The sequence below is a fragment of the Pleurocapsa sp. CCALA 161 genome (assembly GCF_003003995.1).
Lineage (GTDB): Bacteria > Cyanobacteriota > Cyanobacteriia > Cyanobacteriales > Xenococcaceae > Waterburya.
Genome location: NZ_PVWF01000040.1, coordinates 1 through 41874, shown reverse-complemented (window position 1 = coordinate 41874; position 41874 = coordinate 1). Strand labels below are relative to the sequence as shown.

37 protein-coding genes, 1 tRNA gene and 1 pseudogene are annotated in these 41874 nt (G+C 40.0%); 14 read left to right on the top strand and 25 right to left on the bottom strand.

The window, feature by feature from the left end; genetic code table 11:
* Window positions 1-293: 293 nt before the first annotated feature.
* On the top strand, window positions 294-3038 hold the full coding sequence (gene clpB, locus C7B62_RS11685; RefSeq protein ID WP_106236163.1) for an ATP-dependent chaperone ClpB: 2745 nt from the start codon (window positions 294-296) through the stop codon (window positions 3036-3038).
* A 309-nt stretch (window positions 3039-3347) separates the two neighbouring features.
* Here clpB and C7B62_RS11680 read toward each other — a convergent pair whose 3' ends face one another.
* Window positions 3348-4217: a phosphodiester glycosidase family protein gene (locus C7B62_RS11680; protein WP_106236161.1), complete on the bottom strand. Its 870-nt coding sequence runs from the start codon at window positions 4215-4217 to the stop codon at window positions 3348-3350.
* Window positions 4218-4253: 36 nt separating this feature from the next.
* Complete coding sequence (locus C7B62_RS11675; protein WP_106236159.1) at window positions 4254-4493, bottom strand: MarR family transcriptional regulator; 240 nt, start codon at window positions 4491-4493, stop codon at window positions 4254-4256.
* Between the two features lie 191 nt (window positions 4494-4684).
* Here C7B62_RS11675 and ribD point away from each other — a divergent pair, with 191 nt between their 5' ends.
* Window positions 4685-5779, top strand: a complete 1095-nt coding sequence (gene ribD, locus C7B62_RS11670; protein WP_233219923.1) for a bifunctional diaminohydroxyphosphoribosylaminopyrimidine deaminase/5-amino-6-(5-phosphoribosylamino)uracil reductase RibD — start codon at window positions 4685-4687, stop codon at window positions 5777-5779.
* A gap of 174 nt (window positions 5780-5953) precedes the next feature.
* Here ribD and recA read toward each other — a convergent pair whose 3' ends face one another.
* The 3 genes from recA to C7B62_RS11655 all read right to left on the bottom strand — a co-directional run bounded on the left by recA (window position 5954) and on the right by C7B62_RS11655 (window position 11302).
* Window positions 5954-7039 (bottom strand): recombinase RecA, encoded by a 1086-nt coding sequence (gene recA / locus C7B62_RS11665; RefSeq protein WP_199194155.1) that lies wholly within the window; start codon window positions 7037-7039, stop codon window positions 5954-5956.
* 331 nt (window positions 7040-7370) lie between these two features.
* Window positions 7371-10112: a cache domain-containing protein gene (locus C7B62_RS11660; RefSeq protein ID WP_106236157.1), complete on the bottom strand. Its 2742-nt coding sequence runs from the start codon at window positions 10110-10112 to the stop codon at window positions 7371-7373.
* Window positions 10113-10309: 197 nt separating this feature from the next.
* Window positions 10310-11302 carry a Gfo/Idh/MocA family protein gene (locus C7B62_RS11655; protein WP_106236155.1) on the bottom strand — a complete coding sequence of 331 codons (993 nt, stop codon included), beginning with the start codon at window positions 11300-11302 and terminating at the stop codon, window positions 10310-10312.
* A 381-nt stretch (window positions 11303-11683) separates the two neighbouring features.
* On the opposite strand from C7B62_RS11655, the gene C7B62_RS11650 reads away from it, so the two are divergent.
* The gene (locus tag C7B62_RS11650) at window positions 11684-11977 is read left to right on the top strand and encodes a ferredoxin (RefSeq protein WP_106236152.1); all 294 of its coding nucleotides are present in this window, start codon (window positions 11684-11686) and stop codon (window positions 11975-11977) included.
* 495 nt (window positions 11978-12472) lie between these two features.
* Here C7B62_RS11650 and C7B62_RS11645 read toward each other — a convergent pair whose 3' ends face one another.
* On the bottom strand, window positions 12473-13510 hold the full coding sequence (locus C7B62_RS11645) for a mevalonate kinase (protein WP_106236150.1): 1038 nt from the start codon (window positions 13508-13510) through the stop codon (window positions 12473-12475).
* A gap of 377 nt (window positions 13511-13887) precedes the next feature.
* Here C7B62_RS11645 and C7B62_RS11640 point away from each other — a divergent pair, with 377 nt between their 5' ends.
* From C7B62_RS11640 to C7B62_RS11630, 3 genes are all read left to right on the top strand, one after another.
* Window positions 13888-15417, top strand: a complete 1530-nt coding sequence (locus tag C7B62_RS11640) for a family 10 glycosylhydrolase (RefSeq protein WP_146132086.1) — start codon at window positions 13888-13890, stop codon at window positions 15415-15417.
* Window positions 15418-15468: 51 nt separating this feature from the next.
* Window positions 15469-15550: transfer RNA gene (locus tag C7B62_RS11635), tRNA-Leu, on the top strand.
* 413 nt (window positions 15551-15963) lie between these two features.
* Window positions 15964-16170, top strand: a complete 207-nt coding sequence (locus C7B62_RS11630; protein WP_106236147.1) for an RNA-binding S4 domain-containing protein — start codon at window positions 15964-15966, stop codon at window positions 16168-16170.
* 131 nt (window positions 16171-16301) lie between these two features.
* Here C7B62_RS11630 and C7B62_RS11625 read toward each other — a convergent pair whose 3' ends face one another.
* From C7B62_RS11625 to C7B62_RS11610, 4 genes are all read right to left on the bottom strand, one after another.
* Complete coding sequence (locus tag C7B62_RS11625; RefSeq protein WP_106236145.1) at window positions 16302-16577, bottom strand: MoaD/ThiS family protein; 276 nt, start codon at window positions 16575-16577, stop codon at window positions 16302-16304.
* 207 nt (window positions 16578-16784) lie between these two features.
* The gene (gene thrC, locus C7B62_RS11620; protein WP_106236143.1) at window positions 16785-18083 is read right to left on the bottom strand and encodes a threonine synthase; all 1299 of its coding nucleotides are present in this window, start codon (window positions 18081-18083) and stop codon (window positions 16785-16787) included.
* 173 nt (window positions 18084-18256) lie between these two features.
* Complete coding sequence (locus C7B62_RS11615) at window positions 18257-19129, bottom strand: S-methyl-5'-thioadenosine phosphorylase (protein ID WP_106236141.1); 873 nt, start codon at window positions 19127-19129, stop codon at window positions 18257-18259.
* An 86-nt stretch (window positions 19130-19215) separates the two neighbouring features.
* Window positions 19216-19710 carry a hypothetical protein gene (locus tag C7B62_RS11610; RefSeq protein ID WP_106236135.1) on the bottom strand — a complete coding sequence of 165 codons (495 nt, stop codon included), beginning with the start codon at window positions 19708-19710 and terminating at the stop codon, window positions 19216-19218.
* 107 nt (window positions 19711-19817) lie between these two features.
* On the opposite strand from C7B62_RS11610, the gene C7B62_RS11605 reads away from it, so the two are divergent.
* Window positions 19818-20336, top strand: coding sequence for a phycobiliprotein lyase (locus C7B62_RS11605; RefSeq protein ID WP_106236132.1), 519 nt, complete (start codon window positions 19818-19820; stop codon window positions 20334-20336).
* Here C7B62_RS11605 and C7B62_RS26135 read toward each other — a convergent pair.
* From C7B62_RS26135 to C7B62_RS11590, 5 genes are all read right to left on the bottom strand, one after another.
* Complete coding sequence (locus tag C7B62_RS26135) at window positions 20297-20461, bottom strand: hypothetical protein (RefSeq protein WP_199194154.1); 165 nt, start codon at window positions 20459-20461, stop codon at window positions 20297-20299. The two genes, C7B62_RS11605 and C7B62_RS26135, sit on opposite strands and share 40 nt — an antisense overlap.
* Entirely contained in the window at window positions 20430-21071 is a 642-nt protein-coding gene (gene hisIE, locus C7B62_RS11600) for a bifunctional phosphoribosyl-AMP cyclohydrolase/phosphoribosyl-ATP diphosphatase HisIE (RefSeq protein WP_106236128.1), read from the bottom strand. Before hisIE ends, C7B62_RS26135 begins: the two co-directional genes overlap by 32 nt.
* Before the next feature lie 400 nt (window positions 21072-21471).
* Complete coding sequence (locus tag C7B62_RS25700; protein ID WP_158260671.1) at window positions 21472-21639, bottom strand: hypothetical protein; 168 nt, start codon at window positions 21637-21639, stop codon at window positions 21472-21474.
* A 298-nt stretch (window positions 21640-21937) separates the two neighbouring features.
* On the bottom strand, window positions 21938-22537 hold the full coding sequence (locus C7B62_RS11595; protein ID WP_106236126.1) for an ATP-dependent Clp protease proteolytic subunit: 600 nt from the start codon (window positions 22535-22537) through the stop codon (window positions 21938-21940).
* A 119-nt stretch (window positions 22538-22656) separates the two neighbouring features.
* Complete coding sequence (locus C7B62_RS11590) at window positions 22657-23346, bottom strand: ATP-dependent Clp protease proteolytic subunit (protein ID WP_106236124.1); 690 nt, start codon at window positions 23344-23346, stop codon at window positions 22657-22659.
* A 245-nt stretch (window positions 23347-23591) separates the two neighbouring features.
* Between C7B62_RS11590 and mgsA the strand changes: the two genes are divergently transcribed.
* The 5 genes from mgsA to C7B62_RS11565 all read left to right on the top strand — a co-directional run bounded on the left by mgsA (window position 23592) and on the right by C7B62_RS11565 (window position 28091).
* Window positions 23592-24884: a methylglyoxal synthase gene (mgsA, locus tag C7B62_RS11585; RefSeq protein WP_106236122.1), complete on the top strand. Its 1293-nt coding sequence runs from the start codon at window positions 23592-23594 to the stop codon at window positions 24882-24884.
* Between the two features lie 236 nt (window positions 24885-25120).
* Complete coding sequence (locus C7B62_RS11580) at window positions 25121-26785, top strand: GUN4 domain-containing protein (RefSeq protein ID WP_106236120.1); 1665 nt, start codon at window positions 25121-25123, stop codon at window positions 26783-26785.
* A gap of 47 nt (window positions 26786-26832) precedes the next feature.
* Window positions 26833-27252 (top strand): secondary thiamine-phosphate synthase enzyme YjbQ, encoded by a 420-nt coding sequence (locus C7B62_RS11575; RefSeq protein ID WP_106236113.1) that lies wholly within the window; start codon window positions 26833-26835, stop codon window positions 27250-27252.
* Entirely contained in the window at window positions 27249-27608 is a 360-nt protein-coding gene (locus C7B62_RS11570) for a DUF952 domain-containing protein (RefSeq protein WP_370303916.1), read from the top strand. Before C7B62_RS11575 ends, C7B62_RS11570 begins: the two co-directional genes overlap by 4 nt.
* A 57-nt stretch (window positions 27609-27665) precedes the next feature.
* A complete protein-coding gene (locus tag C7B62_RS11565) occupies window positions 27666-28091 on the top strand; it encodes an NUDIX domain-containing protein (RefSeq protein WP_106236106.1) in 426 nt (141 codons plus the stop codon).
* Between the two features lie 278 nt (window positions 28092-28369).
* Here C7B62_RS11565 and C7B62_RS11560 read toward each other — a convergent pair whose 3' ends face one another.
* The 6 genes from C7B62_RS11560 to C7B62_RS11535 form a co-directional block, all read right to left on the bottom strand.
* Window positions 28370-28888 carry a ComEA family DNA-binding protein gene (locus C7B62_RS11560; protein ID WP_106236105.1) on the bottom strand — a complete coding sequence of 173 codons (519 nt, stop codon included), beginning with the start codon at window positions 28886-28888 and terminating at the stop codon, window positions 28370-28372.
* A 32-nt stretch (window positions 28889-28920) separates the two neighbouring features.
* Window positions 28921-29310 (bottom strand): NINE protein, encoded by a 390-nt coding sequence (locus tag C7B62_RS11555; RefSeq protein WP_106236104.1) that lies wholly within the window; start codon window positions 29308-29310, stop codon window positions 28921-28923.
* Between the two features lie 291 nt (window positions 29311-29601).
* Window positions 29602-31152: a trehalase family glycosidase gene (locus tag C7B62_RS11550; protein ID WP_106236102.1), complete on the bottom strand. Its 1551-nt coding sequence runs from the start codon at window positions 31150-31152 to the stop codon at window positions 29602-29604.
* A 68-nt stretch (window positions 31153-31220) separates the two neighbouring features.
* Window positions 31221-31880: an HAS-barrel domain-containing protein gene (locus C7B62_RS11545; protein WP_106236100.1), complete on the bottom strand. Its 660-nt coding sequence runs from the start codon at window positions 31878-31880 to the stop codon at window positions 31221-31223.
* A gap of 88 nt (window positions 31881-31968) precedes the next feature.
* A complete protein-coding gene (locus tag C7B62_RS11540) occupies window positions 31969-32160 on the bottom strand; it encodes an NAD(P)H dehydrogenase subunit NdhS (RefSeq protein ID WP_106236098.1) in 192 nt (63 codons plus the stop codon).
* Window positions 32161-32239: 79 nt separating this feature from the next.
* Entirely contained in the window at window positions 32240-32929 is a 690-nt protein-coding gene (locus tag C7B62_RS11535; protein WP_146132085.1) for a hypothetical protein, read from the bottom strand.
* Window positions 32930-33455: 526 nt separating this feature from the next.
* Here C7B62_RS11535 and purL point away from each other — a divergent pair.
* Together purL and purF are read left to right on the top strand one after the other, a co-directional pair.
* Window positions 33456-35777, top strand: a complete 2322-nt coding sequence (gene purL, locus C7B62_RS11530; protein ID WP_106236094.1) for a phosphoribosylformylglycinamidine synthase subunit PurL — start codon at window positions 33456-33458, stop codon at window positions 35775-35777.
* 223 nt (window positions 35778-36000) lie between these two features.
* Entirely contained in the window at window positions 36001-37500 is a 1500-nt protein-coding gene (purF, locus tag C7B62_RS11525; protein ID WP_106236092.1) for an amidophosphoribosyltransferase, read from the top strand.
* 48 nt (window positions 37501-37548) lie between these two features.
* Here the strand turns inward: purF and C7B62_RS27130 are convergent.
* The 4 genes and pseudogenes from C7B62_RS27130 to glyQ all read right to left on the bottom strand — a co-directional run.
* Window positions 37549-37692 (bottom strand): annotated as a pseudogene (locus C7B62_RS27130) (hypothetical protein); the annotation flags it as partial.
* 29 nt (window positions 37693-37721) lie between these two features.
* Window positions 37722-39608, bottom strand: coding sequence for an N-acetylmuramoyl-L-alanine amidase (locus C7B62_RS11520; RefSeq protein WP_106236089.1), 1887 nt, complete (start codon window positions 39606-39608; stop codon window positions 37722-37724).
* 28 nt (window positions 39609-39636) lie between these two features.
* Window positions 39637-40710 (bottom strand): Fe(3+) ABC transporter substrate-binding protein, encoded by a 1074-nt coding sequence (locus C7B62_RS11515; RefSeq protein ID WP_106236085.1) that lies wholly within the window; start codon window positions 40708-40710, stop codon window positions 39637-39639.
* Between the two features lie 118 nt (window positions 40711-40828).
* Entirely contained in the window at window positions 40829-41707 is an 879-nt protein-coding gene (gene glyQ / locus C7B62_RS11510; RefSeq protein WP_106236165.1) for a glycine--tRNA ligase subunit alpha, read from the bottom strand.
* Window positions 41708-41874: the final 167 nt, after the last annotated feature.

The window sequence follows — 41874 nt, the reverse complement described above, 5'->3', positions numbered from 1 at the left end:
ATACTCAGTATTTTTGCTTATTCTGAGTTTACATCTCAGCCTTTCTTTGTTTCTAATTTTTTCGTCGAACTCACGTTAAACAGGGCGTGCTAAATCTTAGATGCGTTTTCCCTGCTAGTTTGAAAACTCATGGTCTTTAATTGGGAGATAATACTAAAATTATGATAAAGGCATAAGATTATCTTCAATTGATGCTCCAGATAATTGCCCCATAAATGTTAGTGCTTGAAGCCTTGCTATACTGGGCATCATCAATTCAATTCTCAAATTTAACAACCCTATTTAGCTAAAATATGCAGCCTACCGACCAAAGTAAGTTTACGGAACAAGCCTGGGATGCAATCGTCAAATCTCAAGAAGTTGCCAAATTATTTCAAAATCAAAACTTAGAGGTAGAGCATTTAATTTTGGCAGCAATCGAACAAGAAGGTTTGGCGATCGCTATTTTGGATAAGGCAAATGTTGACTCGATTAGGCTCAAACAGCAGCTAGAGATGTTTACCAAGCGTCAGCCGAGGATTGGTTCAGCCCAGCTTTATTTAGGCCCAAGTTTAGATCGGATGCTCGATCGGGCGGAAGACTGTCGCGTTAGCTGGGGTGACAATTTTATTTCGATTGAGCATATCCTGATGGGATTTGCCGAAGATGCTCGCATTGGCAAGAAGTCTTTGCGCAGTTTTAATGTTGATGTGGAGAGTTTGGAACTGGCAATTAAATCAATTCGCGGTTCGCAAAAGGTAACCAAACAAAACCAAGAGGAACAGTATCAGGCTTTAGAGAAGTATGGACGAGATCTAACGGAACAGGCAAGAGCAGGTAAATTAGATCCTGTCATTGGTCGAGATGAAGAAGTCCGTCGCGTCATTCAGGTGCTTTCCCGTCGGCAGAAAAATAACCCTGTGTTAATTGGTGAGCCTGGAGTTGGTAAAACTGCGATCGCCGAAGGTTTAGCCCAGAGGATCGTTAATGGTGATGTGCCTGAATCTCTTAAGGATCGTCAGTTGATTTCTTTGGATATGGGTAGTTTAATTGCTGGGGCAAAATATCGCGGTGAGTTTGAAGAGCGTTTACGAGCGGTATTAAAAGAAGTTACTGAATCTAGTGGACAAATAGTTCTCTTTATTGATGAGGTGCATACCGTTGTAGGAGCAGGAGCAAAAGAAGGTTCAGGCTCAATGGATGCTGGAAATTTACTCAAGCCGATGCTGGCGCGGGGAGAATTGCGTTGTATTGGGGCAACTACCCTTGATGAATACCGTAAGAATATTGAAAAAGATCCTGCCTTAGAAAGACGTTTTCAGCAGGTGTACGTTAAGCAGCCTTCTGTGGAGGATACCATTTCTATCCTGCGGGGACTCAAAGAAAGATATGAAGTACACCACGGCGTAACCATTACTGATTCAGCCTTAGTTGCAGCAGCTACACTTTCTCAACGCTACATTAGCGATCGCTTTTTACCCGATAAGGCGATCGACCTAATTGATGAGGCAGCAGCCAAGTTGAAAATGGAGATTACTTCTAAACCCAGCGAATTAGAAGATGTAGATCGCCGTATTATGCAGCTAGAGATGGAAAAAGTCTCCCTCAGTGGGGAAAGTCAACGCTTAGGAGTGGCGATCGTAGATCGGGCATCTAAAGATCAATTAGGGAAAATTACGGCAGAAATCGAAACTTTAAAAAGTAAGCAAGAGAGTTTGTCTGCTCAGTGGCAATCTGAAAAGAACCTTTTAGATGAGATTAACGCCCTTAAGGAAGAAGAAGAGAAAACCCGTCTGGAATTAGATAAAGCTGAACGGGCTTTTGACCATGAAAAAGCAGCCCAATTAAAATATGGCAAGTTAGAAACCCTACAAAGAAATTTGGAGGCAAAAGAAACCAAGCTGATCGATCTACAATCTGAGGAAACTACTCTCTTAAGAGAACAGGTATCAGAATCTGATATTGCGGAAATTGTGGCTAATTGGACGGGAATACCGATGAATCGTCTCCTAGAATCGGAAAGACAAAAGTTACTCCAGCTAGAAGGACATTTGCATCAACGAGTAATTGGACAGCAAGAGCCTGTAGCAGCCGTATCCGCAGCGATTCGCATGGCAAGAGCAGGGATGAGCGATCCGAATAGACCAATTGGTTCATTTCTCTTTATGGGACCGACAGGAGTAGGTAAAACGGAATTAGCCAGAGCCTTGGCAGCATTTTTGTTTGATAGTGAAGATGCGATGGTGCGAATTGATATGTCCGAGTATATGGAGAAACACGCTGTATCTCGTTTGGTTGGTGCGCCTCCTGGGTATGTCGGATTTGAGGAAGGGGGACAGTTAACCGAAGCAGTACGTCGTCGTCCTTATTGTGTGGTGCTATTAGACGAAGTAGAAAAAGCTCACAAGGATGTTTTTAATATTTTGCTTCAGGTACTCGATGACGGTAGAATTACTGATTCTCAAGGGCGAGTAGTAGATTTTCGCAACGCCATTATTGTTATGACTAGTAATATTGGTAGCGAACACATCTTAAACGTTAAAGGAGATGATCAAGACTACGACAAAATTCAAAATCAGGTGACTCAAGCTCTAAGGGGTCATTTCCGTCCAGAGTTTTTGAACCGTATTGACGATCTGATTATTTTCCATGGCTTGAAGAAAGAAGAACTCAAAGAAATTGTCACGATTCAGATGAAAGGTATTCAACGCTTATTAAATGATCAGAAAATAAAGATCGAACTATCCCCCGCAGCTGAAGATCTAATTGTTACCATCGGTTACGATCCTGCTTATGGTGCGCGTCCTCTCAAAAGAGCGATCAGACGAGAATTACAAAATCCTATTGCCACGATGATCCTCGATAGTACCTTTACCCCAGGGGACAAAATTATTGTAGACTGCGTGGACGACAAGCTAGTCTTCAACAAAGAAGTTGCTTCTAAGCCTTTAGAATCAGCCAAACTGGAACAAGCCCAAGATAAAAAGCTGACTGAAAACAATCCAACATCGAAACCAAAATCTAAAGAAAAATCTAAAGTGGTTTCTTCGGAAATTTGATTTTAGGGTATAAATTTAGGTTCAATTAAGAATGCTGTAAAAAATGGGAAGTAACCCGATCGCCAAATTATTGTTACTCAAATCCAGCCCAGAAAATTGGCGATCGCCAAACCAATCACAATTCCTGCTGCACCGCCTAAAGTGGGAGGAATGAAGTACCAGTCTGACTTTTTAAGTTTGGTTGTCTGCATGATTTTTACTCTCTTAAATTCTTATAAGTCTGAATAGCTTTAGAGAAAACAAATTATGCAGAAAATTAAGCTGAAATCAGAATAACTAATACTTGTTACTTATTACTCGTTACTCAATCTAAGGTTTTATTACCGACAAAACAGATTTAATTGGTCTAATAATTTTCTTTCCTGCTTGGTCGACCCTGCCGTGAATAGCCCGACCATCATAGTAAAGCGAGGTGGAACTTCCGCCATCGAGATTCATTGCTTTAACTGCACCTAGACTAGACATCAGCGAAGCTAGTTCAGGAATTGAGATCCCTGAATTGAGAGGTTTTTTTGACTGCTGCGCCACCATCGCCAAAATCACGTCTTCGTTGTGGGTGATACCTACCGCACTTCTGGCATTTAAACTATCATTGCCGATCGCATCACGAATTTTTTCACCCTGTTGATAAGTAATAAAACCTTCCTTTACAGAAGTATTTTGGGGTAATAAACTAGGCCCTCCCCCTAAAGACTCAATTAAGGTACAATCGTTAGGTATGGGTGCAAAGTGTGGCTGAATATCATATTTCGTTGACCCACCACAGTTATAACGGCGAAACTCAGCACGATTAAAGATCTTGCTCAAATATTGTTTAAGATCGGGATTATCTACTAGTCTTTCATTAAACCGTGGATCTGCCACAATCTGCGATCGCTCAACTATAAAAGAAGTTGTCTTTTGATTGACAGGATCGAAATATCCGCCATTAATCGCTGCGACAATATGATCTTGGGCAAAGTCCGAGATGGGCTTTAGCTCTCCTGAAATAGCTGGACTAACTAGATAACCGCTGGTGTGGGGAATTGTGACTGTATGCAGAGTATATTGTGATCGCTCGATAGTTTGATAACTAAGTTGATTGTTAGCCACTGATTGAGCTGTTCCAGATTTGATGGCAATCAATAATCCTATACCTAAGCAAACAAAAGCTAAGATAATTTTTTTAGGCTGTTTCATGAAGAGGAGATGGTGATTAATATAATTATTTAATTATCAATTGATATTTTCACGAGGATAGTAAATCAAACCCACTCCCGCCTTGTTTTTGTGAGTAATGATGGCTTTATCGGCAATTAACTCCCGCAGATGAATTTGGATCATCGAGATAGGACGATTGACGATGCTTTTGATCTCTTTGATGGTTATTCCAGTTTTTCTAGCTTGTACTAGCTGTAATACCTGTTCTTGAGTACTCATGCCAGGACTAGCGCTAATAATCTTTATTTCAATCACGAAATCATTTTCCTGCGACCATATGAGTTAAGCAAAGGTCAAAAGTTGTTCAATTTTTATCCCAGGACAAAAATTAAGCAGCAGTACAAACCTATGGCTATCCACGCAGTTATATCCGCTATATTGGGTAATGGCGACCAAGAATATACGTAAATTGAAAAGTCTCTAGGTTAGTTTTGCGTAAAATTGCTATGACCGATAAACCTCTAATATCAGCTTTTGACCGTGAAATGATGCACAAATGTTTGCAGCTAGCTCAACGTGCAGCAGGACAAACATCTCCCAACCCTCTAGTCGGTTCAGTTGTAGTTAAGGATGGCGTAATTATTGGTTCGGGTTTTCATCCAGGAGTTGGACAACCCCATGCAGAAGTTTTTGCTTTGCAAGATGCACAAGACGCTCAAGGCGCGACGGTATATGTTAACTTAGAACCCTGTAATCATTATGGAAGAACTCCCCCCTGTTCAGATGCGCTAATTAGAGCGCAGGTAGCTAAGGTAGTTACGGGAATGGTAGATCCCGATCCCCGTGTTGCTGGGGGAGGAATTAAAAAACTACGGGATGCAGGAATTGAAGTGGTGGTTGGCGTAGAAGAAACTGCCTGTCGTCAATTAAATGAAGCTTTTGTTCATCGCATACTGCATCAACAACCCTTTGGTATTCTCAAATACGCTATGACCTTAGATGGCAAAATAGCCACTACTACTGGACATAGTGCTTGGGTGACAAGTAAAGCTTCTCGTCATTTAGTTCATCAGCTAAGAAGTACCTGTGATGCCGTAATCATTGGTGGCAATACGGTTCGTCAAGATAACCCTAGCTTAACCTCTCATGGTCTGAGCGAACATAACCCGCTGCGAGTTGTCATGAGTCGTAGTCTAGATCTACCCGCCGACTGCAATCTTTGGCAGGATCGTCTAGCGGAAACTCTTATCTTCACCGAAAACAATGATTCTCGACAACAGCAAATACTCCTCAGTAAGAAAACAAATATTATTACTGTTGCTGCACTTACTCCGAAAACAGTCATGGAACACCTATATCAAAGAGGAATATCCAAAGTTCTTTGGGAATGTGGCGGTAGATTAGCAGCTAAAGCGATCGCTGATGGTACAATTCAAAAAGTAATGACGTTTATCGCTCCTAAAATCATCGGTGGTACAGACGCACCATCTCCCGTCGGTGATTTGGGTTTGAATCTAATGACGGAAGCATTGCCCTTAAAACAAATTACAACTAAAGTAATTGATTCAGATATTTTAATTGAAGGATATTTAGAATCGTAATCTGAAGCAATGTAATGTTTATTACAAACTACAAACTTTTGGCGTTGCTGGATCGAGGTATGATTTCAACTTCTGAACCAATTAACTGAAAAGCTAATAGCTTTAATAAATCAAGGCGATCGCTCTATAAAAAACAATCGCCTTGATTTATTAATTTAAATGTAAGATCAGCGACTATTCTTCTTCAGAATGATCATCATCAAAGGTTTGAGGAGATGTGCCAATAGTTTTTCCTTCCTTCATGTCCGCCCTGACTTTCGCCTCTATTTCCGCTGCTACCTCAGGATTTTCTTGCAGATAATTAATTGTATTATCTCGACCTTGACCAACATTCTCGCCCTTGTAGCTATACCAAGCACCCTTGCGGATGACGATTTCTAAGTCTTCTGCTAGATCTAGCAAACAGCCAATAGTAGAAATCCCTTGACCAAAAATAATGTCAAATTCAGCAATACGGAAAGGAGGTGCAACCTTATTTTTGGCAACCTTGACTTTGGCACGAATCCCATACATCCCTTCATTGCCTTTTTTGAGAGTTTGTATGCGACGAATATCTAAACGCACCGAGCAATAAAACTTGAGGGCGTTACCACCAGTAGTTACTTCGGGACTACCATAACTAATCCCAATCTTTTGCCGTAGCTGATTGAGAAAAATTACCGTAGCTCCCGATTTACCGATATTCCCCGCAATCTTTCTCAGGGCTTTACTCATCAAACGAGCCTGTAAGCCGACTTGATTATCTCCCATTTCTCCCTCAATCTCAGCGCGGGGAGTTAAGGCAGCAACCGAGTCTACCACCACTAAGTCTACTGCGGCCGATCGCACTAGCTGATCGACGATTTCTAACCCTGATTCACCGTTATCTGGCTGCGCTACTAATAAATTCTCAATATCTACTCCCAATGCTGCTGAATAGGTGGGATCTAAAGCGTGTTCAGCATCGACAAAGGCAGCTACTCCTCCTGCTTTTTGGGTTTCGGCGATCGCATGGAGAGCAAGAGTAGTTTTCCCTGAACTTTCAGGTCCATATATTTCAATGATTCTGCCTTTGGGTAATCCACCTCCTAGGGCAACATCAAGGGTTAATGCTCCGCTAGGAATAGTTTCTACCCTCATTTGGGCAGCATCGCCCAAACGCATAATTGCACCCTTACCAAAATTGCGCTCAATCTGTTTTAAAACTAAGCTGAGAGCTTTATCTTTATCTGAATTGCTAGTACTGGTAGAAGTATTTGAAGTATTTGCGCGACTTGCCATGAATGCCTCAATTGATGATTAATAGAGTAGAAAATAGTTTAAATAGTTTAAAACATGGGTTGAGCAATTAGTTTCGATTCTAGCGCTCTATATTTCAGCCTCATTTATCGAGAGTTTAATCGTTAATTGGTCAGAAATAAGGCTGCTATCAATTACTACAAAATTTTTTGCTGACTATATTTCTATTTTCTCAACCGTTGATAAAAAAGTCAACAAGAAAAAGCTTGTCTATCTTTAAGAGTAACTAATAAAAGCAACATCGATAATGTTAAACAGCATTGATAATAGTGAATTCTCAATTTTCTTAAGATTTGTTGAAGGTTTGAGCAGGTTAAGCTCGATCTAACTTGAGAAAATCAAGCACATTTTTAAGATCCTTAGCAGTAAGAGCGGTCTTTTCCAATGAATTAACAGTGCGATCGCTCAAGGCGTAGATAGATTGAGAAGTTTGATTTAATTCAGACTTTAGATTGCTAACAGTAAGAGCAGTTTTAATTTGAGTATTAGCTGTATGAGCTACTGAAAATAGATGTCGTTGAGCAGTTTTAGATATTTGTAAGATCTGTTCTAAGTTTTTACTAGCATTGGCTACGATATCTTTTTCTTGTTGAAGAATACTGCTACTGTTAGCATAATCTTGTAAAACTCCCGAAATTTCGCTATCGATAGAGCGTACCAAACCTTCTAACTCTCTAGTCGCGGCGATCGACTGCTGAATAGATTCAATCTCTTCTTGTAGACCAAACATAGTCTCACCTAGTTGGGGAATTCGCTTACCTAGTTTACTAGCCAATAGACTAGCTCGTAAATTTATCTTACGAATAGAGTCAATGACTCGAGTCATTTTTTGAGAAGCACTATTAAGATGATGAACTTTCTCCGTATTGTTACGCAAATAGACTTTCAGTTCTGACATAAAAGTAACTGCTTGGGCAAAGTTTGCCTGTTCAGACTCAACATTACTCACAACCGAACTAATTGCCTCGGAGGCTAGTTCTGCCTGGGAGGATACTTCCGCCGTTGAATTTAATATTTGCTCGATTAAAATAAAAGTTAATTTTAGCTGATTAGCCTGTTGCCACAAATTGTCTTGCAACTTCGCTAAATCTTGTTTGTTTGTGCTTAACTGGGTATTAATTTTTGTAGCGGGTGTTTTTACCTGAATTAGAGTCTGTCGAACACTCTTAACCATGGTGTTTACAGATTTAACCAGCTCACTTCCTTGCCCAAGACTGTCTAAATTTATGGACAAATTACCATGAGTCATTTGCTCGATACTGCTTGCCACTTGGGCAACATTTTTCTTAAAATCAATTTTGTGATGATTTTCGTGTCTTTGATAAAAGTATGCGCTAAGTACCGTCGCCAACTGAGCTGTAATTTGCTGTAAATAATCTATGTCTGACTGTTTCCAAACTCGATTGCGATCGCATTGATGGACAATTAATAGACCCACTAGTTCTGATTCATCAGTAGCTTGTCTATCTAAGACGACAGGCAAAATCAAGCCAGCTTTTACTTGATAAATTTTTAATTGCTGGAGATGGTATTCATTTAAATGGGCATGTTTAAGAGCCGAGAAAGCTTGTATTCCACCACCTTGAAATTTTTGCAGCTCTTCTTGCTCAAAGCAGAAATTGTCCAACTGAATGCCCAAAGTACGAGGAAAATCTAAAGCTACAGATTCAGCAATGATCTTTCCTCCCCATTGACGGTCAAATTGACAAAAAATTACGCGATCTGTAACAATTTTGTGTCTAACTGTAGCCAGAAATAAACCTAGAGGTAGTTGCAATTCTCTTGTAGAGCGAGCTTGAGATATATTAGCAATGAGTTCAGCACTTTGAGTTAGATCTTTTTTATCCTGCACAGCCAGATTTAGCTGTTCTGCCATTTCGTCAAGCCTAGCGCCTAAAACAGATAGTTCATCTTGACCTTTAAGTTTGACTCTAGTGTCTAGCTTACCTTGTTTCCATCTTTCCACCGCAGCATTAAGAGTAGATAAGGGCTGTAATAAACGGTTAGCCAGCAAACCAGCAAGAGAACTGACTAACAAGGCAGTTCCCATAGTTCCCCCCAAAAAAATCCAGCGCAAGGGCTGGAGCGATGCCAAGGCAACATCTTTATCTAGAGCGATCGCCGTTCCTAAATTGAGCTGAGGATTCGCTGTACCTACCTTAACTGGTGTGTAATCTACCAACTGCTTTGTCCCTGTTGACTGAGGGTTATCACCTGAAACTGTTGCCATTTGCTTAGCAGCGTGAGCTGCTTGAACTTCTGGGTAATATTTGGCTAGAGGTTGGTTAACCAAGTTTTCTACAGCACTAGCAACAACAGTATTTTGTGTGTTAATTAGAAGCCACTGCTCATTTTCCGCAGTCAATTGCCCAAATATAGGTTCAATTTGCTCGCCAGGAATTCTAAAGTACATTACGCCAATCACTTCATCTGTCCAGCCGTTTTTCACGGGAACAGCAAACTCCATTTGCAGCTCACCAGATAGAGGAGATATGCTAATTTCGTTCACGACTGCTTGTTTTATAGCGATCGCCTTTTGGATATATGGGCGGTTGCTTAAGTTGTTGACGAGAGGAAATTCTGATTGACTTTGAAATAAAGGATTACCTTGAAGATCTAGATAGGCAATATTGTCATAAAACTTGTTTTGATTTTGAAAAGCGTTTAAGGCAGCTTTTTTTTGACTGACAGTTACCCGCTCAATCACATTGGGATTGGTAAAAATTGTGCTGCTGGCAAAACTGGTGACTTCATTTTTGCGAGAGACTATGTATTCTTCTAGCATAGTTGCTAGCTGATTAGTATGAGCTTGTTGTGTCAGTTTAACCTGACGGGTAACGTGGGTTGTTGTAACTTGGTAGGCGATCGCGCCAATAACCATCACGGGAATTACGCCTAAAGCGATCGCCGTCAGCATGATTTTGGCTTTTAAACCTAATTTTGAAGCTGGTTCGGGAGGTTTATCTGGTGGCGGAATCAGCAGAGATGGGGGTAATGCTGGTTGACGCTCAATTTCGCAATCTGATGATTGATTAGCAGGATTTAGATAAACCATTAATTTGATGCAGTTGTTAAATAATAACTATCAAAATAAAACCTAAAGTTCATCGTCTGGGGTTAAAACCAGTCATTTTAGGATTAAAACCAGAAATTTTAGAGGTTTTAAGCTGTTTAGTAGATCACTTGCTATATTACTTAAAATCAGCTCAAAATAAACAATTAATTAGAAAAATTCAATTATGTTATTTGTTATTATTGATCTAGATAAACTGTTTGTTTAATATAGTCAGATTTCTGAGCAGCATTTGCCACCTTTAAAGCATAAAGACTAGCTTGAGCTTGAATATAAAGGGGTTGCCGTTTAAATAAATAATCTAAAACCATCGTTGTATCTTGGGCAAATAAACCACGACGAGGGCTAACAGGAATTTCTTGCTCGTTATTTCCTTTAATTAACATCCCCTTTTCCCCGACAAAAACAATTTTTCCTGTTGCACCATAAATTTCCATCGTGCGATCGCTTTGCCAAAAAACATCTCCTTTGCCATAGGTAATATCTGCCTTAACGCCACTGTCAAAAGTTAGTTGAGCCTGGCAAAAACAGGCGGTAAAATAATCTAGATCAGATAAATTCCAATAGCGATTATCACAGCTAACTTTTTCGACAGTGCCAAATAGATCAGTTAAGCGATGAATTCTCGATAGTGCTGCGCTAAGGGGAAAGCCAAACTGTTGCCGATGATATTTCCAGCTTTGTTTGACATTATGTTGAGAACTAATAGTAGTGTAACGTGCATAAAAGACTTGCCCAACTTGTGGTAAGTATTGCTTAAGAGCCTGGTGTAAACCACCAATTATCTCAATATGCTCTATATGCAGGAGCTTTTGTTTGGCTGCTGCTAATTCAATTACCTCTTGGGCAATTTCAACTTCTAACGCTAAAGGATACTCAACTACGACATGCTTTCCCGCTAAAATTGCCGCTTTGGCGATCGCACCACACCCTTGATTAATCGTACAGATAAAAATTAAATCAAGCTCAGGTAAATTGACTAATTCACTCCAGGAATCAACTGCTTGAACAGCATATCTTTGACAAAATTCTGGTAACTGTACAGCACTGTTTCCCGTTACTACCAACAATTCTGTACGCGGATCGGATTTAATAGCCTCTGCTCGTTTGCTGGCTGCATATCCCGTGCCGACAATACCCACCTTGAGCAAAACTGAATTTGTATTGTTCATAAGTTATCAAAAAATATTTAATTTACTCTAAGAACAAATCATCAATTATAGGTATAACTATAATTAATAATTATTTTTCGCCCAACTATCCCCCCTGTAATTGTGGTTTTAATATTTAAATTGTCCTATCAATACGTTGTTATGGACGACACAAAGTATTTTTTAAATCAGCTTGATTGGGCTTAGATTAAATATAAGTAAAACTTATTTTAGGATGAATTACAAATCTCATTACTAATGCCCGATCAATAATCAGTACTTTTCCCTTAGTATCAAAAATGATGCTGGATGGTTAAGAAAAATACGCTCAATTTAACAGAGCAGATGAATCTTCTATTAGCAGTAATTAATATCTCACCTTATATAAAGAGGAAAACTTACATGGCTACTTATAACGTTACTTTGAAAATGCCTGATGGCGAACAAACCATCGAAGTACCTGATGATGAGTACATTCTTGACGTTGCTGAAGAGCAAGGTTTAGATTTGCCCTACTCCTGTCGTGCTGGTGCTTGTTCTACTTGTGCAGGTAAGCTTGAGTCTGGTACTGTAGACCAATCCGATCAGTCTTTTCTTGATGACGATCAAATTGAAGCTGGATACGTTCTTACTTGTGTTGCTTATCCTAGCTCTGATTGCACGATCACTACTCATCAAGAAGAAGAGCTTTACTAAGAAATTAAAGCTTTTTTCAAGGCGTTCTATGATTAGAACGTCTTTGCCGATTTGGTTTTTAGATAATTTGCAGTATAGTCTTGAGTTATTAAATTTCTGATGCTGTGATTTGCTGAAGTTTATCTTTATCTTTCTGGGGCTAATTGTCTAACTTCTCGTTCCAAAAAGAAGTTGATATTTGTTCTGATTTCTGAAATTGCTGTTAGTTTGCCCACATAATTTTAGGCTGATATAGCCGCGCAACATTAAGTTAGGACATATTAAAGTTAATATGCTCGTAAGTAACCTGAGTTCGGGATTAGCTCAAATCCTTATTTTGAAGGTATTTAAAAAATACTATTTTCCGTTCTTCTTTCATAGTAGAGTTGCATCCAAACTATCTCAAAAGCTAATAGCTCTAAGCTATCTCCACCAATTAATCTGCTTAACCCGAACTCAAGGTTAAGTAATAAGTAACGAGTAATGATTGTCCTCACACAAGTGGGTATCGCTTCGCTATATTTGCTTGAGAATATTCAGTTGGTAACATTGCATCTGCGGAAAATTTCTGGTGATTAAAGCGATCGCCTTTAACTGACTATTGCGATCTAGAGCAATCAGTTGTGCTGTCCCATCTCCTTGCGAACCAACGCCTTTACCTCCACATATATATGGCTGTAGTGATGAATGATTAAGTAGCTGATGCAGTATAGGTGCATTTAACTGTTCAGGACAAGCAGGAGCAACATAGCGATCAAATTCTGCTTGAGCTTGATTCATCAAAGCGCCAATAGACTCAGCATTACCTTGTTGTAGGGCAGTAACAGCTTGTTTGACTAATGCTCGGTTAATCTTACCAAGATATTTTTGTACCTGAACCGCAATGGAATTATCTGCTTGGGGATAACAACGATTTAGTTGAGCGAGAATCTTTTGAGTGTTTTTTGCCCCTGCCAAATCAACAATAATTAAATGCAAATTTTGTCCGACGGTTAATGGTTGCGTGGTATAGCGATCGCCATCAAAGGTCATTAGGATCGGTTGCTTTCCGTAGGCACAACCTTGATCTAGTCTACCACAATGGCTAGGAGTAGTTCTTTCTCCCCAATAGGCCAGTTCCATCTCTTCAGCGATACTTAAGCCCAGATCGTAAAGTAGATTAAATGCTCTGGCGACTAAAACACAAATTGCTGCGCTGGAAGATAAGCCTTTTTGCAAGGGTAAATCCATTTTATAGTTATTAATCGCCAAACCACCAACTTGATAACGAATTAACGCCTGGTAAGCTACACCCGCCACATAGCTATAGAAACTTTCCGTCTGCGCCATGGCTAACAAAAGTTCTTTGTCCATAGCTAATTCTAACATTTGAGCAGAATGCAGGGTTTGCAAAACCAAAAGAGGACTCTGGTTGACCTGGGCATAAATACCCTGATTTGTCCCTACCACTACAGCAGATCCAGGCTCAATGTGAGGATTAACCTGCCGATATTCCCCTGCCCAATCACTATGCTCTCCAAAGAGACAAAGCCGACCAGAAACAAAAACGTCCATAGGTTAAAAATTGAATATTTAGCTTCAAGATTTGCAGTAGTACTTTAGTATTCTAATCATAAATTTTTAATTAACCTTGCTAGAATGTTGTTTCTCAACTTTAAACTATGAAATAGCTAAACCGCGTTCATTTTGAGTGTGGGGTGTGCTGAATCGCATTCAGCTTACACAACCACACTGTTGAAACTCATAGTTCTTTAGCTAATTATTTTAGGGAAAAGGAAAAGGGACAAGGGTTTATATCGCTTAGTTCGATGTAAACACCCCATAGCTTAGTGAAAAAATAAATCACCTTGAATTCCAGTTTTCAAGTCAAGGGCGCGATCTGATCTATTTAGACATTCTATATTTTTATATTTAATTTTATCCACCTACTTATGTACGATCAAAGACTAGTTCCTCCAGCGATCAAGATTAGATTCCTCCAGCTAAATCATGTATTTCCTAAGACTAATATGAAGATTCTGACAGCTTTAAGCGCTACCCTGCTCAGTTGCTCTAGTTTGTTAGTAGCAACCCCCGCTAAAGCTGCTATCGGTCCTTATTGTCAGTTTGCCCCAGAGGAAGTTGCAGCCAAAGAAAAGCTACTTGAGGCATCAATAAGCAATGACCAAGTCAAACCAGAATATACGGCGATCGTCCAGAAACATCGACAAATGCTCGAGATTTGTCGCAGTCAAACTTGGCCCGAAGAACAGGCTATTTGGTTACGCCTTTACCCCTGCGATGTTAATCCTGGTTCTTTAGATTACGTTTTAGATCGCATTGTCAATCTAGGCTACAACAGAATACATCTAGAAGTCTTTTACGACAGCCAAGTACTGTTACCTCCTGGGGACAATCCAACTCCCTGGACACCAGTAGTGCGATCGCCTGATGGAGATCAAATCGATTTATTACAGCAGGCGATCGACAGAGCGCATCAACGAGGTTTAAAAGTCTACGCTTGGCTATTTACAATGAATTTTGGCTATACCTATGCTCAACGACCCGATCGCCAAGAAGCATTAGCCCGTAACGCTACTGGCAAAAATAGCCTCAGCTACGTCGATGATCGCGCTCAAGCCTTTATCGATCCTTATTCTTCCCAAGCACAAACAGATTACAATAATTTGCTCCAGGCTGTACTTAAAAGACAGCCAGATGGCGTTTTATTTGATTATGTGCGTTATCCTCGTGGCGTTGCTGGACATTCTTTGGTTAACAACGTCAAAGATTTATGGATTTATGGCAAATCGTCTCTCAATGCTTTATATGCTCGAGCAAGCAATCAAAAAGGATTGGCTTTAATCAAGAAATTTGTTGAGACGGGAAATTTATCTACTCGCGATCTGGAATTCATTGATCGGCAGTACCCTAAAGAAACCCAAGCTAAGTGGCAGGGTAGCCCTTCTGAGTCCAACTCTAAAGCTACTGCATCATCTCGCCAAAATAAGCTCAACCGAGATTTATGGTTCTTATCCGTTGCCCATGCTGCTCAAGGCGTGATTGATTTTCTCTCCTCAGCAGCCCAAACAGCAGAAGATCGAGGGCTAAAGGCTGGAGCAGTATTTTTCCCCGAAGCTAATCGTCTTGTCGGTGCGCAAGGCTTTGATTCTCGTCTTCAGGCTTGGGATAAATTTCCCCCAGATTTAGAGTGGCATCCAATGGCTTATGGTATCTGTGAAGACCAAACTAACTGTATTACCGAGCAAGTGAAAAAAGTGTTAAACACATCACCCACAACCAATGTTATTCCTGCCTTGGCTGGTGCTTGGGGTAAGGAATACCGAAATCATCTACCTTTAGAAACCCAGATTGAAGCTCTACGTAAAGCAACTCCTGAAGTAAATTCCATGAGTCACTTTAGTTATGCTTGGCAAGAGCCAGATCGAGATCGTCTGCGACAATCCTGCCATCGTTTCTAAAATGTTGGATTTATGATTAATATCTGTTATGATGATAAACGTTGCATACTTGCGGATGTGGCGGAATTGGTAGACGCACTAGATTTAGGTTCTAGCGTTTTCGGACGTGAAGGTTCAAGTCCTTTCATCCGCACCTCGCTTCAAAAATGTTACCAAATTAAGGCATTTTTAAATAAATAACAGTATCCAACATCTACATCTAAGCTCAATATTTTGCGTAGATAATTATCAGTGAAATCATTACTTATTCAGCAACGCTAAATAGTACTGTCACTTTAAATGGCATCAAAAGCGATCGCTTTTGATGCCATTGGATTAGGAGTTTTAGAAAAAACTATCTAGGAATATTTTTCTTAACTACTCCTAAACAACAGCGTCGTCGAGGTTACGCAACTCAATTAATGGCAGCCATGACAAACTGAGGACGCAATCGAGGGGCAACTAAGGTTTATCTTCAGGTAGAAACCGCCAATCAAGCAGAGGAATAAACCTAGACAATAAGCTAGGATTTACTGAAGCCTATCAGTATTTTTACCGTATCAAGCCATGAAGGATTTAACGTTAACACCACATATTAAGCTCGACCAGTTTCTTAAATGGCAGGGAATTGCCCAAACTGGCGGAGAAGCAAAAATTATCATTAAACAAGGAATAGTTATGGTAAACGAAGAAACAGAGTTGAGACGAGGACGTAAACTAGTTACAGGCGATCGCGTTACCGTTGCTGGAACAACTCATCGAGTAGAACTTTAATTAAATTATATTGGCGATCGCTATATTAATTAATAAACTCCAGTTTATTTTGCCACTCTAGAAAAAAAGAGACTAGCTTAGTTGCTAGTCTCCGCTCTACTTACTGTTACGAAATCTATAAATCTGTTGGATTAACCCCCAGCAACAGCAGGAACGATGCTTACTTCATCACCATCACTTAGTGCTGTATTTGTACCTTCAAGAAACCGAATATCTTCGCTGTTGACGTAAAGATTTAAGAAACGACGGGGTTGACCACTCTCATCACAAATACGAGCTTTAATACCTGGACAGTTTTTCTCCAAAGCATCGATAAGTTGGTCAATATTTCCACCATCACACTCGATAGTTGCCTGATTGTTAGTAAACTTTTGCAGCGGAGTTGGGACTAATACTTTAACAGTCATGATCGATTGAAAAATAAATGAATGATGTAACAAGAGTTAATGGAAACGACTAGTGCTTTGTCAATTAATTAATGATTGGTGAGCAAGCTTGGAGTAATGAGTAATGAGTGGAGTAATGAATAATGAGTTTTTTATCTACTACCTACTACCTACTACCTACTACCTACTACCTAACCTCAACCCATCAATTTAATATTTGACAGACTACTAGATACTAGCTTGCTGCCACTCCAGACGCTCTAGAGTACGTGAACGCTCTAGCGCACGCTCAAAGCTATCTAGTTTTGGTTCGATGGTTAAAGGCTCACCGATGTATCCTTGTACTGCTTCTTGGGTTTTTAAACCGTTACCTGTGATATAAACAACTGTTTTCTCATCAGGGTTAATTTTACCAGCTTCTACTAGTTTTTTCAGGACGGCAATAGTTGTACCACCAGCAGTTTCAGTAAAAATACCTTCTGTTTCTGCTAATAACTTCATACCTTCGATAATTTCCGCATCAGTGACGCTTTCGATATTACCGTTGGTTTTACGCGCGATATCTAGGGCATAGTATCCATCAGCAGGATTACCGATCGCAATCGATTTAGCGATGGTGTTAGGCTTAACAGGTGTAACAAAATCTCTGCCTTCTTTAAATGCTTGAGCGATGGGGGAACAACCTTCTGCCTGTGCGCCACTAAAGCGAACGGTTTTATCTTCTACTAAACCCACTTTGACAAATTCGTTGAAGCCTTTATAAATTTTGGTAAATAGAGAACCAGAGGCTAAAGGTGCCACGATGTGATCGGGTAATTCCCAGCCTAATTGTTCTGCTACTTCGTAACCTAGAGTTTTAGAACCTTCAGAATAGTAGGGACGAAGATTAATGTTGACAAAACCCCAACCGTAGCTGTTACCTACTTCAGAACAAAGACGGTTTACCTGGTCATAGTTACCTTTAACTGCCATCACTGTAGGGTTGTAAATCAGAGTACCCATGATTTTTCCTGCTTCTAAGTCCGCAGGAATAAACACGCAGCAGTCCATACCTGCATGAGCAGCGATCGCTGCGGTAGAATTGGCTAAGTTACCAGTACTTGCACAAGAAACCGTAGAAAAGCCTAGTTCTCTAGCACGAGTTAAAGCTACAGACACTACCCTGTCTTTAAAGCTAAGAGTAGGCATGTTGACTGCATCGTTTTTGATGTAAAGATTTTTTAGACCCAGACGACGAGCTAAACGATTGGACTTGACCAAAGGAGTCATGCCTGTACCAACATCAATGGGATTTTCACTTTCTACGGGTAAAAATGCTTTGTAGCGCCAAATTGAATTAGGACCAGCGGCAATGGTTTCGCGGCTAACCTGGCGACGAATTTCATCATAATCGTAAGCAACTTCTAGGGGAGAAAAAGTTTCTTCGCATACGTTAAGTGCTTCTAATGGATACTTAATGCCACCTTCTTTTGATACTAAATGGGTGAAAGTGCGTCCTGTGGAGGTTTTGATGGGTGTCTGGGTCATGATTTAACATTTATATTCGTCAACAGTTATTGAATGCTATCACGAGTAAAAACCACTAGTCAAACATACCCGATAATTTTAGTCGGGATTAATTACCAGAAAAAAACGTCCCCTAAAAGACTTCTTAAGGACTAACTTCGTGTCGTTCTAAAAGCAAAATATCCGCTTAAAGATCAAAAATACTTTTTAGTTAATAAAGACAGTTTTGCTTTAGTTGCAGAGGGAATCTGATCGGGGGGAGTTAAAATGGCATATTTCAAAGCCGAATGAGCCATTGATTCTGGCGGATTGGTATGTAGTTGTTGGACTGTTGCTTTAATTACCAATTGAGCATTGATGGCATTTTTCTGCAAATTTCCAATAATCATATCCACCGTAACGCTGTCATGGTCGGGATGCCAACAATCATAATCTGTTACTAGTGCCAAGGTAGCATAGGCTATTTCTGCCTCTCTGGCTAATTTAGCCTCAGTCAAATTAGTCATGCCAATAACTGTTGCATCCCAACTGCGGTAGAGATTAGATTCCGCCTTGGTCGAAAATGCAGGACCTTCCATACAAACATAAGTGCCACCGCGATGTAAATTTACATCTGACAAATTTAATGAATCTACAGCATCAGCCAAAACATGGGCAAGATTGGGGCAAATAGGATCGCCAAAGGCAATGTGCGCAACCAATCCATCGCCAAAAAAGGTGGAAACGCGATTTTTAGTGCGGTCAATAAACTGATCGGGAATTACCATATCTAGAGGTTTAGCAGCTTCCTTAAGTGAGCCAACGGCAGAAGCAGAAATAATATATTCAACCCCTAATTGCTTGAGCGCATGAATATTGGCACGAAAAGGCAATTCTGTAGGCAAAAGGTGATGATTGCGCCCATGACGAGCCAAAAAAGCCACGGTTGAGCCTTCTAGTTGACCAATGATAATCGCATCTGAAGGATCGCCAAAAGGAGTGGTTAACTTGACTTCCTGAATATCTTTAAGAGCATCCATTTTGTATAGACCACTGCCACCAATTATGCCAATTTTTGCCTCGATCATAAGTCTGTCAAATTCTAGTTGTAATTATGCCCGATTATTTTAACGAGCTTGATATGCTTCTGGCACAAATTGATAACAAAAGGATGTTACTCTTCAAGTTCAGTGGCTAATATCAAAGGCATAACTTCTGTCCCAGGATCAAAGGTGAGGTTACTGGCAAGGCGATCGCGAATCAATTTGGCAATCATTTGATTAAGCCGATACATTTCTGGGCAAGAATTAAAACGGTACTTAACATCGATAATTCGCTGTTTTTTCAGCAGGGTTTTACTTTTCTTTTTTTCTTCTACCTGTTTGCTGCGGTTACGTAGAAAGATATCAGGTTTTTCATCACGACTTTTAACATCAGGCAATATATCTGAGCGATAATTACGCCAGTATCCTTTAAAGTTTTCACTTTTCGGATTCTTATAGAGCTTGAAACTATCTAACGTGGGAATATATAAAGAATAAAATTCTCCTTCTTTAAGCACCTGAAAGCACCCCCAGTCTTTTTCCTGGCGGTTAAGCAAGATATCTAGAGTCAATTCTAAAGAAGGTAATTCGGTAACAGAAGTCGGGTAATTTTGTTGGCTATACATAAGATTGGGGCAAAAGTGGCGGTGTTGCTAAGAAAACCAAGATATGTTCAATTAATTAAAGGCAGTAATTGAAACAATCTCTATCGAGTCGGTAAAATCATATAATCATGAATTTAGAAAAATTCCTCAGCTTAAGTGCAGGTAAATGGTTTAGTCAGCGCACCAACTATTTTTTAGACCAGAATCAATCCGCCAGCAGCAAGGCTGATATTACCATTGAATTGCTAGCTGCTGATGATTCACGAGTATTAGAACTTTGTCGCCAGCATAATTTAGACTCAAGTTTGGCTGTCGGTGGCGCAGTTCAAAGCTGGGATAACTCCGTTGACTGGGGTAAAGATAAACAGGTGGGTTCAGCAACTATTGTTTTAGTGAGTAACCCAAATAGCGATACTACAGGAAAACTTCTTCGTCCTCAAGATTCTAAAGTTGTAGGAAACTATGTTTTTGGTCAGGATGAGGCACTAACTCTGATGATTGAAACTGATGAAATGTCTGCCGAAGAACGACAGTGGTTTGCCAGTGATAATTTTAAAATGCGTACCACGGTAGTTAAATATCGTGACGGTACTAAGCAAACCTCATTTTACTCGGAAATACGCAAAGCAGTGACCAATGACCAATGACCAATGACCAATGACCAATGACCAATGACCAATGACCAATGACCAATGACCAATGACCAATGACCAATGACCAATGACCAATGACCAATCAATTTATCTTCTAGATTGTAGTTGCCGATAAACATCGCGGATGTCTACCTTGTGATAAGCCAACGCAACTAAAGTATGGTATAGCAAGTCTGCCACTTCAGAGGCGATTTCTGCTGGTCGATCGTCTTTGCAAGCCATGACTACTTCGGCTGATTCTTCACCAATTTTTTTGAGGATTTTGTTGTCTCCCCCCGCAACTAACTGGCAGGTATAGGAAGATTCTGTCGGGTTTGCTAGGCGATCGCAAATCACGCGATAGACTTGTGATAAAGTGTCGGCAGGAGGTGCAAGCTTGCGCTCATCAATCTGATGAAAACAGCTACGCTCCCCTGTATGACAAGCAATATCTCCAACCTGTTCAATGGTCAGGAGTAAAGCATCACTATCACAATCGTAACGCAGCGATCGCACTTTTTGAATATGTCCTGAAGTTGCCCCTTTGTGCCATAATTCCTGACGGGATCGACTCCAGTACCAAGTTTCCCCCGTAGCCAAAGTTTTCTGTAACGATTCTTGATTCATCCAGGCCATCATTAACACTGTACCGTCAAGATAGTCTTGAGCGATCGCAGGTACTAACCCTTGTTCGTTGTAGCGAATTTTGTCTAGAGGCAGACTGTAATTTTTAGTTTTACTTGACGACATCGTATTTGTACAAAATTATAAAGTCAGAAGTGATTTAACAACCTTTTTAGTTCAAACTTCGGCGTTGCTGAATCGGTGTATGATTATGAAAATTTTTACGGTTTTGTGAATATTAAAAAAGCTTAGAGCTTACGGCTTATAGCTACAAACCGTATTACTATCAGTTTTACATTGTATTCTTGTCCTCAAGGATAAGCTTCGCAAATGGTATACTTTGAATCAGCAACGCCCAAATTTCAAGCTATCTTTTTTCCTCACTCCTCTTTCATCCCTATCAAGATTGTCACGCGAAAACGGATAATTTCCAAATTTAGTTGATTATGAGTTGTACTACAAATTTATTGAAACAAAAAAGCTGCTCCACAATCTGAAGCAGCTCTGACAATTTCAATCTTAAAACTTAAATCAATCTATATTCGATATAAGCCTCACTAGAATTAACAATCTCCAGGCTGCCCCAAGATTCCAAGTCTTTGAGATAATTAAGATTTTTTTTGGTGTTTAGCACTCTACCGATAAAAGTATCTCTACTTTTTCTGATGTTGCTTCTTAAAGTGTGCATGTTCATTGTTTTAGACTCGATATTCAGTTATTTACCAATTTGTCAACAGTATAAATACTAATAGTTAATTATTAGCAAACCTAATGTATATTTATATTTCTTAAGCATAATTTGCTAATAGCTGAAGAGTTTAAATACTGTCATGCAAATGTTTACTAATGTTTACCTCAAAATTGTGCAAGAAGCTTGTCTGGAATTTTGCAACTTTTAGAGTTACACAAGTAATCGTAAAAATAATTAAACAAAAAACTGGCAAGTTTAATTAACTCACCAGCATATTGAAATTATTAACTAATATCTTAGACTACTGCTTGTCTTCAATTACCTGATCGATTAGACCATATTCCATCGCTTCATAAGCTGACATAAAATAATCGCGATCGGTATCTTTTTTGATTTTTTCGATAGATTGTCCTGTATTGTCTGCCATCATTTGATTCAACTGGTCACGAATGCGCAGAATTTCTTTGGCTTCGATGTCAATATCTGTCGCCTGTCTGCGTCCTTGAACACCCCCTAAAGGTTGGTGAATCATAATCCGCGAATGAGGAAGCGCCAAACGCTTACCTTTAGTGCCACCGCAGAGCAAGAATGCCCCCATCGAGGCAGCTAAACCAACACAGATAGTTACTACCTCAGACTTGATGTGACGCATCGTGTCATAGATTGCTAACCCAGCAGTTACAGAACCGCCAGGAGAGTTTATATAAAGGTAGATTGGTTTACCAGGATCTTCAGAATCTAGGTAGAGCATGATCGCAATAATCTGGTTAGCGAGATTATCGTTAACCCCTCGACCAAGAAAAATAATTCGCTCACGATAGAGACGGTCATAAATGCTAATCCAGTCGCTATACTGCTGACCAGGCATTTGATAGGGAACTTTTGGGATACCAATGGGCATAGATTTTTTACCTTTATAAGGGTTTCTTGTGTTCTTTTTTTTTAGCTTTGAATTATTAGCTCTTGATTTACCTGACGGCTGATAACTGATAGCTGATAGCTGACGGCTGATAGCTTAATTTAACTAAGAGCAGCTACGGGAGTCGGTAAATCCCTGGTACTTTCTAAAACTTTATCGATTAATCCATACTCCTTAGCGTCTTGAGGAGTCATATAGAGCATTCTATCTGTATCTTTTTCTAGCTTTTCTACTGATTGACCAGTGTTACGACTAAAGATTTCTAAAACAGCGCGCTTGTTTTCAATAACTTCTTTAGCGCGAATCTGGATATCTGTAGCTTGTCCTCTAGCACCCTGGCGAGGCTGATGCAGAATAATTGTGCCGTTGGGTAAACTGGCACGATAGCCTTTAGCGCCAGAAGAGAGAATCATTGCTGCTGTTCCCATCGCCTGACCAATACAGATAGTATGAACCTGGGGCTTAATATAATCCATAGTGTCACAGATAGCAAAAGCTTCTGTTTCAAAACCGATCGAGTCTCCGCCATACCAAGAAGTACCAGTAGAGTTGATGTACATGGTGATTGGTTTATCTGGATCATCAAATTGTAGAAAGAGTAATTGAGCTACGATCAGCTCCGTAACGTCAATTCCCATTTGGTCTTTATACTCATCGGGAGAAACTAAGGGAAGACCTAAATAGATAATGCGCTCTTTTAATAGTAGAGAAGGTAAATCTGGGGGTGGAGTGCGATAGTTGCCACCGCCTCCTCTATAGGGAGCTTGTACTGCCTGAATTGGTGAATCCATAGTTTTATTAGTAAATTTACCTCTTACGTTCGTTATATTGTTATCTACGCGACAAATTGACGGGAGAAACAATATCTAAGCTCTAATTATTGCTTTGATGTCAGAGTTCGTACAAATGATTTTAACGCATCTATCTACCAGGATTTACCTTGTTTTAACCTTTAAAACCGAACTTCAACCGAACTAACCGAACTATTGGTATTTATTCAGTTATTAGCTGCCCCATTCAACTATGGCTAGAACTTATGGCTAGAACAATTGCTCTAATTGCCCACGACGCGAAAAAAGACGAAATAGTAAATTTTGCCCTCAGCCATCAGCCTCTGTTGTCCCGCTATCATTTAATTGCTACAGGGATTACAGGGAAAAGAATCAAGGACGCAACTAAGCTGGAAATAGAAATCATGGCATCAGGTTCATTGGGAGGAGATGTCCAAATCGCTGCTAAAGTCGTGGCGGGGGAAGTGATTGCTGTAATTTTTTTAATCGATCCTTTAAACGCACAACCTGATGAGCCAGACATTCAGGCACTACTGCGGATTTGTAATTTACATTTAGTTCCTTTGGCGACTAATTTGGCAACGGCAGAAGCGATCGCCAATAGTTTTGCTCAGAGTTTAGTAGCTCATTTAATTTTCAATCCCGTGTCGGGTGGTGGTAACGGTCAACAAGATCTGGAATTTATTAAACAAACTTTAGAGCCTCATTTGCACTTGGAAGTGCATTTAACTAGTCCTGATATCGATCCGCGAGAATTAGCCGAACAGGCGATCGCTCAGGATGCTGACTTAATTATTGCTTCGGGCGGGGATGGTACAATTTCGGCAGTGGCAGGGGCAGTTATCGGGACAGAGATTCCCTTGGGCGTTATCCCAAGAGGTACGGCGAATGCCTTTGGTATGGCCCTGGGTATTACCCAACAAATTAACCAACTTAGAAGAGCTTGTGAAATAATTTTGGCAGGGAAAGTTAGAACCATTGATGCTGCTCTATGTAACAACTTGCCTCTCATTCTCTTGGCGGGAATTGGTTACGAAGCCGAAACTATCGAAAAAGCCGATCGCGAGGCCAAAAACCGCTGGGGTTCCTTGGCTTATCTGATGGCAGGTTGGCGACAATTGGACGAACAGCAATTGTTTGAGGCGGAAATTGAAATTGCTGGAGAAATCAGAACTTTTCAAGCAGGAGCAATTACCATTGCCAATGCGGCACCTCCTACCTCAGTATTAGCCCAAGGAATAGGCGAAGTGATTGTCGATGATGGTTTACTAGATATTACGATTGCTACCGTGGATAATAAGCTCCAGGCGGTGACTACTATTTTAAGCATGTTGGGGGCTGCTCTGATTAGAACTAACGCGGGATTAGAAAATGTCGTTCATTTGCGATCGCCAAAAGTAAAAATTTCCGCTATCCCAAAACAAAAAGTTGTGCTGGATGGAGAAATGATCGGTAATACGCCTCTAGAAATTGAATGTCTGCCCCAAAGTCTGAAGGTGTTTGCCCCCGTTTCACAAAACAAGAATGATAAGCAATAATGTAGCAAGTTCGACCAGCTTAAATTGCTGCAAGTAATAAGTTTCAGTTCATCTGCTGTCTAGTGATCGGCAACTTCCAGTTATTATTTTGCAACAATTACTAGAATAGCTAATAATGATCGAGGTCTAATCAAGTCAAATTTTTTGCTCAGTTTAAGGAAATAATCTTGCCGAAAAATTAGTTAATTAGTTAATTCAATTATTAATACTAGTAGTTATTTATTTAATACCAATATATGAAATCTAAGTATAAGCTCACTCAATTAACCATTGCCAAAGCAGCAAGTAGTATTTTGGCATCAGGTTTACTATTTGGCGCGATCGCCATTCAACCGACTAAAGCTGAACCTCATTCTAATTCTATAGCCCAGGCTCTTGCTCCAGAAGAAGTGAATCTTCGTGCTAAACAAATTGTTGTCCGCATAGATGGGGCGAATGTTGGTTCTGGCTCAATCCTTGAATACCAGGATGGCAACTATACTGTCTTAACCAACTGGCATGTAATGAAAAATCAAGGGAGCTATACCGTACAGACTATTGATGGTCGAAAACATCAGGTAACAGCCAGCAGCATTAAACAATTGCCAGGAGTAGATCTGGCTACATTTCAATTTAGCAGTGACCAAAATTATCAAACTGCCGAATTAGGAGATTCTAGTAGTCTGAGTGAAGGGCAAATTATCTATTTTGCGGGTTATCCAGGGGAACTACGGCGGGAAGATAATCGTTATTATCGCTTTTTTACGGCTAATATAGTTGGTATTTTGCCAAAATCTACTGAAAATGGCTATTCTCTAATTTATAGTGGAGAAGCCTTTCCTGGTATGAGTGGAGGGCCTGTTTTTAGTCGTGATGGTGTCATGATTGGAGTTCATGGAGAAGCGAATGTTAATGCGATCTCAGGAGGCACTTCCAACTATGCCATTCCGATTGTTAGCTATCAACAGGCGATCGCCAAATTAAAGGCTCAACCCACCGCTCAAACTCCACCAGCAACGACCAACCCAAAACCTGAAGTAGCAGCTCAAAACCCCCCAGTTAAAACACCAGCATCCACTAGCCAACAGTCATCACCTAATTCCCCCAACGTTTCTTCCGTTCCCACCTTTTCTTCTGGAGGCAAACCCGCCCAAAAACCAGCAACTAAACCTGAAATAATTGTTGACACCGAAACCGAACCCAAACAGCCAGAACTAACCAAAAAACCCGAAGTAATTGTCGAAACCGAATCCAAGCAGCCAGAAGTGGAACAAGTTGCTGTGACAAATGGTAGAAAAATTGCCTTGCTTTCTCCAAGAACTGGAATTGATTACACTAAGTTACGCGATCTACTGAAGCAGGGCAAATGGTCAGAAGCAGATCTGCATACCTATCAACTAGTCGAACAAATTATCAAGTCCGCTAAAAATGACAACAAGCATGTCTTTATCGAATTAAAAACTATTGCCAAATATTCTTGTCCTGACATTAGAACCGTAGACTATCTTTGGAAGAAATACAGTAACGATCAATTTGGCTTTAGCCCACAACAGAAAGTATGGCAAAGCGTCAATCAGGATGGAGACTTTTCCACTCAAACTTGGCGACGTTTCGCTACGGAAGTAGGTTGGAAAAAAGGAGATACTATTAATGGTAGCGGTTATCTACTTTACGATCAGCTTGAATTTGAGCCGTCAAAAGCACCCCCAGGACAGCTACCCTGGTGGTTTTCCCTCCCAGATGAAGAACAAAAGGTAATTAAATCTTTATTTGCCCGCTGTAATTTTAATCCTACAACCGCCGAGCTGGAAGCAGAAGCAAAAGACAATTCTGGCGACACGGCTCAAAACCCCGATCATAATAATTTTAATAGCAAGAAACAGCCCAATATCAGCAAACCGCCTAAATCTAATCAGAATTAAAGTCTAAAGCTTAGAGCTACTATCTTTAAAATTAACCGCGATCGCCAATGAAACAACATCAAATAGCTTTAAAAATCAAAACTACAGGTAAATCTCTCCATAAGATTACCAGCCAAGTAGAACAGGCTGTGGCTAAATCCAATGTAGTCACAGGACTCTGTACAATTTTTGTCCGCCATACGTCTGCTTCTTTGTTAATTCAAGAAAATGCCGATCCTGATGTTTTAATTGATTTAGAGAACTTTTTTGCCCAACTAGTACCTGAAGATGCCAGCCGCTATATCCACGGTGCAGAAGGTGTGGATGATATGCCCGCTCATATTCGCTCTGCTCTAACTCATACCTCAGAACAGATTCCAATTTCTAGCAACAGGTTGGTTTTGGGTACTTGGCAGGGAATATATCTTTGGGAGCATCGTCAACGGGGTAACTATCGAGAAATAATCGTTCATATTAGTGGTGAATAGTCATTTTCAGTCCAAATACCTATCACATAACTTCTGTCACCGAATGGCAGGAAGCTAAAACCACTGGTGAATACAAACCAAAAGGATTTGCCCAGGAGCAGTTTATTCACCTTTCCTATAGTCATCAACTCTTGACCGTAGCTAATCGTTTTTATGCAGCGCAAAACGGACTTGTTATATTAGTGATCGATTCATCTAGAATAAAAGATGGTCTAATTGAGGAAAATCTAGAGGGGGGTATTGAATTATATCCTCACTTTTATGGCGTATTGCCGATTGATGCTGTGATTGATGCGATCGCCTTTCCCTGTAATGCTGATGGTAGCTTCGACTTACCAGTCGAATTAAACATTTGAATATGACTTGAATCATTTATCTTGACGAGGATCGTCTCTGTCCTGCGCTCGCTTTCCATGGAAAAAGTAAAATCCTGCGGTGTAATCTGCTTCACAAAAACTAAAAAACCATCATTTTTGTTGATGAAGCGATCCTATCGTTATGATTTGCCCAAAGGTCATATTGAACCAGGCGAGACAGAATTACAGTGCGCCCTACGAGAATTATTTGAAGAGACGGGAATTACTAGAAAGCAAGTCTGCTTAGAATTGGATTTTCGCTTTCGCACAATTTATTATCCTCGTTATCGACGTTTTGGGGGAGAAAAAGTAGAGAAATCTTTAGTTATTTTTTTTGGCTGGGTAAGTGAAGAATTAGAAATTGTCATGACCGAACATAGTTCTTCTGAATGGGTTAAATGGAATCCCCCTCACTATTTTCATAACCGAATTATTGACGAGTTATTAGAAACGGTAGAGCGGAAACTGATGCTTGAGCGCTAGAAATTAAAAGCTCATAAAGTCGATAAAGATTTAGATATAAATATTATTACTTTACGTCTGGTGTGAATTAAAAATTGCTTGTGAACTAGTACTTGTCATAGTAAATTTTAATTCAAGGGATGAAATCAGGTTGTTTCGCTGTTACTGGGTAATATTTAAAAGCTAAAAGCTAATAACTAATAGCTAATAGCTACGAACTAGTAAACTCGAACGAAGCTAATTCACACTAAGCGTACTTTGTAAAATCATCCCCAAAATTGTCTTAACTCGAACCTAAATCAGGTAAAGCTTACATAGTGCATTATTTGCGAGATTAAATCGCTATCAAGGTTGAGACGGGATGATAAGTCAACAAGGTTGCGATATTTTCCCTCTTGTTGCCGTTGGGATACAATTTTTTGAGCTAAGTCACAACCTATGCTAGTAATAGCAGCAAGTTCTTGGATCGAGGCGCTATTAATATTTATTTTTACTGGACTCAGAAGACTAAGACGATCGTAATACGCAAAAGCTAAAATGGGTTCATAGGACTGCAAATGTTGCACAGAAACATTGATCGCCGCAGCAATATCCTCTAAACAAACTAACTCTACTCCCATTCTGACCAATTCTACCAGCGATCGCGCCTGATGAATAGAAACTCCTGGGAGTCGCAGCCAGTCATCCACCGTAGCTAAATTAACGTCAATTTTAATCCCTAATTCAGCAGCGATCGCAATTTCGGTTAACGACTGAAAACGATAGTAAGGATCGTTGGCTATTTTCTTTTTAATTCCAATCTGAGATAGTTTAAACATAGGAATTATAACTAACAACTAACAACTAATAATCAACTGATTTGCTCTAAAAGCTGACGGCGTTTTTGTTCAAACTCATATTCTGTAACCAAACCATCTTCTCGTAGCCGATCGAGTTCCCGCAAGGCTTCGGCGATCGCTTTTACCTGGGGAGCGCTACTCAAATTAAAGTTATTTTGATGTCCATTAAATTGATGCTCAAACTGTTCTAAATCTTGCACCAAATACCACACAGCATCAATTGCCGAAGCAATATGAGGAATGGGCGTAGACCACAATAAAAGATACATGATGCCCCATACTGGCTGACCTAAATATAGTTTATGTAGTCCTATAACAGGGGATACAGTACCTAATAGCGCTAAGGCTACAGCGAAACGACGCTCTTTATGATATTTAAAAAGTTGATCTAGTACAGACATGCAAAATTTGACTACCCTCAATAATTGAGTTTACTTTAGCCTATTTTTTTGATGTATCCCAGCCCAAAACTACGCACAAAAAAATAATTATAGTCATTTTAATTAATTTCCCTATGGTTACTTTGTATTAATGATGATGGTGAATTTTACTTGTTACTTGTGAGACAGTTGCGTTGCGGAGGTTTCCTCCGTTGAGCAAACTGTCGAACCCGAAGGGTTACTTGTTACTTGCTACTTCGTTATAAGATCCACTGGTTGCTATTTGAAATGACTATAGTTGGTAGGCGATTTCTACAATTCTAAAATTCTTAACAACTCCAAAACCACCCCATTTGTCCAACCGAAGCCAATTTCGTTAGAACTATAGCCAAACAAGATTTCTTCAGAAACGTTAGCCGAACAAGTACACACATCATATTTTTCCACTAGCGTCCCAGTTTGATTAAATTCTTGAACCACCATGGTTAAAAACTTACCTGCAATCCTTTTGGCATCTTCTTCGTAACCGTAGCGCAGCAATCCTTCGACGGCGATTAAATTTAAAGGAGCCCAGCCAAAAGGAGCATCCCATTGATTTCCACTAACGTGAGTACTGGTCAGTATACCTCCTGGTTGCTCAAATTTAGCTAAATTCTGCCAAACTCGTTGACCTTGTTCTTCAGAAGCAATCCCCGCCCACAGAGGATAAAAGGTGGTAGCATACTCGTATTGTCTGCGTTTGCCAGTACGGAAATTGTAGTCAAAATAAAGCCCTGCCTCTTCATCCCACAAAAACTGATTAATTCTTTCTTGGCGTAAAGAAGCGCGATCGCGCCATTGAGTTGCTATCCCCTCATAACCGAGAATTTCGTTGATTTTAGCGGTATCTTTCTCCATTTGCACCAACAAAACGTTGAGGCAGACAGGCGCATAGTGAATAATATCGATACTAAAAGGGCCAAAACGATTGGTGATATCAAATCCCGACTCTCGCATCGAGCGATCGCCTTGATAAAATAACTCGCTTAACTCATCTGTTTGGCGATCGTAATACAGGTTGACATCGTAATCGTCGAATTGAAAGTCACGGTAATATTCTTTGACGCGATCGTAATGAGTTCTTCCCTGTTCATCTAATTCTGATACTACTACTTCTGGCGCAGGACCATGTCCTAAAGCTGCATAGTGAGACAATCCTGTGGCTTGATTGAGATGAGGTGGTACATTCCAGTAATAGTAATAGGTTTCTATAGTCGGCAACATCGACTGCAACCATTGTTGATCTTGAGTATGTTCGTGAGGACGCGAGATTTGAGGCTGCCTCAAATCTTTCAGCTGTTCGTAAACTTTTAAGATTGCAGGAGTAAATATTGGCGGCTGCGATCGCGTCAACAAGTAGGTACGATTGGCATTAAGAATCATTCCATAATGCTCAATCTCATAAGCCAACTGATCGACCATGTTTTGAGCGAGCTGCAATTCTCGGTCTTGTAATAGTCCTAAAATAATAAAATAACTATCCCAACCGTACATTTCGTTAAAACGTCCGCCAGGCACTACGTAGGGATGAGGCAGATAAAGTAAACCATGTTCCTCGATTGATTCTACCTCAGCAGGTAATACCCGCAGTTCAATTTGTTGACATGCTTCAGCCAAAATTTGCTGTAGAGATATCTTGATGCGATCGAGATCCTCCTGGGGTGAAACATAAACTAACCAGCGTTGCGCCGATTTATGCTCAATTTTAGGATCTCTAGCTGCTGCGAGAAGGTCTTTTGGAGAACGAGTTAAAGTTTTCCAAGTATGTTTGATGTAGGTTTTGACCTTGTTTATATCTGTAGCGTTAGGTAACTGGATTGTCATACTCGGCGTGATTTTGGTTCAAAATATTTAGCTTGCTACACTATCAATTTCAGCTTAAAATTTAGTTGCTACCAGTGAATTTGGCTCAAAATATAGCGCAGGCGATCATAATCATCTTTGAGCAGAGTACTGAGAGTGCGTCCTACATTCACCAGCCAATCTCGATTTGCCTGACGCTGACGATAAACATCTCTGACTGAAGCTGCCACCAAAGATTCGACAGGAATATCTTTGACTGATAATAAAGTTCTCAGAAAGTCTAATTTTTCGGTAAAGTGAACCACTTCCACCTGGTCGCAATGATAAACCGACTGATGAATTTGAGGTGGGCGAGGAGGCAGGTATTGATATACTTGACCTAAATTATTACCGTTCAAATTATTAGGCGTTTCAAACCCGACAATCGCTGCTTTAAACTCAGTTTTCAGCATGGCAAAAATTTGAGGCTGCTGTTCCCGCAATTCTTCTAAAGATAAACCTAAGGCTCTTGCACGGTGAACTGAATCAATTGGACTAGTCGTAACATAAGTGACGACGGCAAAGATTTTATTCCCCGATTCTTCATCAAAAGACTTGATCCAGCTACCAAAAGGAGGCATTACAGGAAACTTCAGATCTTCGGGTTCAAGACATTGGGCTAGATATTGAGTGGTTGAAGTTTCGATCACCTCTCCAATATGCTGAGGATTGCGACCATCGACTGTAAATTGAGGCAGGGGAAGACGCATTATTGAAGACTGGAAGGGATAAACAGTATAAGGATAATAAGATCATACTTTTTTTCTCTTAACTACCCCGATCTTGAGTAGATTAACCTTATTTTTTCTTCTTGGTTAAATCTACCGCTGCCAATTCTGACAGATTGAAAGTCACTAATTTATCCCAGTTGCCACCTTCAAATAGCACCGCTACTTTACCATCATCAATACGCTGTACCAATCCTTGGTAGTTGAAGTAGATATCGTCAGAATTGGTAACTTTAACCGTTGCACCAGGTAAAATAATCATTTGCTTAAATGCGATCGCTTTTGGGAGAATAATTTATTTTACCTAGTTTACCAAGTAAACCCCTGGTTGGTGAAAGAAATCAATCCTTAATCGCATCTAGGATTTCATCAGTAGTTGGTTTGTAGTTAGGCTCGACTAGTTCAATATTTTCTTTCCAAATATAATAAACTTGCTCAATTGTCCCTTCGTGGTGACTCCAAGAACCCGTGTAATCAATAAAGTTTAGCCTAACCAAGAGCCATTCTTGATTAGGTGAATCTAATGGTTTGGTAGCAAAAATAAATCCCGCCTCATTATCTTGGTATTCGTACAATTCAAGAGCATACAAAGAACCTTGCCACCCATATTCTCCCGAAATTGTTGCCTCGATCGCCGCTCTTTCAGTGTTGTTTTTAGGAGTAAAAATAAACGCTTCTTCTGGAATTTCTTGATAAATTACTGGTGACCAGCTAAATTTACTTAGCATAAAGTCTGCTAGTTTCTGTAAACCCTGTTTGTCTTTGGTCATGAGCCAAACTTCTGGCTCTAAGCGATTACTAATTGTCCACTGAATTTCGTTTCTAAATTTGTATGCTACAGCAGCAAAAGCGGGATCAAAAACTAACTTGTAATCGATACCGATATAACCTTCATTTAGCAATTGTTCAATAGTTTTTTGTGAAGGAAAAGGTTTTTTATAAGAAAAGTCATAATGTACTGGTCTAGTTTGCAAATCAAAGTCCAGATAGGTATTATTTGTCCGTAGTTTATTTATCTTATTGTATTTCATGATAAATATTATTTTTTTCAGAACTAATAATTTATTATTCCCCAAATAAATATTAAACATATAGTTGTTATTTCAAATCAGTTAATATGAGATATGAAATTATTTTTTTTATCTCTCGATAAATGCTTAAACCATTAAAAACTCAAAGTCAATTTTAAATTATTGGAATAATTTGGCTAAGTGTAAGAAGTAAAAAAATCTCAATATTTTTAATCATTATCTCATTGCAATAATTTTTAGCAATAAATTTTAAAGTTACCTTACCCTTAACAAAATCAGATTTCAAGCTTGCTGTTCAGTAAATATTTAAGTAAGCATTTAAAACATTAGTAAATTAAATAGTCACAGCTAATTATTACGATTAACTTGGAGAGAATTTAGCTCTCAAATTGATTCAAAAGTGGGCGATCGCTAAAATTTAATTTTTGTAATCTAAATAATTTAAAAATATAATTAAAAAATCATGATTGTATTTGACCAAGATATAGATAAAATAAGGCTTGTGCCAAGAGTTAAAAAGTGATCTATGTCTGAGATTGGGTCAACCCCCTTTAGTGCTGAAGAAATCGCCTCAGAAGGTATCAAGCCAGAGGAATATCAAGAAATTGTCAATCGTTTGGGTCGCCATCCCAACAAAGCCGAGTTAGGTATGTTTGGGGTCATGTGGTCAGAACACTGCTGTTATAAAAATTCTCGACCGCTTTTAAGCCAGTTTCCCACCACAGGAGAGAGAGTCTTAGTCGGTCCAGGCGAAAATGCTGGGGTAGTAGATTTAGGCAATGGTCTACAGCTAGCATTTAAAATTGAATCCCATAACCATCCTTCAGCAGTTGAACCATTTCAGGGGGCAGCTACAGGTGTCGGCGGTATTTTGCGGGATATTTTTACTATGGGGGCCCGTCCCATTGCCATACTTAATTCTTTGCGCTTCGGTAATTTAGAAGATGCCAAAACCAGACGTATATTTCAAGGGGTAGTTGAAGGCATTTCTCACTACGGTAATTGCATTGGCGTGCCAACGGTGGCAGGAGAAATTTACTTTGATCGGGCTTATTCGGGTAATCCTTTAGTCAACGCGATGGCTTTAGGACTAATGGAAACCAATGAGATTGTTAGGTCTGGGGCATCAGGGATCGGCAACCCAGTACTCTATGTAGGTTCAACTACTGGCAGAGACGGCATGGGGGGAGCAAGTTTTGCTAGTTCGGAGTTAACCGATAATTCGATGGACGATCGCCCTGCGGTACAGGTAGGAGATCCCTTTTTAGAAAAATCTTTAGTAGAAGCTTGTTTAGAAGCTTTTAAGACTGGCGCAGTAGTAGCCGCACAGGATATGGGGGCAGCAGGATTGACCTGTTCTACCTCCGAGATGGCGGACAAGGGTGGCGTAGGTATCGAACTAGATTTGGACTTAATCCCCGCCAGAGAACCAGGCATGACTCCTTATGAATACCTTCTGTCTGAGTCTCAAGAAAGAATGCTATTTGTGGCGCAAAAGGGTAGAGAACAAGAATTAATTGATATTTTCCATAAGTGGGAACTTCAGGCAGTGGTAGCTGGTTCGGTAATTGCAGAACCCGTTGTGAGAATTTTATACCAGGGAGAAATAGCAGCAGAAGTTACTGCTACTGCCTTAGCGGATGATACTCCTATTTATCACAGGGAATTGTTAACCGAACCCCCCGCTTATGCCAAAGAAGCTGCTCAATGGACGACAGATAGTTTACCTGGCTGCGATTATCAAGGCATAGACGTTCAGGGAACTTACAAAACCTGGAATGAGATTTTGCTCCAGCTATTAGATACTCCCACCATCGCCTCGAAGCAATGGGTATATCGCCAGTATGATCATCAGGTACAGAATAATACTATTCTCTTGCCTGGAGGGGCAGATGCAGCAGTAATTAGAATCCGCCCTATAAATGCCAAACTAGAAGACTGTACGATTGGCGTAGCAGCCACCACCGACTGTAACCCCCGCTATGTCTACCTAGATCCTTATGAAGGTGCAAAAGCAGCAGTCGCCGAAGCAGCCCGAAATCTAAGCTGTGTTGGGGCAGAACCTCTAGCAATCACGGATAATCTCAACTTTGGTAGTCCTGAGAAACCCGTGGGCTATTGGCAACTAGCCAACGCTTGCAAAGGGATAGCCGATGCCTGTCGGGAATTATCCACTCCTGTTACGGGAGGCAATGTTTCCCTCTACAACGAAACTGTAGATTCAGAGGGTAATCCTCAGCCGATTTACCCAACTCCCGTAATTGGCATGGTAGGTTTAGTTCCTGATCTCACTAAAATCTGTGGACAGTCTTGGACGAAGGAAGGAGACGTTATATATCTCTTGGGAAACTCTAATTATGTTCTCGGTGGATCTGAATATTTAGCAGCAGTTCACGAAACCGTAGCTGGAAAACCACCTATAGTTGATTTTGAGCTGGAAAAAAGTGTTCAGAATGCTTGTCGCTATGGTATTCGTCAGGGCTGGATTCAGTCGGCTCATGATTTAGCTGAGGGGGGATTAGCAGTTACTTTAGCCGAAGCCTGTATAGGCAATAGTCTGGGGGCAACAGTTAATATCTCTGTTTCTGAGTCTCAACGTCTAGATGAAGTTTTGTTTGGGGAAGTAGCTAGCCAAATAATTGTCTCTGTCAGTCCAAAGCGAATAAATAGCTGGGAAACTTATCTTGATAATCAGTTGGGCAATTGCTGGAGCAAAATAGGCGTAGTTAGTCAGCCCCGCTCAGCACTAAAGATTTTAACTAATGATAATCTATCGTTAATTAATGTTAAGATCATAGAGTTAGCTATTACTTGGTCTCAGGCAATAGAAAACAGATTAGTCTTCTGATGTTTAGTTGAAATTGAATTAGTAACAAAACAACTAAATTTTTGCATTACGTAAGTATATCTCTGGAATTTGTAGCCAGAAAATCTTTAGATCAAAACTATTTTTCAAAGCACTTTTAAAAAACTAACAAGCATTTAATCTGGAAGATGTTAAGAGCATTTCCTAGTAAATACATATATACCTGTAAATACTTATTACCCAAAGGTAGGAGCCAGCCAGTAGCATGATGCCACAACAATCTTTCGATTTGACCGAAGATTCTAATTCTTTGTGGGATATTCAGAGAGTTGATAAGCCAGAAGAAGCCTGTGGTGTGTTTGGGGTATATGCCCCAGAAACAACTTATGATGTAGCCAAACTCACCTATTTTGGTCTTTATGCTCTACAACACCGAGGACAAGAATCAGCAGGAATCGCTACTTTAAATAAAGGCGATCTCTATTGCCACAAAGATATGGGATTGGTTTCTCAGGTATTTAGCGAAGAAATATTAGGGCAGCTACCAGGAGAAATTGCAGTTGGTCATACACGTTATTCAACTACTGGTTCTAGTTTAAAAGAAAATGCTCAACCTGTAGTATTAGATACCAGACTAGGGAAACTAGCTCTGGCTCACAATGGAAATTTAGTCAATGCCGTCGAACTCCGCCAGCACTTAATTCAGCGAGAGGCTAATTTTATTAGCTCCACAGATTCTGAGATGATTGCTTTAACGATCGCCGATGAAGTTAATCAGGGTAAAAACTGGATTCAGGGTGCAGTAAACGCCTTTAAACTATGTGAAGGTGCTTATAGTTTAGCGATCGCTACTCCTGATGGCTTAATGGGAGCGCGCGATCGCAACGGCATTCGTCCGCTGGTAATTGGCGTACTGCCAAACGAAGATGAAAAACACCAGCGCTATGTCTTATCCTCGGAAACTTGTGGCTTAGATATTATCGGTGCCGAATATGTCCGTGACGTAGAGCCAGGGGAATTAGTTTGGATTACTGATTCAGGAGTAGCATCAGTAATTTGGACAAAAGAAGCCGATAGAAAGCTTTGTATTTTTGAAATGATCTACTTTGCTCGTCCTGATAGTGTAATGCACAATGAGACTTTGTATAGCTACCGTATTCGCCTGGGCAGACAGCTAGCGAGAGAATCTTTTGTCGATGCCGATCTAGTGATTGGTGTTCCCGATTCGGGTATTCCTGCGGCGATCGGTTTTTCTCGTGAATCTGGGCTAGCCTACGGTGAAGGGTTGATCAAAAATCGTTATGTCGGGCGTACTTTTATTCAACCTACCCAGAGCATGCGAGAAGCTGGTATTCGCATGAAGCTTAATACTCTTAAGGATGCTTTGCAGGGCAAAAGAATTATCATTGTTGATGATTCAATCGTGCGCGGTACAACCAGCAAAAAAATTGTTAAAACTCTAAGAGATGCTGGGGCGACGGAAGTACACATGAGAATTTCTTCTCCTCCTGTAACCCATCCTTGTTTTTATGGCATCGATACCGACAACCAAGATCAGCTAATCGCTGCAACTAAATCTGTAAAAGAGATTGAAGCAAGAATTGGGGTTGATACCTTGGCATATTTAACTTGGGAAGGAATGCTAGCAGCAACTCAGGAAAATACTAATAATTTCTGTTCGGCCTGCTTCACAGGGAATTATCCTGTTACTATCCCCGAAGATGTCAAACGCTCTAAATTGATGTTGGAAAAAACTAAGGTTTAAATATAATTGTACAAACCTACTAATTTATACTTTGACCGCTTTCCGCGGTCAGCCGTTCTCTGCCTTGAAAAGGCAGAGAACGGCTGACCAGTTATTTTTCCAGTTGTATATTGTTTTTCGACTAACTCCAAAGATGAGGATCAATTCTTCGAGATCGTATTTTGAGTTGATCAGTAATATACAGTGCGCTCTAACTCTTACTTGGTAGTTTTTACTTTGGTTTAAAAGCGATCGCTCAAAAAGTCTTGCTTCATTTGAGCAGACTCAACCTTAAAAAACCATTCTTTAATTCCTTGAGCTAGAGTTTTGGCTAACTCTTTTTGTTCTTGTTCATCGGTAATCCATTCAAACTCTTCAGGGTTAATCATAAAACCCAATTCCAACAAAATAGAAGGTGCAGTGTGAGGGCGCGTTAAAGCCAAATTATTCCAGAAAGTGCCAGCATCAGGACGATTTAATTTTTCTACTAAATAATCGTGTAAAAACATTGCAGGTGCTTGAGCCTGAGTATTGTACCAAAAACTACTGATTCCCTGGGTACGTTCAGCATCTCCATCATCAGGCAAGGCATTGTAATGAAGGGAAATAGCTAGATCGGGCTTGATCTTGTCAATCATTGCCACTCTTGCTTCCAGAGATAGATTTTGATCTTGCTCTCTAGTTAGATAAACTATTGCACCCAATTGTTTTAATTCATCTCTAACTAATTTGGCAATAATTAAATTAGCTTTTTTCTCGGAGTATCCTGTTGCTCCTTTTGAACCTTGTTCCTTACCTCCATGTCCAGGATCTAGTAAAATTTTGATCTTTTCTAAAGGCTTTTGATCATCAAACTTAGTTACATTATCTGTAATTAAATCATCTAAATTATCGTATTTGCTGGATTCCGCGACAGATATCGATAAGATTTCAGGAGGATAGCGTAGGGAAAATATTAAATTAGAGCCTTTATAGTGCAGATCATAACCCCACTGCTGTTGATAATTGAGTACAAAAGTATAGTTAATTTGCGTTGGTGATACCTGCTGCCAATCGAGACGTTTGATTAAAGGATCGGCATCAAGGCGAATTGTATCAGTTTGAGCAGTTATATTGTGCAGAGTTAAAGTGATGCTATCTTCTTGCTGCTTAATTTCTATAGGTACAGGCATTTGTAGTGGGAACAAAATTTCCGTTGCCGATTTTGTTTGTCTAGAGGTGATTCCTCTAATGATGGACTGAGGGGGAATATTTCCAGGAATAAACTTGGTTTCCTCTGCTTTAATCCACGCACCATAATCTAGCCTTAGCCATTCACCCTCTCGACCTGTCACTCTAGCTCTTGTACCTTTAGGCAGAGGAGTTAAACGAGAATAATCACTACTCGCTCCCGTTCTAGCTACACCTACATCAGCAACTACTTCGACTACCCTAATATCTTTTGGGTCAAGAATATTAATTTGCCCTTGACTTTGACTAGTGACTATTTGATTATTTTGCTCTAAAGTAAATGTAGCTCTACCATAGTTATGAGCAACATCAAGCACGGTGCAACCTTTATATTGACCAAAATTCTGTTGATCCTGAGTTCTAGTCTGTGATGTCAATACCGCAGAATTAGCAGGTAACTCGACCGAGTCGATTTGGGGGATGAGCAAAATTTTGCTTTTGCCTATTTGTGCTGAAACTTTGGCATTTGGTGGAGCTACGGCACTAAGGCAGATTGGTTCATGGGGTAAAAGAGCCAGATCTACTGCTGGAGTTAAAGAGCCAGGAGCAAAAGTTAAAGTTTTAGGTACTTCTGGCTGACTACTGATGCGGGTAATTTTGAGTCTTATAGTCTGATCTTCTTGACGAACAACAAAGATATTTTCACCCATTCTCAAGGGCAAGCTGGGAGCAAAATGCCCTGAAGCACTACGATTAATAACTTCTTGCCCGTTAATCAAAACAGGTTTTTTAGGTGATGCTGTACCTATAAAAAAGATTTTCTCGGCGATAGTTTCGTGTTTTGGCGGTGGATAAATTACAGACAAGGCTGACTCTGCCTTGACAGATAAGGAAGTCCCCATCATGCCACTCATCAGCAGAACCGCAGTTAAAGCTGCTACACCGAGAAATCGTTTCATTTATTTACTACTTACTTGGGTGCTTAGATTATTTCCATCCTGATTGATCCATAATCTTAACCGCATTAGCATTGTTTTTCCCATAGGCAGCAACGTTAGTAGTATCGTCCTTAAACTCGCCAAAACTTTTTACTACTTCCTTAAGAGGTGTGCCTTCTACCACAGGATATTCATTATTTTCTACTGCAAAAAATTTCTGAGCTTCAGGGGTGGCAAGATATTCAAGAAAGGCGATCGCATTTTCTTGATCTGGAGCATTTTTCAACATTCCCGCACCACCAACATTAACGTGGGTTCCTCGATCTTTTTGATTGGGAAAGATTACGCCAATTTTGTCAAATATTTCTGGCTCATCTTCGTATCTAGCTAAGTAATAAGTATTTGCAAGAGTAATATCTGCAATTCCTGCTGCTACGTCCTCAATATTTCCTGTATCGGTACTCTGAGGAGGACGAGCCAAATTAGCTACTAATCCTTTAATCCATTCTGCTGTCGCTTCCTCTCCTTTTGCTTCAATCATTCCAGCAACTAAAGACTGATTATAAACATTACTGGACGAACGCATAATTAATTTGCTTTTCCACTTAGGATTTGCCAAATCTTCATAGGTAGATAGATCTGTAGGGTTCACTTTATCTTTGTTGTACATAATTACCCGCGCCCGTTTACTAAAAGCAAACCAAAGATTATTAGGCGAACGTAAATTAGCAGGAATTTTTTGATTTAAAACTTCTGAATTTACTGGAGCAAACACACCAGCCTGTTCAGCACGCCACAATCTGCCGCCATCAACGGTAATCAATATATCTGCGGGACTATTTGCCCCCTCGCTTTTAATTCTTTCAATTAATTCGTCATCTTTACCTTCAATCAAATTAACTTTGATCCCCGTTTTCTCAGTAAAACCTTCATATAATTGCTCATCAGTATTGTAGTGACGAGCAGAGTAAATATTTACCTGCCCAGCTTGTTTCGGCGCTTCTTCTATTTTGGTTTCGCCTTGGGGTTGTTCTGGCTTGGGTTGGCTACAGGCAACAACTATCGCTGCTGTACTAACGCCCAGAAAAAAACGCCGAGAAAGCTTACTTATCTGATTATCCATAAAATTTTATCAAGCTATATCTTTAAGAAAGAGAATATTTTTAGACTTTCTATCATACAGCTTTTGCTATTAATTCTCAATAAGCTTAAGTTTGTTCAAATCTTCAAATGGATAGATGCTAACCAATCTTTTGTAATGGAAAACCCAAGCTTTCTCTTTGGTCTAAATACAATTGAGCAACTTGTCTAGCCATACTGCGAATTCTGCCTATATAGCGAGTTCTTTCCGTAACGGCAATAACCCCCCTAGCATCCAATAAATTAAAGCTATGAGAACACTTAAGAACATAATCCAGGCTAGGAACCACTAAACCTCGCTCAATTAGTTGCTTTGCTTCTTGCTCATAAAGATTAAATAAACTAAATAGTAAATCGGGATCGGAGGCTTCAAAGTTATAGGTACACTGCTCGATCTCAGCTTGTAGGAAAATATCTCCATAATTGAGGCGATCATTCCACTTGATTTTAATTATCGCATCCGCATCTTGTAGATACATAGCCAATCTTTCCAAGCCATAGGTAATTTCAATCGAAACAGGATTACAATCAATTCCGCCACACTGTTGAAAATAAGTAAACTGAGTTACTTCCATACCATCTAGCCAAACTTCCCAGCCTGCACCCCAAGCACCAACTGCTGCGTCTTCCCAATTATCTTCAACAAAGCGAACATCATGATCCTCTGGGCTAATTCCCAAGGCTTTTAGAGAATCTAGATATATTTCTTGTATATTGTCTGGAGACGGTTTGATGAGCACTTGATACTGATAATAATGCTGAAACCGATTTGGATTTTCGCCATATCTACCATCCGTCGGTCTTCTACATGGTTCCACATATGCCACTGACCAGGGTTCTGGACCTATAGCTCTTAGGAAAGTACTAGGGTTTTTAGTTCCTGCTCCCTTTTCTGTATCATACGACTGAACAATAATACAGTTGCGATTACACCAAAATTTGTTTAGAGTGGCAATAATTTCTTGGAAGGATAAAGACATAGAAAAATACTGTTTAAATATCTGCCCAAACACCATAGCATGACTGGCTTTTGGAAGTATCAGAAAAAATAATTTAAAATTATTTTCTTCCAAGGGGTTGACAGAGCTTGTAATAGTCCCTATATTGGTAAATGCGCGGTTGAGAGGGATTCGTCCCCCGCAAACGC

Bases quoted from the DNA above. Each gene is read 5' to 3' on its own strand.
- clpB (WP_106236163.1), top strand. From the start codon at position 294: ATGCAGCCTACCGACCAAAGTAAGTTTACGGAACAAGCCTGGGATGCA.
- C7B62_RS11680 (WP_106236161.1), bottom strand. From the start codon at position 4,217: ATGAAACAGCCTAAAAAAATTATCTTAGCTTTTGTTTGCTTAGGTATA.
- ribD (WP_233219923.1), top strand. From the start codon at position 4,685: ATGACCGATAAACCTCTAATATCAGCTTTTGACCGTGAAATGATGCAC.
- recA (WP_199194155.1), bottom strand. From the start codon at position 7,039: ATGGCAAGTCGCGCAAATACTTCAAATACTTCTACCAGTACTAGCAAT.
- C7B62_RS11660 (WP_106236157.1), bottom strand. From the start codon at position 10,112: ATGGTTTATCTAAATCCTGCTAATCAATCATCAGATTGCGAAATTGAG.
- C7B62_RS11655 (WP_106236155.1), bottom strand. From the start codon at position 11,302: ATGAACAATACAAATTCAGTTTTGCTCAAGGTGGGTATTGTCGGCACG.
- C7B62_RS11650 (WP_106236152.1), top strand. From the start codon at position 11,684: ATGGCTACTTATAACGTTACTTTGAAAATGCCTGATGGCGAACAAACC.
- C7B62_RS11645 (WP_106236150.1), bottom strand. From the start codon at position 13,510: ATGGACGTTTTTGTTTCTGGTCGGCTTTGTCTCTTTGGAGAGCATAGT.
- C7B62_RS11640 (WP_146132086.1), top strand. From the start codon at position 13,888: ATGTACGATCAAAGACTAGTTCCTCCAGCGATCAAGATTAGATTCCTC.
- C7B62_RS11630 (WP_106236147.1), top strand. From the start codon at position 15,964: ATGAAGGATTTAACGTTAACACCACATATTAAGCTCGACCAGTTTCTT.
- C7B62_RS11625 (WP_106236145.1), bottom strand. From the start codon at position 16,577: ATGACTGTTAAAGTATTAGTCCCAACTCCGCTGCAAAAGTTTACTAAC.
- thrC (WP_106236143.1), bottom strand. From the start codon at position 18,083: ATGACCCAGACACCCATCAAAACCTCCACAGGACGCACTTTCACCCAT.
- C7B62_RS11615 (WP_106236141.1), bottom strand. From the start codon at position 19,129: ATGATCGAGGCAAAAATTGGCATAATTGGTGGCAGTGGTCTATACAAA.
- C7B62_RS11610 (WP_106236135.1), bottom strand. From the start codon at position 19,710: ATGTATAGCCAACAAAATTACCCGACTTCTGTTACCGAATTACCTTCT.
- C7B62_RS11605 (WP_106236132.1), top strand. From the start codon at position 19,818: ATGAATTTAGAAAAATTCCTCAGCTTAAGTGCAGGTAAATGGTTTAGT.
- C7B62_RS26135 (WP_199194154.1), bottom strand. From the start codon at position 20,461: ATGTTTATCGGCAACTACAATCTAGAAGATAAATTGATTGGTCATTGG.
- hisIE (WP_106236128.1), bottom strand. From the start codon at position 21,071: ATGTCGTCAAGTAAAACTAAAAATTACAGTCTGCCTCTAGACAAAATT.
- C7B62_RS25700 (WP_158260671.1), bottom strand. From the start codon at position 21,639: ATGAACATGCACACTTTAAGAAGCAACATCAGAAAAAGTAGAGATACT.
- C7B62_RS11595 (WP_106236126.1), bottom strand. From the start codon at position 22,537: ATGCCCATTGGTATCCCAAAAGTTCCCTATCAAATGCCTGGTCAGCAG.
- C7B62_RS11590 (WP_106236124.1), bottom strand. From the start codon at position 23,346: ATGGATTCACCAATTCAGGCAGTACAAGCTCCCTATAGAGGAGGCGGT.
- mgsA (WP_106236122.1), top strand. From the start codon at position 23,592: ATGGCTAGAACAATTGCTCTAATTGCCCACGACGCGAAAAAAGACGAA.
- C7B62_RS11580 (WP_106236120.1), top strand. From the start codon at position 25,121: ATGAAATCTAAGTATAAGCTCACTCAATTAACCATTGCCAAAGCAGCA.
- C7B62_RS11575 (WP_106236113.1), top strand. From the start codon at position 26,833: ATGAAACAACATCAAATAGCTTTAAAAATCAAAACTACAGGTAAATCT.
- C7B62_RS11565 (WP_106236106.1), top strand. From the start codon at position 27,666: ATGGAAAAAGTAAAATCCTGCGGTGTAATCTGCTTCACAAAAACTAAA.
- C7B62_RS11560 (WP_106236105.1), bottom strand. From the start codon at position 28,888: ATGTTTAAACTATCTCAGATTGGAATTAAAAAGAAAATAGCCAACGAT.
- C7B62_RS11555 (WP_106236104.1), bottom strand. From the start codon at position 29,310: ATGTCTGTACTAGATCAACTTTTTAAATATCATAAAGAGCGTCGTTTC.
- C7B62_RS11550 (WP_106236102.1), bottom strand. From the start codon at position 31,152: ATGACAATCCAGTTACCTAACGCTACAGATATAAACAAGGTCAAAACC.
- C7B62_RS11545 (WP_106236100.1), bottom strand. From the start codon at position 31,880: ATGCGTCTTCCCCTGCCTCAATTTACAGTCGATGGTCGCAATCCTCAG.
- C7B62_RS11540 (WP_106236098.1), bottom strand. From the start codon at position 32,160: ATGATTATTTTACCTGGTGCAACGGTTAAAGTTACCAATTCTGACGAT.
- C7B62_RS11535 (WP_146132085.1), bottom strand. From the start codon at position 32,929: ATGAAATACAATAAGATAAATAAACTACGGACAAATAATACCTATCTG.
- purL (WP_106236094.1), top strand. From the start codon at position 33,456: ATGTCTGAGATTGGGTCAACCCCCTTTAGTGCTGAAGAAATCGCCTCA.
- purF (WP_106236092.1), top strand. From the start codon at position 36,001: ATGATGCCACAACAATCTTTCGATTTGACCGAAGATTCTAATTCTTTG.
- C7B62_RS11520 (WP_106236089.1), bottom strand. From the start codon at position 39,608: ATGAAACGATTTCTCGGTGTAGCAGCTTTAACTGCGGTTCTGCTGATG.
- C7B62_RS11515 (WP_106236085.1), bottom strand. From the start codon at position 40,710: ATGGATAATCAGATAAGTAAGCTTTCTCGGCGTTTTTTTCTGGGCGTT.
- glyQ (WP_106236165.1), bottom strand. From the start codon at position 41,707: ATGTCTTTATCCTTCCAAGAAATTATTGCCACTCTAAACAAATTTTGG.